Annotated in this window: 40 protein-coding genes; 20 read left to right on the plus strand and 20 right to left on the minus strand. The window is 70.4% G+C overall.

Features of this window, described 5'->3' with window-relative positions; genetic code table 11:
* Positions 1 to 861 (minus strand): LCP family protein (locus tag ETD85_RS26095; protein ID WP_240779427.1); only part of this gene is annotated, 861 nt, incomplete at its 3' end.
* Between the two features lie 354 nt (positions 862 to 1,215).
* Between ETD85_RS26095 and ETD85_RS26100 the strand changes: the two genes are divergently transcribed.
* From ETD85_RS26100 to ETD85_RS26115, 4 genes are all read left to right on the plus strand, one after another.
* Positions 1,216 to 1,944, plus strand: coding sequence for a hypothetical protein (locus ETD85_RS26100; protein ID WP_138692421.1), 729 nt, complete (start codon positions 1,216 to 1,218; stop codon positions 1,942 to 1,944).
* Positions 1,945 to 2,005: 61 nt separating this feature from the next.
* Positions 2,006 to 3,169 (plus strand): thiolase family protein, encoded by a 1,164-nt coding sequence (locus ETD85_RS26105; protein WP_240779429.1) that lies wholly within the window; start codon positions 2,006 to 2,008, stop codon positions 3,167 to 3,169.
* Between the two features lie 65 nt (positions 3,170 to 3,234).
* Positions 3,235 to 5,334 (plus strand): 3-hydroxyacyl-CoA dehydrogenase NAD-binding domain-containing protein, encoded by a 2,100-nt coding sequence (locus ETD85_RS26110; RefSeq protein ID WP_138692423.1) that lies wholly within the window; start codon positions 3,235 to 3,237, stop codon positions 5,332 to 5,334.
* Between the two features lie 88 nt (positions 5,335 to 5,422).
* On the plus strand, positions 5,423 to 5,806 hold the full coding sequence (locus ETD85_RS26115; protein ID WP_138692424.1) for an SSI family serine proteinase inhibitor: 384 nt from the start codon (positions 5,423 to 5,425) through the stop codon (positions 5,804 to 5,806).
* A gap of 51 nt (positions 5,807 to 5,857) precedes the next feature.
* Here ETD85_RS26115 and ETD85_RS26120 read toward each other — a convergent pair whose 3' ends face one another.
* Positions 5,858 to 7,315: an amino acid permease gene (locus ETD85_RS26120; protein WP_138692425.1), complete on the minus strand. Its 1,458-nt coding sequence runs from the start codon at positions 7,313 to 7,315 to the stop codon at positions 5,858 to 5,860.
* 100 nt (positions 7,316 to 7,415) lie between these two features.
* Between ETD85_RS26120 and ETD85_RS26125 the strand changes: the two genes are divergently transcribed.
* The gene (locus ETD85_RS26125) at positions 7,416 to 8,051 is read left to right on the plus strand and encodes a DedA family protein (RefSeq protein WP_138692426.1); all 636 of its coding nucleotides are present in this window, start codon (positions 7,416 to 7,418) and stop codon (positions 8,049 to 8,051) included.
* Here the strand turns inward: ETD85_RS26125 and dxs are convergent.
* Positions 7,999 to 9,891: a 1-deoxy-D-xylulose-5-phosphate synthase gene (gene dxs, locus ETD85_RS26130; protein WP_138692455.1), complete on the minus strand. Its 1,893-nt coding sequence runs from the start codon at positions 9,889 to 9,891 to the stop codon at positions 7,999 to 8,001. The two genes, ETD85_RS26125 and dxs, sit on opposite strands and share 53 nt — an antisense overlap.
* Before the next feature lie 178 nt (positions 9,892 to 10,069).
* On the opposite strand from dxs, the gene ETD85_RS26135 reads away from it, so the two are divergent.
* The 3 genes from ETD85_RS26135 (at position 10,070) to ETD85_RS26145 (ending at position 12,579) form a co-directional block, all read left to right on the plus strand.
* On the plus strand, positions 10,070 to 10,912 hold the full coding sequence (locus tag ETD85_RS26135) for a neutral zinc metallopeptidase (protein ID WP_240779428.1): 843 nt from the start codon (positions 10,070 to 10,072) through the stop codon (positions 10,910 to 10,912).
* Between the two features lie 43 nt (positions 10,913 to 10,955).
* Positions 10,956 to 11,774, plus strand: coding sequence for a neutral zinc metallopeptidase (locus tag ETD85_RS26140; RefSeq protein ID WP_138692428.1), 819 nt, complete (start codon positions 10,956 to 10,958; stop codon positions 11,772 to 11,774).
* 88 nt (positions 11,775 to 11,862) lie between these two features.
* Entirely contained in the window at positions 11,863 to 12,579 is a 717-nt protein-coding gene (locus ETD85_RS26145; RefSeq protein WP_138692429.1) for a neutral zinc metallopeptidase, read from the plus strand.
* 4 nt (positions 12,580 to 12,583) lie between these two features.
* Here the strand turns inward: ETD85_RS26145 and ETD85_RS26150 are convergent, their stop codons facing one another.
* The 7 genes from ETD85_RS26150 to ETD85_RS26180 all read right to left on the minus strand — a co-directional run bounded on the left by ETD85_RS26150 (position 12,584) and on the right by ETD85_RS26180 (position 20,435).
* Complete coding sequence (locus tag ETD85_RS26150) at positions 12,584 to 13,789, minus strand: ROK family transcriptional regulator (protein WP_138692430.1); 1,206 nt, start codon at positions 13,787 to 13,789, stop codon at positions 12,584 to 12,586.
* A gap of 35 nt (positions 13,790 to 13,824) precedes the next feature.
* Positions 13,825 to 15,087, minus strand: a complete 1,263-nt coding sequence (locus ETD85_RS26155) for a sugar ABC transporter permease (protein WP_138692431.1) — start codon at positions 15,085 to 15,087, stop codon at positions 13,825 to 13,827.
* Positions 15,084 to 15,848 carry an ATP-binding cassette domain-containing protein gene (locus tag ETD85_RS26160; protein ID WP_138692432.1) on the minus strand — a complete coding sequence of 255 codons (765 nt, stop codon included), beginning with the start codon at positions 15,846 to 15,848 and terminating at the stop codon, positions 15,084 to 15,086. The genes ETD85_RS26155 and ETD85_RS26160 overlap by 4 nt, the downstream gene beginning before the upstream one ends.
* A 60-nt stretch (positions 15,849 to 15,908) precedes the next feature.
* Positions 15,909 to 17,018, minus strand: a complete 1,110-nt coding sequence (locus ETD85_RS26165; protein WP_138692433.1) for a sugar ABC transporter substrate-binding protein — start codon at positions 17,016 to 17,018, stop codon at positions 15,909 to 15,911.
* Between the two features lie 215 nt (positions 17,019 to 17,233).
* On the minus strand, positions 17,234 to 18,271 hold the full coding sequence (locus tag ETD85_RS26170; RefSeq protein ID WP_138692434.1) for an LLM class flavin-dependent oxidoreductase: 1,038 nt from the start codon (positions 18,269 to 18,271) through the stop codon (positions 17,234 to 17,236).
* 153 nt (positions 18,272 to 18,424) lie between these two features.
* A complete protein-coding gene (locus tag ETD85_RS26175; protein WP_170246843.1) occupies positions 18,425 to 19,438 on the minus strand; it encodes a winged helix DNA-binding domain-containing protein in 1,014 nt (337 codons plus the stop codon).
* Positions 19,439 to 19,505: 67 nt separating this feature from the next.
* Positions 19,506 to 20,435 (minus strand): LysR family transcriptional regulator, encoded by a 930-nt coding sequence (locus tag ETD85_RS26180; RefSeq protein ID WP_170246844.1) that lies wholly within the window; start codon positions 20,433 to 20,435, stop codon positions 19,506 to 19,508.
* Positions 20,436 to 20,534: 99 nt separating this feature from the next.
* On the opposite strand from ETD85_RS26180, the gene ETD85_RS26185 reads away from it, so the two are divergent.
* The 5 genes from ETD85_RS26185 (at position 20,535) to ETD85_RS26205 (ending at position 24,504) form a co-directional block, all read left to right on the plus strand.
* Positions 20,535 to 21,257 carry an aspartate/glutamate racemase family protein gene (locus ETD85_RS26185; RefSeq protein ID WP_138692437.1) on the plus strand — a complete coding sequence of 241 codons (723 nt, stop codon included), beginning with the start codon at positions 20,535 to 20,537 and terminating at the stop codon, positions 21,255 to 21,257.
* 11 nt (positions 21,258 to 21,268) lie between these two features.
* The gene (locus ETD85_RS26190; protein ID WP_138692438.1) at positions 21,269 to 21,730 is read left to right on the plus strand and encodes a RidA family protein; all 462 of its coding nucleotides are present in this window, start codon (positions 21,269 to 21,271) and stop codon (positions 21,728 to 21,730) included.
* Positions 21,731 to 21,826: 96 nt separating this feature from the next.
* The gene (locus ETD85_RS26195) at positions 21,827 to 22,702 is read left to right on the plus strand and encodes an acetaldehyde dehydrogenase (acetylating) (RefSeq protein WP_138692439.1); all 876 of its coding nucleotides are present in this window, start codon (positions 21,827 to 21,829) and stop codon (positions 22,700 to 22,702) included.
* Complete coding sequence (dmpG, locus tag ETD85_RS26200) at positions 22,699 to 23,703, plus strand: 4-hydroxy-2-oxovalerate aldolase (protein ID WP_138692440.1); 1,005 nt, start codon at positions 22,699 to 22,701, stop codon at positions 23,701 to 23,703. The genes ETD85_RS26195 and dmpG overlap by 4 nt, the downstream gene beginning before the upstream one ends.
* Positions 23,704 to 23,706: 3 nt before the next feature.
* A complete protein-coding gene (locus ETD85_RS26205) occupies positions 23,707 to 24,504 on the plus strand; it encodes a 2-keto-4-pentenoate hydratase (RefSeq protein ID WP_138692441.1) in 798 nt (265 codons plus the stop codon).
* Between the two features lie 41 nt (positions 24,505 to 24,545).
* Here the strand turns inward: ETD85_RS26205 and ETD85_RS26210 are convergent, their stop codons facing one another.
* Positions 24,546 to 25,514 carry a helix-turn-helix transcriptional regulator gene (locus tag ETD85_RS26210; RefSeq protein WP_138692442.1) on the minus strand — a complete coding sequence of 323 codons (969 nt, stop codon included), beginning with the start codon at positions 25,512 to 25,514 and terminating at the stop codon, positions 24,546 to 24,548.
* Between the two features lie 119 nt (positions 25,515 to 25,633).
* Here ETD85_RS26210 and ETD85_RS26215 point away from each other — a divergent pair, with 119 nt between their 5' ends.
* Both ETD85_RS26215 and ETD85_RS26220 read left to right on the plus strand, forming a co-directional pair.
* A complete protein-coding gene (locus ETD85_RS26215; protein WP_138692456.1) occupies positions 25,634 to 26,029 on the plus strand; it encodes a RidA family protein in 396 nt (131 codons plus the stop codon).
* Between the two features lie 96 nt (positions 26,030 to 26,125).
* Positions 26,126 to 26,302, plus strand: a complete 177-nt coding sequence (locus ETD85_RS26220) for a hypothetical protein (protein WP_206058580.1) — start codon at positions 26,126 to 26,128, stop codon at positions 26,300 to 26,302.
* 80 nt (positions 26,303 to 26,382) lie between these two features.
* Here ETD85_RS26220 and ETD85_RS26225 read toward each other — a convergent pair whose 3' ends face one another.
* Positions 26,383 to 27,084: a sulfite exporter TauE/SafE family protein gene (locus tag ETD85_RS26225; protein WP_240779430.1), complete on the minus strand. Its 702-nt coding sequence runs from the start codon at positions 27,082 to 27,084 to the stop codon at positions 26,383 to 26,385.
* Between the two features lie 155 nt (positions 27,085 to 27,239).
* Between ETD85_RS26225 and ETD85_RS26230 the strand changes: the two genes are divergently transcribed.
* Positions 27,240 to 28,112, plus strand: a complete 873-nt coding sequence (locus tag ETD85_RS26230; RefSeq protein WP_206058581.1) for a neutral zinc metallopeptidase — start codon at positions 27,240 to 27,242, stop codon at positions 28,110 to 28,112.
* Between the two features lie 194 nt (positions 28,113 to 28,306).
* On the opposite strand, the gene acnA is transcribed toward ETD85_RS26230, so the two are convergent.
* Both acnA and ETD85_RS26240 read right to left on the minus strand, forming a co-directional pair.
* Positions 28,307 to 31,063 (minus strand): aconitate hydratase AcnA, encoded by a 2,757-nt coding sequence (gene acnA / locus ETD85_RS26235; RefSeq protein WP_206058582.1) that lies wholly within the window; start codon positions 31,061 to 31,063, stop codon positions 28,307 to 28,309.
* A 139-nt stretch (positions 31,064 to 31,202) separates the two neighbouring features.
* Positions 31,203 to 31,931 (minus strand): metal-dependent hydrolase, encoded by a 729-nt coding sequence (locus ETD85_RS26240; RefSeq protein WP_138692444.1) that lies wholly within the window; start codon positions 31,929 to 31,931, stop codon positions 31,203 to 31,205.
* 297 nt (positions 31,932 to 32,228) lie between these two features.
* Here ETD85_RS26240 and ETD85_RS26245 point away from each other — a divergent pair, with 297 nt between their 5' ends.
* The 3 genes from ETD85_RS26245 to ETD85_RS26255 all read left to right on the plus strand — a co-directional run bounded on the left by ETD85_RS26245 (position 32,229) and on the right by ETD85_RS26255 (position 34,403).
* The gene (locus ETD85_RS26245; protein ID WP_138692445.1) at positions 32,229 to 32,963 is read left to right on the plus strand and encodes a PadR family transcriptional regulator; all 735 of its coding nucleotides are present in this window, start codon (positions 32,229 to 32,231) and stop codon (positions 32,961 to 32,963) included.
* A gap of 138 nt (positions 32,964 to 33,101) precedes the next feature.
* Positions 33,102 to 33,641: a DUF1707 SHOCT-like domain-containing protein gene (locus tag ETD85_RS26250; RefSeq protein ID WP_138692446.1), complete on the plus strand. Its 540-nt coding sequence runs from the start codon at positions 33,102 to 33,104 to the stop codon at positions 33,639 to 33,641.
* 87 nt (positions 33,642 to 33,728) lie between these two features.
* Positions 33,729 to 34,403 (plus strand): DUF6879 family protein, encoded by a 675-nt coding sequence (locus ETD85_RS26255; RefSeq protein WP_138692447.1) that lies wholly within the window; start codon positions 33,729 to 33,731, stop codon positions 34,401 to 34,403.
* On the opposite strand, the gene ETD85_RS26260 is transcribed toward ETD85_RS26255, so the two are convergent.
* The 6 genes from ETD85_RS26260 to ETD85_RS26285 all read right to left on the minus strand — a co-directional run bounded on the left by ETD85_RS26260 (position 34,393) and on the right by ETD85_RS26285 (position 42,321).
* The gene (locus ETD85_RS26260) at positions 34,393 to 36,798 is read right to left on the minus strand and encodes a glycoside hydrolase family 2 protein (protein WP_138692448.1); all 2,406 of its coding nucleotides are present in this window, start codon (positions 36,796 to 36,798) and stop codon (positions 34,393 to 34,395) included. The two genes, ETD85_RS26255 and ETD85_RS26260, sit on opposite strands and share 11 nt — an antisense overlap.
* A 9-nt stretch (positions 36,799 to 36,807) precedes the next feature.
* The gene (locus ETD85_RS26265) at positions 36,808 to 37,683 is read right to left on the minus strand and encodes an ATP-binding cassette domain-containing protein (protein WP_138692449.1); all 876 of its coding nucleotides are present in this window, start codon (positions 37,681 to 37,683) and stop codon (positions 36,808 to 36,810) included.
* Positions 37,683 to 38,624 (minus strand): ABC transporter ATP-binding protein, encoded by a 942-nt coding sequence (locus tag ETD85_RS26270; RefSeq protein WP_138692450.1) that lies wholly within the window; start codon positions 38,622 to 38,624, stop codon positions 37,683 to 37,685. The genes ETD85_RS26265 and ETD85_RS26270 overlap by 1 nt, the downstream gene beginning before the upstream one ends.
* Entirely contained in the window at positions 38,621 to 39,505 is an 885-nt protein-coding gene (locus ETD85_RS26275; protein ID WP_138692451.1) for an ABC transporter permease, read from the minus strand. The genes ETD85_RS26270 and ETD85_RS26275 overlap by 4 nt, the downstream gene beginning before the upstream one ends.
* Complete coding sequence (locus ETD85_RS26280; RefSeq protein WP_138692452.1) at positions 39,502 to 40,497, minus strand: ABC transporter permease; 996 nt, start codon at positions 40,495 to 40,497, stop codon at positions 39,502 to 39,504. Before ETD85_RS26280 ends, ETD85_RS26275 begins: the two co-directional genes overlap by 4 nt.
* Before the next feature lie 66 nt (positions 40,498 to 40,563).
* A complete protein-coding gene (locus tag ETD85_RS26285) occupies positions 40,564 to 42,321 on the minus strand; it encodes an ABC transporter substrate-binding protein (RefSeq protein ID WP_138692453.1) in 1,758 nt (585 codons plus the stop codon).
* 385 nt (positions 42,322 to 42,706) lie between these two features.
* Here ETD85_RS26285 and ETD85_RS26290 point away from each other — a divergent pair, with 385 nt between their 5' ends.
* Entirely contained in the window at positions 42,707 to 43,174 is a 468-nt protein-coding gene (locus ETD85_RS26290) for a hypothetical protein (protein WP_138692454.1), read from the plus strand.
* The last annotated feature ends 26 nt before the right edge of the window (positions 43,175 to 43,200 follow it).

A 43,200-nucleotide genomic window follows, 5' to 3' on the forward strand; every position in this document is an offset into this window, starting at 1 on the left:
GGGCTGGGTGGGCACCGTGATCCCCTTGAGCTCCTTGGTCGTCATCCCGCTGACGCTCCGAGCGATCTCCAGCATCCGGTCGAGCGAGAGCTTGTCGTCCAGGGTGACGGCCTGGGTGGCGGCGAGCAGGAAGTCGTTGAGCTTGCCCGGGTCGGTGAGCAGGCCGCCGTCGGTGACCTTCTGCATCACCTTGGTGAGGAAGATCTGCTGGCGCTGGATCCGGCTCAGGTCGCTGCCGTCGCCCAGCGCGTAGCGGGTGCGTACGTAGCCGAGCGCCTGCTCGCCCTTGACCACGTGCTTGCCCGCGCCGAGCACCAGCTTCGCCTTGGGGTCGTTGACCGGCTTGGGCAGGCAGATCTCGATGCCGCCGATGGCGTCGATGATGCCCTTGAAGCCGGTGAAGTCGACCTTCACGAAGTGGTTGATCTTGATGTTGGTGAGCGACTCCAGCGTCTTGATCGTGCAGTTGATGCCACCGTCGTTGAAGGCGGAGTTGATCTGCCGGAGCCCGCCGACCAGCACGGTGCCGTTCCGGCCCTCGCACGTGGGGATCACGACCATGGAGTCGCGGGGGAAGCTGATCATGGTGGCCTTGTCCCTGTTCGGGGAGATGTGCAGCAGCATGATCGTGTCGGTGCGCTCCCCCAGCCCCTGGGACTTGGCGCCGTACTTCTTGTTGTCGCCCTCGCGGGAGTCGGAGCCGACGAGCAGGACGTTGAGCGCGCCGGTCTCCGGCGGGCGGCTCGCGCCCACGTTGATGGTCTCGCGGTCGATGCCGCCCTCGATGCGCCGGTAATACGCGTACGCCCCGAGCGAGGCCAGCACCAGCACGACCGTGAGGCCCACGCTCACCCACCCCATCGGGGTGAGCGGATTGCGCCGCGGCCGGGGATCTCTCCTCGATCCACCCGGCTCCGGATCCGTCCGTGGGCCCTGAACCGCACTACTCGGTCGCTCTCTCATGCGGTTCACCCCTTGCGCCATGATCGCGAAGCATAGTCACAAACGGGAGCTCACGCCGACATATCAGCCCTTGTCGGGCCGCACACACGCAACCGTCCCACCCCACGGTAGTTCGCCACTCCATACTCGGGGAGACCCCGGCCCGCCCGCCACTCGTTCCTCACTTTCGCGGGATCCCGCCTCAGCGAGAGCTCCATCCAAAGCGCGCGAATCCGCAGCGTCACTACGCACAGTGCCGTCATGATGACGTTCATGCTGTTGACCGAGATGGCACCCCCTCCAGGCGCCCAGGAGGTGGCCGGGCTGCGCGCCCGGGCCAGAGCCGCCCGGCGCCGCGCCCTCGTCGCGCTCTCCGCCTCGATCGCGCTGCTGGCCACCGTCCAGCTGCTCGCCGACCGGGCGCCGACCAGGGAGCAGACGCTGCCGCTCGCCATACTGTCCCTGGCGGTCTTCCTCGCGGCGCTGCCCGCGCTGGCGATCACCCAGTACGTCTGGGGCGCGCGCGCCCGCCTGGTCCGCGAGCGGGAGCGCGAGCTGTACGCCGGCGCGCACTCCGGCCGGGCCCGCCCCCTGACCCGGCTGGCGGTCGCCGGCTGCTGGGTGGTGACGCTGCTGCTCGGCTGGACGGCCCCGGGCTTCTTCCGCGCCTCCGCCCGCTACGCTTTCGCCGACACCCTGACCTGGGCCGTCGAGGCGCTGGCGGTGACGAGTTGCGCGGCGGGGGTGTTGTTCCTCCTCTGGTGGGCACGTGACGCGCTGGGGATGCTGGCGCGTGCCCTGCTCTCGGGAGGATCACCTGGCGATCCATGGGATCCCGGCCACGGCACGCGCCCGCGAGGGGGCGCGGCGCTCTGGACGGGCGCGGCCGTGGCGGTCGCCGCCCTGCTCGGAGCCCGCGCCCACCTGTGGGAACCGCCCATCGGCGCCATCTACGCACTGCTCATCGCCGCTCTCGTCTGCGGAGTAGTTACTGACGAGTAGCATGGGCACGGAACCCCATCCAGCAAGGAGATGCGAATCCGTGCCTTCCTCTCGTGACGTCGTGTTCGTCGACGGCGTGCGCACACCTTTCGGCAGGTCAGGGCCCAAGGGTCTGTACGCGGAGACCCGCGCGGACGACCTCGTCGTCCGCGTCATCCGCGAGCTCGTCAGGCGCAACCCCAACCTGCCGCCCGAGCGCGTCGACGAGGTCGCCATCGCCGCGACCACCCAGATCGGCGACCAGGGCCTGACCATCGGCCGGTCGGCGGCCGTGCTGGCCGGGCTGCCCAAGACCGTGCCCGGCTACGCGATCGACCGCATGTGCGCGGGCGCGATGACCGCGGTGACCTCGGTCGCGGGCGGCATCGCGTTCGGCGCGTACGACGTCGCGATCGCGGGCGGCGTCGAGCACATGGGCCGTCACCCGATGGGCGAGGGCGTCGACCCGAACCCGCGGTTCCTGTCGGAGCAGCTGGTCGACCCGAGCGCGCTGGTCATGGGCATGACGGCCGAGAACCTGCACGACCGCTACCCGTCGATCTCCAAGGCCCGCGCGGACGCCTACGCGGTGCTGTCGCAGGAGAAGGCGGCCAAGGCGTACGCCGACGGCAAGATCCAGCCCGACCTGGTGGAGACCGCGATCAGGACGGCCGAGAAGGGCTGGGGCCTGGCGGTCGAGGACGAGGCGCCGCGCCCGGGCACCACGCTGGAGGGGCTGAGCGGGCTCAAGACGCCGTTCCGCCCGCACGGCCACGTCACGGCGGGCAACTCCTCCGGCATCAACGACGGTGCCACCGGCTGCATCGTGGCCGCCCAGGACGTCGCGGCCGAGCTGGGGCTGAGCCCGAAGATGCGGCTGGTGTCCTACGCGTTCGCGGGCGTGGACCCCGAGGTCATGGGTGTGGGGCCGATCCCGTCCACCGAGCGGGCGCTGCGGCTGGCCGGTCTGGACATCTCCGACATCGGGCTGTTCGAGATCAACGAGGCGTTCGCCGTGCAGGTGCTGGCGTTCCTGGAGCACTTCGGCCTCGCCGACGACGATCCCCGCGTGAATCCGTACGGCGGCGCGATCGCCTACGGCCACCCGCTCGCCTCCTCGGGCGTGCGGCTGATGACGCAGCTCGCGCGGCAGTTCGGCGAGCGTCCCGACGTGCGTTACGGCATCACCACGATGTGCGTCGGCATGGGCATGGGCGGCACTGTGATCTGGGAGAACCTGGCGTGAGCGAGCGTAGCGAGCGAACCGATGAGACGCAGCAGCATGCTCGCAGGACCGACGGAGGAGGGCCTGTGAGCAACCTTGACACCTGGCGTGCGGCGCTGAGCGAGCGCAGCGCGGACGAAGTCGTCACCAAGGCGCTGGTACGCGACGTCCAGCTGCCCGGCGGCGCCGGCACGATGGCGCTGATCACGCTGGACAACGGCTTCGACCACACCAAGCCGAACACCTTCGGCCCGCGCGGCCTGTTCGCGCTGAACGGTGCCCTGTCGGAGATCGCCGAGCGCACCGACCTGGCCGCGGTGGGGGTCACCGGCAAGCCGTTCATCTTCGCCGTCGGCGCCGACCTCAAGGGCGCGGCCTCCGTGACCTCCCGCGAAGAGGCGCTGGCCATCGGCGGGCTGGGCCACCACGTCTTCCGCCGGCTCGGCGAGCTGCCGATCCCGTCGTTCGCGTTCGTGAACGGCGCGGCGATGGGCGGCGGGCTGGAGCTGGCGCTGCACTGCACGTACCGGACGATCTCCGCGGGGGTGCCCGCCGTGGCGCTGCCCGAGTGCTTCCTCGGGCTGGTGCCCGGCTGGGGCGGCACGCAGCTGCTGCCGCGCCTGATCGGCCCGGCGAAAGCGATCAAGCTGATCATCGAGAACCCGCTGTCGCAGAACCGCATGATCAAGGGCGCGGACGCGTTCAAGCTCGGCGTCGCCGACGCGATGTTCGAGCCCGCCGACTTCCTGGAGGAGTCGCTGCGCTGGGCCTCCAGGGTGCTCCAGGGCGACCTCACCGTGGCGCGGCCCGAGCCCGCCGATTGGGACGCCGATTGGGACAAGGCGGTCGGCGACGCGCGCTTCCTGGTGGACATGAAGCTGCGCGGCGCCTCCCCCGCCCCCTACCGGGCGCTGGACCTCATCGCCCTGGCCAAGACCGGCTCGCGCGACGCCGGCTTCGCCGCCGAGGACGAGGCCCTCGCCGACCTGCTCATGGGCGACGAGCTGCGGGCCGGGCTCTACTCCTTCGATCTGGTGCAGCGCCGGGCCAAGCGGCCCGCGGGCGCGCCGGACAAGTCGCTGGCCCGCAAGGTCACCAAGGTCGGCGTGGTCGGCGCGGGGCTGATGGCCTCGCAGATGGCGCTGCTGTTCGCCCGGCGCCTGGAGGTGCCGGTCGTGCTGACCGACCTCGACCAGTCCAGGCTGGACAAGGGCGTCGGGTACGTACGCGACGAGGTCGGCAAGCTCCTCGCCAAGGGACGCATCACCGCGGACCAGGCCAACCGCCTCACGTCTCTGGTGACCGGCTCGCTGACCAAGGACGCCTTCGCCGACGCCGACTTCGTGATCGAGGCCGTGTTCGAGGACATGGCGGTCAAGAAGCAGGTCTTCGCCGAGGTGGAGGCCGTGGTCCCGGCCACGTGCGTGCTCGCCACGAACACCTCCTCGCTGTCGCTGACCGAGATGGGCGCCGGCCTGGCCCACCCCGAGCGGCTGGTCGGCTTCCACTTCTTCAACCCGGTCGCCGTCATGCCGCTGCTGGAGATCGTCAGAGGCGCGGCCACCGACGACGCCACGCTGGCCACGGCGTTCGCCGTGGGCAAGTCGCTGAAGAAGTCGTCGGTGCTGGTCAAGGACGCTCCGGCGTTCGTCGTCAACCGGCTGCTGACCTGCTTCATGGGCGAGGTCGTGGCCGCGGTGGACGAGGGCACGCCGCTGGAGACGGCCGAGCACGCGCTGGACGGGCTGGGGCTGCCGATGACGCCGTTCGCGCTGCTGCAGCTCGTCGGCCCGGCGGTCGGCCTGCACGTGGCCGAGACGCTGCACGAGGCCTTCCCCGACCGCTTCGGCGTCTCGGAGAACATGGCCAAGCTGGTCGCCTCCGGCAAGCCGGGCGTGTACCGGCCGGACTTCACCCTGGACGAGGAGGCGGTGGCGCTGTTCGCGGGCGGCGGCGCACCGTCCACCGCCGAGCAGGTGCGCGAGCGCGTCCTGACGGCGCTGGCCAGGGAGATCCGCATCATGCTGGACGAGGGCGTGGTCGCGGCGGCCCAGGACATCGACCTGTGCATGATCCTCGGCGCCGGATGGCCGTTCCATCTGGGCGGGATCACTCCGTACCTGGACAGGGCGGGCATCGCGCAGCCGCGGTTCCTGCCGCCGGGCGTCGCGTCGCTTCCCGCGTGATTTTACGGAGGCCCGCACGGCGGGCCTCCGTAACTCGTCCCGGCCTCCGTCGTAGCGTTTGGTGCCGTCCTACGAACGGAGAGTAATCATGATGCGAGCAGTCGGCACGATCGCGCTGTGCGGGGCGTTCCTGCTGGGCGCCTCGTCGCCCGCGACAGCCGCCCCCGACCCCAAGGTGCAGCTCAAGATCGTCGATGCGGCCAAGGGCGGCCCGACGAAGACGGTCTGGCTCCACTGCGCGCCCGTCGGCGGCACGCACCCCAACGCGAAGGCGGCCTGCCGCCTGCTGGAGAAGGTGAACGGCGAGCCGGGCCGGCTCAACGTCTCGCCCAAGGCCGCGTGCACGCAGGAGGTCAAGCCGCACGCCGTCGCGGTGATCGGCCGCTGGCACGGCAAGGTGGTGCACTGGGCCAAGGTCTTCCACAACAGCTGCCAGGTACGGGCCGCCACCGGAGCGGTCCTCGCGATCTGATCCCGGGCGAGGGGGTGGGTCCGCCCGCCCCCCGGCCCCGCCGGCGGCGCCTCAGCGGCGGGCCATGATCCGGCTGTGCCAGTAGCCGAACCCCAGGTAGACGAGCACGCCCAGGATCATCCAGACCACGAACCGCAGCCACGTCATCGCCGGCAGGTTGAGCATCAGGTAGAGGCAGGCCAGCACGGACAGGATCGGCAGCACCGGCACCAGCGGCGCGCGGAACCCGCGCGGCAGGTCCGGCCTGGTCCTCCTGAGCACGATCACGCCGATCGAGACGATCATGAACGCGAAGAGCGTGCCGATGTTCACCAGCTCGGCCAGCTCGCCGAACGACACGAACCCGGCCAGGATCATCGTCACCACCCCGACGATGACCGTGAGCCTGGCCGGCGTACCGAAGCGCGGGCTGACCTGCGCCAGCCAGCGCGGCAGCAGCCCGTCGCGGCACATGGCGAACAGCACCCGGGTCTGGCCGAGCAGGAGCACGAGCACGACGGTCGTCAGGCCGGCGAGCGCGCCGACGCTGATGATCGTGGCCAGCCAGGGGTAGCCGACCGAGGTGAACGCGTCCGAGAGCGGCGCCGAGGTGCTGAGCCGGTCGTAGCGCTGCATGCCGACGACGACGAGCGAGACGGCGACGTACAGGACCGTGCAGATGGCCAGCGAGCCGATGATGCCGCGCGGCACGTCGCGCTGGGGCTCGATGGTCTCCTCGGCGGCGGTGGCCACGATGTCGAAGCCGATGAAGGCGAAGAACACGATCGCCGCGGCGGAGAAGATGCCGATCACGCCGAACGCGACGGGCGTGACCCCGAACAGCAGCTGGATCAGCGGCGCGTTCAGCCCCTCCACGCGCGGCGTGGCCACCGGGTCGGGGATGAAGGGGGTGTAGTTGGCGGCCTTGACGAAGAACAGCCCGGCCACGATGACCAGCAGGACCACCGCGATCTTGGTGATCACGAGGATCAGGTTCACCCGCGAGGACAGCTTGATGCCGGCCGCCAGGACCGCGGTGAGGATGGCGACGATGAGGATGGCGGGGACGTTCACCACGGGGTCGTCGCCGGCGATGGCGCTGGGCAATTCGAGGCCGATGGAGGCCAGCATGGAGGCGAAGTAGCCCGACCAGCCGACCGCCACCACGGCCGCGGCCAGGGCCAGCTCCAGGATCAGGTCCCAGCCGATCACCCAGGCGGGGAACTCGCCCAGGGTGGCGAAGGCGAAGGTGTAGGCGGACCCGGCCACCGGGATCGTGGAGGCGAACTCGGCGTAGCACAGGGCGGCGAGCCCGCAGACGACGGCCGCGACGACGAACGAGACCGCCACGGCCGGGCCCGCCAGCTCCTTGGCGACCTGCCCCGTGAGCACGAAGATCCCGGTGCCGACGATGACGCCGATGCCGAAGACCGTGAGGTCGGTGGCGGTCAGGCGCTTTCGCAGCTGGTGCTCGGGAGCTTCGGTGTCGCGGATCGACTGCTCGACGCTCTTCGTGCGAAAGATGTCCACGATCAGCGATCCTTCCCCTACCCCCGGTGATCATGCGCTTTCCCGGTGGGATGAGGCCGTCCCTGCTGGAGTCCGCTGCCCTGGGTAGCAGGTCCTGGTCATGCTCGACGAACTGCTCGACACGCTGGCCAGGCAAGACGCGGGGGTGGTGCTGCCGCTCCTGCTGGTCTTCCTGACCCTGGACGCCTCGGTCGGCGTCGGTCTCGTCACCCCCGGCGACGCCCTGCTGCTCTTCGCCGGCGCCACCGCGAACAGCGCCGGCGAGGTCCTGTCACTGATCGGCGCCGGGGTGCTGGCGTGCTTCGCGGGGGCGTCCGGCGGGCACGTCCTCGGGCGGCGCTACGGCGCCCGGCTGCGGCACGGCAGGCTGGGGCGGCGCGTCGGGGAGGCGCGCTGGGCGCGGGCCGAGAAGCTGTTCGAGCGCAGCGGCTGGGCGCTGGCGCTGGCGTATTTCCTGCCGGTGCTGCACGCGCTGACGCCGGCCGTGGCGGGCGCGGTGGGCATGCCGTACCGCAGGTTCATGCCGTGGGCGATGCTCGGCAGCGTCGCGTGGGTGAGCGTCTACGTGACCATGGGCGCGGTCGCGAGCAGGGTGGTGCGCGAGCACGCCGACTGGCTGGTGCCCGTGGCGGCCGCGGCGGTGGTCGTCGTGCTGGCGATCACCACCGCGGTCCGCCGGGCGCTCAACGGCGGGCGGGCTCGGCGGCGGAGGCCCGCTTGGCGACGGCCTCGGTGATCTGCCGGGCGAGGTCCTGGCCCGTCAGGCCGATCCTGGCGAGGATCGCGGCGCGCTTGGCGTGGTCGAGGAACTCCTGCGGGATGCCGAAGGTGCGTACGGGCACGTCGACGTCGGCGTCGCGCAGCAGGCGGGCCACGGCGTCGCCCACGCCGCCCACGCGGCCGTTGTCCTCCACTACCGCCACCAGCTTGTGCGCGCCCGCGGCCAGGGCGAGCGCCTCGTCCAGCGGCTTGACCCAGCGCGGGTCGACCACGGTGGTCGCGATGCCCTGGGCGTCGAGCAGGACCGCGGCGTCCATGCAGAGCTGAGCCATCGGGCCGACGCCGACCAGCAGCACGTCGGGCTCGGCCGCGCCGTCGCCCTCGGCGGTGCGCAGCAGGTCCATCTCGCCGAGCTTGCCCACCGGCTCGATCGGCTCGGCCACCGGGCCCTTGGGGAAGCGCAGCACGGTCGGCCCGTCGCCGACCTCGACGGCCTCGCGCAGCAGCTCGGCGACCCGGTCGCCGTCACGCGGCACCGCGATGCGCAGCCCCGGGATGACCTGGAGGATGGACAGGTCCCACATGCCGTTGTGGCTGGCGCCGTCGTCGCCCGTGACGCCCGCCCGGTCGAGCACCACGGTGACCGGCAGGCGGTGCAGGGCGACGTCCATGAGCAGCTGGTCGAAGGCCCGGTTGAGGAACGTGGCGTAGACGGCCACGACCGGGTGCATGCCGCCGAGGGCAAGCCCGGCGGCGCTGGTCAGCGCGTGCTGCTCGGCGATGCCCACGTCGTAGATGCGGTCGGGATAGGCGTCGGCGAAGGCGTTGAGCCCCGTCGGGTGCAGCATGGCCGCGGTGATCGCGACCAGGTCGTCGCGCTCCTTGCCGAGCCGGACGAGCTCCTCGCTGAACACGTTGGTCCAGATGCGGGGCTTGGGCTTCTCCGCGCCGGTGGCCCGGTCGAAGGCGCCCGGCGAGTGGAACTGGTCCTCGTCGTGGTTCTCGGCGGGGGTGTAGCCGCGGCCCTTCTGGGTGAGCGCGTGCACGATGACGGGGCCGCGGAAGTCGCGGGCCTGGCGCAGGGCCGCCTCCATGGCCTGCTCGTCGTGGCCGTCGATCGGGCCGACGTATTTCAGCCCGAGGTCCTCGAACATGACCTGCGGCGCCAGGACGTCCTTGACGCCCTTCTTGAAGCCGTGCAGCGCGTCGTAGAGGACGGGAACGTTCCCGATCTTGTCTTTGACGTAGTCGAGCATGTCCTCGTAGCGGCGGTTGACCCGCAGCGAGGACAGGTGGGAGGCCAGGCCGCCGATCGTCGGCGAGTAGGAGCGGCCGTTGTCGTTGACCACGATCACGAGCCGCAGGTCCTTGCCCGCGGCGATGTTGTTGAGCGCCTCCCAGGCCATGCCGCCGGTCAGCGCGCCGTCGCCGATCACCGCGACGACCGTGCGGTCGTGCTCGCCGCGCAGTTTGTACGCCTTGGCCAGGCCGTCGGCGTAGGACAGCGCGGTCGAGGCGTGGGAGTTCTCCACGAGGTCGTGCTCGGACTCGGCCTGGCTCGGATAGCCCGACAGGCCGCCCTCCTGCTTGAGCGCCTCGAACCCGGCGGCCCGGCCGGTGAGGAGCTTGTGCACGTAGGCCTGGTGGCCGGTGTCCCAGACGACGGGGTCGTGCGGCGAGTCGAAGACGCGGTGGATCGCGATGGTGAGCTCCACCACCCCCAGGTTGGGCCCCAGATGACCGCCGAACCGCGCGCACGAGTCGACGAGGAGGTCACGAATCTCCCCCGCGAGCCGCGGCAGCTCCTCGACAGCGAGCCGTTTGACGTCGTGCGGTCCCTTAACCGAGCCCAGCAACCCGCTCACGGATCCGGCTCCCCTCTGCTCTTGTTCGCCGATCCACCCGAGTCTAGTTCGCGGACGCCTCACTGACTCCATCGAGTCAATTGCACCCACATATGTCCGATCTTGACCTAGTCTTTCGGTACCTATGAACTCCGCCCCCTTTGGAAAGATCGCGGCCCTTGTGGCGGCTGTGCTGGCACTTGCCCTGGCAGCAGCCGCTTTGGTGCTCGTGCTGGCGGATGTGGCCACGACCTCCACGGAGCCCGTGAACGAGGCGCAGCAGGCCGCCGCACCGCCCACCAAGGCCGGGCGCGGCAAGAAGCAGGCGCCCGTCCTCGGCAAGGCGCTGGCGACGGCGAACCCGCTCTACCAGACGGGCCGGCTCACCGACGTGAACTGCTCGCCCGGCGACCTGCCGGCCGGGAGCATGATCGCCTACCGGCGCTTCCTGACCCGGGTGACCAACTGCCTGAACAAGGCGTGGGCCGCCCAGTTCCGCAAGGCGGAGGCCACGTTCACCAAGCCGCGGCTGCGCATCATCACCACCAAGGTGAAGACGCCCTGCGGCGCGTGGAACACCGGCGCCGACGGCGTCTACTGCTCGACCGACCGCACGATGTACCTGATGATCAGCAAGGACCAGCTCCGCAACCCGTTCCCGCTGGGCATCACCCGGCTGATCGCCCACGAGTACGGTCACCACGTGCAGCAGATCTCCGGCATCTGGGGCTATTACTGGACGGCCAGAGAAGGGGCGACCAAGGCCAAGCGGCTGCAGCTCTCGCGTAATTCCGAGTTGCAGGCCGAGTGCTTCTCCGCGGTCTTCATGAGCACGATGAAGGGAACCTCGCTGGTCACCGACGCCGACTGGGCGTACACGGTGGACTGGTTCCGGAAGAACGGCGCCAAGGGCTGGCCGCAGAACGACCACGGCAAGGGGCCGACGCAGGCGGCCTGGATGACGCGCGGATTCAACCGCGGCACTCCCGGCGCGTGTAACACGTGGGCGGCTTCACCCCGAAATACACTTTAATCCGGCTTTACCTGGAACTCCCTCTTTAATAGGGTGCCTTCTCATGCGTATCCCCCGATCGGCGCTTATGGCGGGCGCCTTGGCGACCTCGCTCTTCGCCGGCATCCTTTCCGCCGGCACCGCCCAAGCGGCGACCGTCTCCGCCCCGGCGTTCAAGCCGGCCCTGACCAAGAACCCGCTCTACAAGACGGGCAAGCTCGGTTACGAGACGTGCGAAGAGCCACAGGTTCAGAACGGGACCCTGGACGAGGCGAAGCTCTATTTCGAGTCCGTGCTGGCCTGCCTCGACGAGGCGTGGGCGCCCAAGGTGAAGAAGGCGGGCTTCTCCTTCACCAAGCCCAAGTTCCGGGTGATCACCAAGCCCGACAAGAAGGGCAAGTGCGGCGGGTTCCCCGGGAGCGCGCAGGCGGTGTACTGCCGGCTGGACAAGACGATCACGTTCCTGCTCACGCCGGAGATCGTCGAGGAGCCGACTGACCTGCAGCTGATGGCGACGCTCGCGCACGAGTACGGCCACCACCTCCAGCACCTCACGGGCATGTTCAAGGCCGTGGACACCCCGGCGAAGAAGACCGAGGCCCGCTACCTGGAGGAGAGCCGCCGCATCGAGCTGCAGGCCCAGTGCCTGTCCGGCGTGTTCATCGGCAGCATCTGGAACTCGCTCGGCCGCCCGGACAGCGACTTCAAGATCCTGCTCAACTCCAAGCACGGCGTCGGCCTGTGGGCGATCGGGGTGAAGGACGCGGCCGACCACACGCACGCCACGAACGCCAGCAACAGCCGCTGGATCAAGCGCGGCTTCGACACCAAGTCGGCGGGCGGCTGCAACACCTGGACCGCCTCGAAGTCCCAGGTGAACTGAGAAAGCCACCGCGACCTAGAACAAAACCCCACCAAATACCCTAAGATCCGCGATCGTGCGCATATCCCTCATAGCGATAGCTGTGTGCATGGTCGCGGGTCTTCTCATTCCGGCGCCCGCCCGCGCGGCGATGCGTACCGCCCAGGCCGGGCTCTCCGGCGCCATGGGCGGGGACGTGGCCCCCGAGAGCTGCGGGATCCCCCGGATCCGCCTCGGGAGCGTCGCCTCGCTCAAGTCCTTCCACCGCGCGATGGCCGCGTGCGCCGACCGCTTCTGGGCCGCCAGGTTCGCGGCCGCCGGCCTGGCCTACAGCCCGCCCGAAGTCACGGTCACGACCGGCACCGACTCGGTCTGCGGGAAGATCAACGGCAACGGCGCGCACTACTGTCCTGACCAGCACACGATCGTCATCCGCATCATGCGCCAGGACCTGCGCGACCCGTTCAGGATGAACATCGCCCACTCCGTCGCGCACGAGTGGGGGCACCACGTGCAGCAGCTCATCGGCGTGCTGGACGCGCAGAGCGCGCTCTTCCTGCCGGCCTCCGACAGCGCGCGGACCCTGCTGAGCCACCGCCTGGAGATGCAGGCCGAGTGCTTCGCCGGCGTCTTCTACAGCGCCGCGCTGGAGTCGATCGACCCCGGGATCGGGTGGCAGGAGTGGATCGACGCGGTGCGCGGGGCGGACGAGAGCAAGATCCACGGCAAGCCCCGCAATCTGGCCTACTGGCAGGACCGCGGCTACCGCGGCGGCGCCACCGGCTTCTGCAACACCTGGACGGCGGGAAAGTCGAGGATCGCCTAGAGGCTCAGGCGTTGGCCCTGGCCAGGACCTCAAGAGGGTCGGCGAGCACGTGGGCGAAGGCCAGCTCGGCCGCGCCCACCAGCGTGGCGGCGTCCCCGAGCGCGGAGGTGCGCAGCCGCAGCCGCTCCCGCTGCGGCGCCATCGCGCTCAAGGCGAGCTGCGTGCGCACCTGCGCCGCGGAGCCGAGATAGATCTCCCTCAGCATTCCGCCGAAGATCACCATCTCCGGGTTGAAGATGTTCACCAGGTTCGCGACGCCGAGCCCGAGCCAGTCGCCGACCCGGCTGAGCGCCTCCTGCGCCAGGATGTCCCCCCGGTCGGCGGCCTCCACCACGGCCCGCACCGCGTCCCTGCCGTGCTGCCCGGCGCCGAAGCGCCCGGCCGACTCCAGCAGCGCCCGCTCCCCCACCTCCGCCTCCAGGCAGCCGTGCGAGCCGCAACCGCAGGCCCGGCCGCCCGGGTTGACGACCATGTGGCCGACCTCGCCCCCGTAGCCGTCGTGGCCGCCGAGCAGATGGCCGCCCGCGATGATCCCGCCGCCGATGCCGACGTCACCGTGCAGGTAGATGAGGTCCCTGACGCCCGCGCCGACGCCGCGGCTGTGCTCGGCGAGCGCGGCCAGGTTGGCGTCGTTGCCCACGCTGACCGGCAGGCCCAAGGCCAGCCTGCGGCCCAGCTCCTCGCCGAACGGCACATCTTCGGCCTTCAGGTTGGGGCCGAACCGGACCACGCCGTCGGCCTTGCGCACGCCTCCCGACACGGCCGCCGCCGCACCCACGCAGACGGTGTCGGCCCGCGTCTTGCGCCGCATCTGCCTGGCGAACCCGGCCAGCACCCCGGCCAGCTCCTCCAGCTCGAACGTGCCGCGCTCGCGCACGGTCTCGCGGCGGTCGAGTATCGCGCCGCCCAGCCCGACGCGGGCCACCGCGAGCCGGTCGGGGCTCACGTCGAACGCGAACACGTAGACCCGCGCCGACTCGGGCCGCACGACCAGCGAGGGCCGCCCGGCCCGGCCCGTCTCGCGCGGCAGCTCCTCCCGCACCAGCCCCGCGGCGGTGAGGTCGGAGGTCAGGGCCATGATCGTGCTGCGGTTGAGCCCCATCTTCGTGGTCAGCTCCGCACGCGAGATCGGCCCGCCCAGGTGGACATGCCGGAGCAGCGCGCCGAGGTTGTGGCGTCTGATGTCCTCTTGTGAGGGGCCGGCACGCATGGTCTGGGGATCCTTCAGGGGCTGCGAGTCGCTGATCACCTTAGACCAGCGGCCGCCGCCCGCTTGCGCGCCAGGGCGTCGACACCCGCGGCGAGCAACAGCACAGACCCGGTGACCAGGTATTTCACGCTGGCACCGTACCCCATGAGGCCCATGCCGTTCTCGATCACGGCCACCACGGCGCCGCCGAGCACGGCGTCCAGCACCCTTCCCTTCCCGCCGAACAGGCTCGTGCCGCCGATGACCGCCGCGCCCACCGCGTACAGCAGGACGGAGCTGCCGCCCGTGTTCGGGTCGACGGAGCTGGCCCTGGACGCGGCCACGATCCCGCCGACCGCGGCCATCGAGGAGCAGATCACGAACGCGCTGATCCTGAGCCGGTCCACCGCGATGCCGGCCCTGCGCGCGGCCTCCGCGTTGCCGCCGACCGCGTACAGATGCCGTCCGAACGCGGTACGCCGCAGCACCAGCGTCCACACGACCAGCAGCACCAGGATGACGGGGACCACGATCGGCACGCCGGTGAGCGAGACGAGCGCAGCGTTGCGGCTGCGCTCCAGGTTCAGCACGAAGACGGCGATGCCCGCGAGGAGCGCCAGCGCGCCGACCCGGAAGGCGATCAGCGACAGCGGGTCCGCGGTCAGGCCGCGCTTGGAGCGGTTCCTGGCCCGCAGGAGCTGCACGCCCGCGTAGACGGCCACGCTCGCGGCGTAGAGCGCCCAGCCGAGCCAGCCCGGCAGGTTCTTGTTCGCGATCGCGACGATCACGCTGTCCCTGATGGAGATGTTCGTGCCTTCGTCCACCAGCACGAGGACCAGGCCCTGGAAGGCGAGGAAGGCGGCCAGCGTCACGACGAACGACGGGATGCCCACCTTGGCCACCAGCGTGCCGAGCACGGTGCCGATGACCACGCCGGTGAGGATGGCGGCCACGACGCACACGTACCAGGGCAGGCCGGCGCTGGTCAGCGTGACGGCGAGGACGGCCGCGCACACGCCGCTGGCGAAACCCGCGGACAGGTCGATCTCGCCGAGCAGCAGGACGAACACCAGGCCCATCGCGATGAGCGTGACGGCCGCGCCCTGGGTGAACAGGTTGGCGAAGTTGCCGGCGGTGAGGAAGGAGTCTCGCGCCGAGGCGAAGACCCCGCACAGCACGACCAGGCCGAGCACGGCGGGCAGCGCGCCCATGTCGCCGCCGCGCACGCGCTGGAGGTAGGCGACGAAGCTGTTCTTGATCGACGGGGCCTGCGTCGCGGCGACGATGGCCTCGCCGGGGAGTTCTTTGACCTTGCTCATGGGGTGACCCCGTTCTTGAGGCCGAGATCACCGCTGCGGCCTGAGGTGATCAGTTCGACGACCTGGGCGTGCGTCACCTCGGAGGTCCTGACCTGGGCGGCCATCCTGCCGAGGTAGAGCGCCGCGATCCGGTCGGAGACGGCGAACACGTCGTTCATGTTGTGCGAGATGAGCACGACGGCCAGCCCCGTGTCGGCCAGCCTGCGCACCAGCTCCAGCACCTGCGCGGTCTGGGCCACGCCCAGGGCCGCGGTCGGCTCGTCGAGGATGACGACCTTGCTGTTCCACAGGACGGCCTTGGCGATGGCGACGGTCTGCCGCTGGCCGCCGGACAGGCTGGAGACCTGCTGCCTGATGGACTTGACCGTACGCACGGACAGGCTGCTGAGCGTCTGCTCGGCCAGCTCCTCCATGCTGTCCTCGTCGAGCAGGAACCCGCTCTTGCGCTCTCTGCCGAGGAACATGTTCTGGACGATGTCGAGGTTGTCGCACAAGGCGAGGTCCTGGTAGACGATCTCGATGCCGAGCTCGCCCGCGTCGCGGGGACTGTGCACGGTGACCTGGCGGCCGTCGAAGAAGATCTCCCCCGAGTCGATCGGGTAGATGCCGCCGACGCACTTGACCAGCGTCGACTTCCCGGCGCCGTTGTCGCCGACGAGCGCCGTGACCTCGCCGGGGTAGGCGGCGAACTCGACGTCGTGCAGGACCTTCACCGGACCGAAGCTCTTGTCGATCCCGCGCACTTCAAGGAGGGGGGTCATGAGGCTCCCTAAGGGGGGTGCGGCCGGTGGCCGCACCCCCTCGGTTCTTGGGGCTAGGTGCTATTGGATTCCTGCCTCGGTGCACTTGGCGGCGAAGTCACCAGTGCACAGCTCCTCCTTGGTCACGTAACCGTCGGCCACCACGTCCTTGACGTTGTCCAGGTAGATGGCCTGCGGCTCCAGCAGCTCGGAGGGCACGTCCTGACCGCTCTCCGGGTCCTTGACGCTGCCGCTCGCCGTGGGCTTCTCGCCCTTGGCCAGCGCCACCGCGAGCTTGGCCGCGGCGTCGGCCTCCTTCTTGACCGCCTTGTACACGGTCATGCACTGGTCGCCGGACAGGATGTTCTGCAGGCCCTGGACGGTGGCGTCCTGGCCGGTGACCGGCACCTTGCCGTTGAGGTTGTTCTTCTTCAGCACGGTGATGGCGGCGTTGCCGAGGCCGTCGTTGGCGGCCAGCACGCCGGCGATCTTCGGCTGCTGGGTCAGCATCTGCTCGAAGATGGTGCCGGCCTGGGTGTTGTCCCAGTCGGGCACGGCCTGGTCAGGGCCCTTGACGTATTCGCCGGCGTCGAACTTGGGCTTGAGCACCCCGTCGTAGCCGCTCTTGAACAGCGTGGCGTTGTTGTCCGTCGGCGAGCCGTTCAGGTAGGCCACGATCGGCTTCGAGGCCTTCTTGTCGGTCAGGCACTTGCTCAGGCCCTCGCCTTGGAGCGTGCCCACCTTGGTGTTGTCGAAGCTGACGTAGTAGGCGGCGCCGCCGCCCAGCGTCAGCCGGTCGTAGTCGATGGTGGCCACGCCCTGGGACTTGGCCTTGTCGATGACCGTCTTGCCGGTGCCGCTGTCCAGGTTGACGATCATCAGAACGGTGGCCCCGTTCGTGATCATCTGGTCGGCGATGGTCTGGAACGCCGTCTTGTCGTTCTGGGCGTTCTGGATGTCGTACTGGACGCCGGCCGCCTTGAATGCCTCTTCAAGGTATTTACGGTCCGCCGTCTCCCACCGGGCCGAGGACTTGCTGTCCGGCAGGATGACACCGATCTTGCCCGTCTTGGCGGACGCCGAGGCCGACGAGGTCGACGTGGTGGTCTGACCGCTGTCGCCCCCGCAGGCGGTGAGACCGAGGGCGAGTGCGGCTGCCGCGGCGGTCAGGCTGAGGATCCCCTTGCGCATAGTGCAGGGTCCTTTCTTCCGGAGGGGCCCGGATGAATGTTGTTTGCGGCAACGTATTCCGGGATGGCCTGCTTTGGAAGACCCTGCAGCCCAGGAGTTTGTTGTTTCGGGTAACAATCCAGAAACGCCAGCTCAATCTCCCCGACTCCGAACCCGGTGCGCCCGAGGCCCCGGACTCGATGGATGGCTGCAGGCGAGCCCCGCCGGCGAACGGCTCAGGTGGTCAGCTTCGCGAGCTCCGCCATCTCCGTCGGCGGATCGATCACCGGCTGGATGACGATCTCGCTGACCCCGGCTCGTTCCAGGGTGGCGATGCGGGCGAGAAGGTCGTCTCGCGTTCCGACCAGGGTCAGCGCGTCGATCAGCGACGGCAGGATCAGGTCCCGGTCTGCCGGCGCGATGCGCCCCAGATAGTGGGGGTAGAGGGCGGTGTGCCGGTCCGGCGCGACGGTCGTGATGCCCCGCCGGTCAAGGAGTGACCGCACCGCGTCGCGTTCCGCACCGCCGAGCCTTCCGGCGAACGCGGGCGCGTCCGCGGCGAAGGTCAACAGCGACATGACGATGTGCCCCGTCGCGTCCCGGACCGCGTCGCCGTAGGGGTCCTCGCCCTCGTCGAGCACGTGCAGCGAGGTCATGACGCAGGAGTCGGCGTCACCGGGCGCGCCCGCGGCCTGCCGGCGCGCGTGGTGCAACGCGCTCCAGGCCGCGGGATCCAGGAGACCGAAGGAGATGATGCCGGTGCCGCGACGGCCGGCGACGGCGGCGGCCTTCAGGCCGGTCGCGGCCACCAGGAACTCGATGGGGTCGCTGGTGTTCACGTGCTGCCCGGCGTGCAGGAGCCGGATGTCGCCGACCCGGTCACCCTCGCGGTACTCCACCGTGCCTCCGGCGCACAACCCCTGCAGCCCGGCGGTGAACCTCTCTAGTTCGGCCGTGGTGGCCGGCGGCATTCCCAGGGTGCGCCGGGCGGTGTTGCCGGTGCCGACGCCGCAGATGATCCGGCCCGGCGCCAGCGCGTTGAGGCTGGCGAACGCGCTCGCCGCGGCCGGCAACGACCGCAACGCCGGCGAGGTCACGCCGACGCCGAGCTTGATCCGGCTGGTGACCTTCGCGCACAAGGCCAGCGCCACGAACGGATCGCCGTGAAGCATGGGCGTGTCATAGACCCAGAAGCTGCTGAAGCCCAGTGCCTCGGCCTTCGCGGCCAGCTCCTCCACGCCGGGTCGTGCCGTGACCACGATGCCTTTGCGCATGATGCCTCCGCCGGGTGATGGACGTTCAGGGCTGTGGATCCCTGGACAGCGATGGCCGGTTCGGCGAAGCCGAAGGGATCCGGTCCGGCCGCGGCCGCCCTGACCGGTCCGGTTCGCGCCGGCCGGCGTCGATGCGGCCGCCCGGGGCCAGGCTCACAGCAGGCTCGCCGAGATGACGGCGCGTGCACCCAGGAACATGCCCAGCTCGTCGGCCGCGACCCGCAGCGCGGCGGTCTCGGCGGCGCCGAACGGCCGGTACAGCGCCGCTTCGAGCACGACGGCGCCGGCCCGGACCGTGCGCCTCCAGCGGCCGGCCACCTGCGTGTCGACCACGATGACGCCGTTCGGCAGGGCGAGCCTGTCCGGTGCCGCCGCCACCAGGCCGCCGAGGTCGAGCAGGTGCTTGCTCTGCCGGTAGCCGACGATGTACTCGTCGTACGCCTGCAGCAGCCGCACCGATGGGCACCCGGCCGGCGCGGGGGCCTCCCCTGGCGCGGACCAGTAGGTGACGCCGTCCACGTCGAGGCGCTCCAGCGCGTCGCCGGCGAGACGCAGCCCGGTGGCGATGTCGGCGAGCGTGAGGCTGGACCACCACGCCAGGTCCTTCGCCGTCGCCGGACCGTGGCTGGTGAAGAACCGGCGGACCAGCTCGGCCAGCGCCGCCTCGCGCTCCAGGCTCGCCGCCCGCGGGACCCGCTCGTCGAGCAGCGCGTACGTGTGCTGCTTCCCCCGCAGCGGGCCGCTGCAGATCACCCCCTCCAGCTCGGCGTGGATGAGGATGTAGCCGAGCCGGAACCGCTCCGCGACGACGCCGTGCCGGGCGAGCGACGCCGCGAGCTCGGCGCGGGTCAGGTGGTTCGCGCCGGCGACGGCGTCGGCGACCAGGTCCGTGGCGCGGCGCAGCAGCGGGCCGTAGAGCTCGCCCCGCCGGTAGGCATAGCCGTTGAGCACGTGCACCCGCGGCGCCGTCAGCTCCAGCAGCCAGCGCAGGTCGGCGGGGGCCACGAAGTGCCACGTCGGGCGCAACACGTGCGTGCGCAGGATGACGCCGTCGTCGAACGCGCGATCGAGGTCCACGTCGGTGACGCCGGGGCCGAGCCGCTGGGCCACCGACCACTTCGCCGGGTGGTAGTCCTGCGACTGCACCGCGCCGAACCAGCCGACCACCTCGGCGGCGCCGCCGGCTTCGCGCCCTGGTCTTCGATCGGTAGGAGCGGGGCCGGGGGCGGCCGGCTCAGGACGCGGGAGTCCCGGGTCCTTCGTCGCGATGCCGAGCCTTCACGGCGTTCAGAGCGGTCATGAAACGGGCGAGCAGCGGGCCCACGTCCCCGGCTCGCCAGACCAGGTGCAAGGTGGTGGCGGTGCCCGCGAGCCGCCGGGCTGCCACGCCCTCCCGGTGCAGCACCCGATAGGAGTCGGCCATCACGGCGGCGCCGAAACCGGCGGCGACCAGAGCGAGGATCGTCTGAACGGTCCGGCCTCGCGCGCCGACGCGCGGCACGATGCCGGCGTGGTGGCACAACGAGGTGATCTCGTCGTGCGCGTGGGGCGCGGATTCGCGCGGCCAGAGCACCAGGGGGATCTCGCCGAGCACGGAGACCGGTGCCGGCTCGCGGGACGTGGCGAGTGGATGCCCGGCCGGCAGGAAGAGGGTCAGCGGCTCGCGTGTCCACACTCGTGTGGCGAGACGGGCGTCGCGGACCGGCAACCGCTGCACCGCCACGTCGAGGCTTCCGTCCAGGATGCCGGCCGACATCTCGGCGTCGTCGAACAGCTCCACCAGGGACAGGTCGACGTCGGGCAGCTCGGCTCGCAGCCGGCCGAGGGCGTCGCCCAGCGCGCCGTTGATGCCCGATCCGGCGAACCCGACCGTCAGCCGGCCGGTCTTGCCCTCGGCGGCCAGGCGCACGTCGTGCAGAGCGGCATCGGCGTCGGCCAGCATGCGCACGGCCCGGCGGAGCAGCGCCTCCCCGGCGGCGGTGGGCACGAGGCCGCGCCCGTCGCGGGCGAACAACTCGGCCCCCAGGCGCCGTTCCAGCTCACGCAGCTGCCGGCTCAGGGTCGGCTGGGTCAGTCGCAGGCGGCGGGCGGCGCCGCTGATGGATCCCTCTTCGGCGATCGCGACCAGGTAACCCAGCAAGCGTAGATCCAGCCATGCCTCCACGGCATGGATGCTATATCGATCGATGCCTCGGAGTGGGCGGATGGAGCTGCTCCGTGAAGAATGAGGCCATCCCGATTTCCCCGAAAAGCCGGAGTCGTCGTGAAACACCTTGGAGTTCTCGCTCACAGCACGGGAGGAGCCGCCCTCTGCTTCCTCGACTTCTGCGAGGAGGGATTCCGCCGGACCGGCCGCAACGAGCATCCCGACGTCACCCTGGACAACATCGCCTTCGGGTACAGCATGCCCGCCTGGGACACCGGCGATCACGCGACCATCCGGGGCACCCTGGCCACCAGCGCGCAGCGGCTCGCCCGGGCCGGCGCCGACTTCTTCGTCTGCCCGGACAACACCGCCCACCTGGCTCTGGAGGCGCCGGGACCGGACCTCCCGCTGCCGGGCCTGCACATCGCCGAGGTCGTCGCGGACCAGGCCGCGGCCGAGGGGCGCACCCGCGTCGGCGTGCTGGGCACCAGGTACACGATGGACGGCCCGCTCTACCCTCGGGCGCTGGCCGCCCGCGGGATCGCCGCGGAGCTGCCGGACGCCGGCGACCGCGACCTCGTCAACGAGGTCATCTTCAAGGAGCTGGTGAACGGCGTGATCAGCGACGCGTCGCGCCAGGAGTACCTGCGCGTCATCGAACGGCTGGCCGACCGGGGCTGTGACGCGGTCGCGCTCGTCTGCACCGAGATCCCCTTGCTGATCACGCCCGAGGTCTCTCCCCTGCCGACGCTGGATTCGACCCGCCTGCTGGCCCGCGCGGCCTACGACGTCGCCGTCGGCGAGCGGGCGATGCCCGGCTGGCGCGGTGGCCCTCGATGAGCCACCGGACGATGTCACATCCCGAACGGCGACTCGCGGAGCTGGGGCTGACGCTGCCGGAGGTCGTCCCCCCGGTCGCGGCCTACGTGCCCGCCGTGGGCAGCGGTGCGCACGTCTACGTCTCGGGCCAGGTGCCGCTGCGGGAGGGGCGGCTGATCGCGGCCGGCCGGCTCGGCGACACGGTCGGCGTGGAGCTCGCCTACGAGTGCGCGCGCCAGTGCGCGCTGAACGCGCTGGCGGCGCTGAAGGCGGAGATCGGCGATCTGGCGGCGGTGGCACGGGTGGTCAAGGCCCTGGTGTTCGTCGCGTCCACCGCCGATTTCACCCAGCATCCGCAGGTCGGCGACGGGGCCTCGGACCTGCTCCGCGAGCTGTTCGGCGACGCCGGACGGCACGCCCGCTCGGCGGTCGGGGTGCCGTCGCTGCCGCTGGGCTCACCGGTCGAGCTGGAACTGCTGGTCGAGATCCGCTGACCGGCCCGCGGCTGAGCCCGCGAATCCTTGACCCCCGGGGGCCGCCGGCCCGCGGGGACGGCAACACTTCTCCGTCACGAAGGAGGGCGCGCACGCATGCCCGCGAAAGTCCCGGCGGCGATCGTCGGTTCAGGCAACATCGGAACGGATCTGCTCTACAAGTTGCGCCGGTCGGAGCTCGTCGATCCGCGTTTCATGATCGGCATCGACCCCGGCAGCGAGGGCCTGCGGCGAGCCAAGGACCTCGGCGTCGAGGTGTCCGCGGAGGGCGTCGACTGGCTGCTCGCCCGGCCGGACCGGCCCCCGCTGGTCTTCGAGGCGACCTCGGCGAAGGTCCACGCCGCCGCCGCGCCCCGCTACGAGGCCGCCGGGATCACCGCGATCGACCTGACCCCCGCGTCGGTCGGCCCCTGGGTCGTGCCCGCGGTCAACCTCGACGACCATCTGCAGGCGCCGAACCTCAACATGGTCAGCTGCGCGGGGCAGGCCACCATCCCCCTCCTGCACGCGATCGACCAGGTCGCCGACGTCTCGTACGGCGAGATCGTCGCCACCATCGCCGGCGCCAGTGCCGGTCCGGGCACCCGGTGGAATCTCAGCGAGTTCGGCGAGAAGACCGCGCAGGCCCTGACCGCCGTCGCCGGAGCGGACGAGGCCAAGGCGTTCTCGCTGATCAACCCGGCCGAGCCGCCCATGGTCATGCGCGACACCGTCTACGCGAGAGTTCGCCGGAGTGACGCCGGCCGGATCGAGGACGCCGTGCGGGAGACGGTGGCGAAAGTCCGGCGCTACGTGCCGGGTTACCGGCTGCGACTCGTCGAGATCGACGGGGACCTGGTCACCGTCATGGTGCAGGTGGAGGGCGCCGGCGACTTCCTGCCCGCCTACGCCGGCAACCTCGACATCATCACCGCCGCCGCGGTCGCCGTCGCCGAACGGATCGCGGAGAAGACCCTGGGAGCCGCCCGATGATCACTCTCGTGGACACCAGCCTGCGCGACGGCATGAGCAGCGTCTCGCACCAGTTCACCCCGGAACAGGTCGGCGCGGTGGCCGGGGGCCTCGACCGGGCGGGCGTCCGGGTCATCGAGGTCGCCCACGGCATCGGCATCGGCGCCTCCTCGATCCAGTACGGGTTCGCCGCCGCGACGGACGTCGAGTACGTACGGGCCGCCGTCGCCGCGGTTGACCGGGCGGACATCGCCGTCCTGTACGTGCCGGGGATCTCGACGCTCCCGGCCCTGGACGCCGTCCGGGACGCGGGGGCGAGCACCGTACGGGTCGCCACGCACTGCACCGAGGCCGACTGCGCCGAGCAGCCGATCCGCCACGCCCGCGACCACGGCATGCGCGTGATGAGCTTCCTGATGATGAGCCACAAGCTCGAACCCGCGGCTCTCGCCGAGCAGGCCGCCAAGCTGGACTCCTACGGCGCGCAGGTGATCTACGTGGTCGACTCCGCGGGCGCGCTCGTGCCCGGTTCCGCCGGAGCCCGCGTCGCCGCGCTGCGCGACGCGGTCCAGGCCGACATCGGCTTCCACGCCCACAACAACCTGGGCGTGGGCATCGGCAACGCGCTCGCCGCGGTCGAGAACGGCGCGACGTACATCGACGGGTCGCTGCGGGGTCTGGGAGCCAGCGCCGGCAACGCCCAGACGGAGGCTCTCGCGGCGGCGCTGGAACGAGCCGGGCACCATCCGGGAGTCGACGTCCTCGCACTGATCGAGGTCGCCGAGCACGTCATCGCGCCGTTGATGACCGAACCGCAGATCATCGACGAGACCGCGCTCCTGCTCGGCTACGCCGGTCTCTACTCCACCTTCTTCCACCCGGCCAAGCGCGCCGCCGGCAAGTACGGCCTGCCCGTGCGCGAGCTCCTCCTGGAGCTGGGCCGGCGCGAGGTCATCGGAGGCCAGGAGGACATGATCATCGACGTGGCGGCGGAGCTTTCGAGCCGCGAGCGGAGCGCCTGAGCGATGAGGTCCGCCGAGATCCGGGAGGCGGCCGCCGCGCTGCTCGGCGCCCACCGGTCGGGCACGCCGATTCCGCCCCTGAGCACCACCTACCCCGGCGCGACGATCGCCGACGCCTACCGGATCCAGCAGGAGCAGGTGCGGTCCTGGACCGAGGCCGGCGACGAGGTCCGCGGCCACAAGATCGGCCTGGTCTCGGCCGCGATCCGGCGGCAGATGGGCGTCCACGAGCCGGACTACGGCCTGTTGACCGCGAGCATGTTCCACCCGGAGCACCTGCCGGTCCCCGCCCGCAGGTTCATCCAGCCCCGGATCGAGCCGGAGATCGCCTTCGTCCTGGACGCCCCTCTCCGGGGACCCGGCGTGACCGTCGGCGACGCCCGCAGGGCGGTGCGGCACCTGCTGCCGGCACTTGAGATCGTCGACTCCCGGATCCGGGACTGGAAGATCTCGATCGTCGACACGATCGCCGACAACGCGTCGTCCGGGGCGGCGATCCTCGGAGGCACGCCGATCGATCCGGCCGACGTCGACCTGCGGTCCGCGAGCTGCGCGCTGCTCAAGAACGGCACGATCGCCGAAACCGGCACGGGGGCGGCGGTCCTCGGCACGCCGTTCAACGCGCTGGCCTGGCTGGCGAACGCCGTCGGCGCGCTGGGGGTGACGCTGGAGGCAGGCCAGGTCGTGCTGTCCGGCTCCATCACCAGGACCGTCGCGATCGCGCCGGGCGACCGCGTCACGGCGGACTTCCCCGGGATCGGCCGGGTGACGGCGGTGCTGGCCGGGGAGGACCCGCCCTGACAGGCCGGTTTGCGGACACCGCCGGGCGGGCGCCGCTCTGATCACCCTCCGTAGCGGGCGACGATCGCGGCGGCGCGGTCGCGCAGCGAGTCGCGCAACCACTGCGGGGCCAGGGCCTCCGCGCTCGTGGAGAGCTGCCACAGCGCCCATTCGGCGTGTCTGTGGTCTTGGAAAGTCACCTCCAGCCGCAGCCGGCCGTCCGGGTCGGCTTCTTCGGAGAGGACGGCCAGCGCGGTGCCCACCAGGTCCTCCCGCCGCGCCGGGTCCATCCGTACCAGCACGGTCACCTGGTCGCCGCCGGTCCGGAACCGCGTGCTGCGCTCCTGCCAGGCCCGGTCCAGATCGACCCGGTCCGGTCGCTGTGCGGGCTCGGCGAGCTCCTGGGCGGTCAGGATCCGCGACAGCCGGTACGTGCGGTCCGCGCCGGACCTCGTGGCCAGCAGGTAGCCGCGGTCACGCACGGTGACCAGGCCGATCGGGTCCACCGTGCGCCACTCCGGGGTCTGGTTCACGGCCGCGTAGTGGATGCGCAGCTTGTGCCCGGCCAGCACCGCGCGCAGGACCTCGGCCACGATGGTGTCCGGCGCCTCCTCGGCGACCAGCCGGCGCGAGAGGAGGTCGATCTCCGGGTCGATGAGCAGTCGCTCGGCCGCGCCGGCCGCGGTGTCCCGGTAGCTTTCGGGCAGCGCGTCGACCACCTTGAGCATCGCCGAGGCGAGCGCCGAGCCGAGGCCGAACGCCTGCGCGCCGCGCCGCGATCCGGCGACCAGCAGGGCCAGGGCCTCGTCGTGGTTCAGCCCGGTGAGCTCGGTCCGGAAGCCGGGCAACAACGCGAACCCGCCGTGCCGGCCGCGTTCGGCGTAGACCGGGACACCGGCCGCGGACAGCGCCTCGATGTCGCGCAGCACGGTGCGGGTGGACACCTCCAGCTCCCGTGCCAGCGCGGTCGCCGGCAGCCGGCCGTGCTGCCGCAGCAGCAGCACCAGCGAGACCAACCGGTCGGCGCGCATCCGAAAACCCTACAGAAATACACGACACAGGATGTCGTGTATGCGCTGCCAAGCTCATCGACGCGACCACAGAGATGGACGCACGTCATGGTGACGAGTCGAATGGAGCTGATGTGGCAATGGAGCGAACGGCGGTCAACCCGTGGGCGTGGTCGGTGGAGCTGGGATACAACCAGGGTGAGATCGTCTCCGGGCAGGCAAGGACCCTGTACTGTGCCGGGCAGACCGCGATGAGCGGCGAGGGCAAGCCCCAGCACGCCGGTGACATGGCGGCGCAGCTGGCGCTGAGCCTCGACAACCTGGAGGCCGTGCTCGGCGAGGGCGGCATGTCCCTCGCGAACCTCGTCCGGCTCAACGTCTACACCACCGACGTCGATGGGCTCTTCGAGCACTACGGCGTGCTGGCCTCGCGGCTGGGCGCCGCCGGGGTGGCACCGTCCACCACGATGCTCGGGGTGACCCGGCTGGCGATCCCCGACCTGATGGTCGAGCTTGAGGGGACCGCCGTCGCGTGACGTGACCCCGCCGCCTCCGGCAGTCCTGCCGGAGGCGGCACGAGTAGCAGGCAGGCAGGTGATTTGCGGTGCTCAGGGTGGTGACGATCGGCGTCTATGGCTTCGGCGGCGAGTCCTTCCTGCGACGGCTGCGGGACGCGGACGTCCGCCTGCTGCCCGACGTACGCCAGCGCCGAGGTGTCCGCCGACCCCGGGGCCTGCCACCGCTCGTTGATCGCCCGGCGGCTGACCGAGCGGCACCATGTCACGATCGAGCACCTGCGCCCGTTGTGACGCCTCCGGGCCCCCTCGACGCCGCCGGGCCCCTCGACGCCGCCAGGCCCCTCCATTCCGCCGCGCCGGCGCCCGGCCGATCAGGGGGCCAGCATCTCGACGATCACGTTCTGCGCGATCAGCGCGATGGCCGAGGCGGTGGCGACGGCGAGCACCGCCACCCGCACCTTCCCGCCGTCGAGATAGCGCCGCAGCGGCCCCGACACCAGGAACCCGAGCACCATCGGCACGATCAGCGCCGCCCCCGTCCCCAGCGCCCGCGCCGGCAGCTCGTCCACCACGTACAGGATGACCAGCGACTGGGCCGCGCTCAGGAAGAAGAACATGGCCAGCGTCGCCCGGATCTGCGGCCCCTTGGCGTCCTGGTAGACCAGCGCGATCGGCGGCCCCCCGATGCCCGTGGCGGTGCCGGTCACCCCCGACACGAATCCGGCGGAGGCGATCGTCCCGGCGTTACGCGGCACGCTCAGCGCCCTGGCGGTCAGCACGACGGCGATGAGCACCATGACGGCCACGAGGACGCCGCGCGTGTACACGGAGACGTAGACGACGATGACCGCGCCGACGACGCTCCCCGGCAGTCTGCCCAGCACCGCGAACCCGAGCCCGCGCCAGTCCACCCGCCGCCACTCCACGGCCAGCGTGAACAGCGGCAGCGTCATGTTGACCACCTGGATCGCGCCCGGCATGAGGTCGGGCGCCAATAAGGTCAGCACGGGCGCCGCCACCAGCCCCAGGCCGAACCCGACGCCGCCCTGGACGATCGCGCCGACGAAAACCACCAAACTGCCCACAATCAGCACCAATACCGTATGAGTCACGCCTGGGAGTCAATCATCATCACTCTCTGTCGCCGTGATAGGGCGTGAGCGTGACCCCTGGGCTGGGGGAAGCCGGACCGGGCCATGGTCGATCCTGCGGACGGCGTGCTCCCGCGATGGTGCTGATCGTTAAGCTGCCGACCGTGCACTACGTCCCCGTTACGCGCGCCCTGGCCCTCGCCGCGATCCTCGCGGTCACCGGCCTCCCCGCCCAGAGCGCCCAGGCCGCCGCCCTGACCTCGGAGCAGGTCCCGGGCCAGGTCGCAAGCCAGGTCACGAGCCAGGTCACGAAGCCGGCCGCCAGACCGGTCGCGAATCCGTTCCCGAAGAAGGCCGGCAAGCTGGCCGGCACGTCGTGCCCTGAGACGCCGATCAGCTCGGGAGGGATTCCGCGGACGCGGCAGTACCTGGAGACAGTCGTGAAATGCCTGGATAAATCATGGTCCGCCTACTTCGCCCGAGCGGGACGCTCGTTCGCGAAGCCGGTCGTCCGCTACTTCGAGGAGCCGGCGAGCACGGTGTGCGGGATCCGCTGGCCCGAGCACGCGGCGGCCTTCTACTGCACCGAGCGGGGCACGCTGGTGTTCCCGCTCACCGGCGGCTGGATCGAGGGCAGGACGGACCTCTATCCGTTCAAGGTGGCCGCCCACGAGTACGGCCACCACCTGCAGAGCGTCACCGGGATCCGGCGCTCGTACGAGGCCAGGGCCCGCACCGGCCGCGCCGACCGGGCCGAGCTGAAGCGGCGCTACGAGTTGCAGGCCGACTGCCTGTCCGGGGTGTTCATGGGCAGCGTGTGGGGCTCGCTGGCGCGTACGGAGGCCGACTGGGCGGCGCTGCTCGACGCCACCCGGGCCAGCGGGGACGAGGACGGCGACCGCAGCCACGGCAAGGGCGCCAACCGGGTCCACTGGCTGACACGCGGCTACCGGAGCGGCTCCCCCGCCGCCTGCGACACCTGGTCGGCCCCGCCCGCCAAGGTCTCCTGACGCCTCCCCTGGCAGGGGGCACGGGCGGCAAGTGGAAAAAGCCGCCCGGCGGGGGGTGTCCCACCGGGCGGCTCTTCATGTGTCGGGTGGTTCCCCCGATACGGGCGCGTGAGGATCGCGCCCCACCCCCGGCGTCGAAGCCAAGGGCCCCCGCGCCCGCGCCCGGCTCATGACCGGGCGCGACCGCGAGAAGATCACTTCGCGAGCAGCGAGCGCAGCACGTACTGCATGATGCCACCGTGCCGGTAGTAGTCGGCCTCGCCAGGGGTGTCGATGCGCACCACCGCGTCGAACTCGACGCCGGCTCCGTGCCCGGACGGCGCCGTGGCCTTGACGTGCACCGTCTGCGGGATGCCGCCCTTGTTGAGCTCCTCGACGCCCGTGATGTCGAACGTCTCCTCGCCCGTCAGCCCGAGCGCCTCCGCCGAGCCGCCCTCGGGGAACTGCAGCGGGAGCACGCCCATGCCGATCAGGTTGGAGCGGTGGATGCGCTCGTACGACTCCGCGATCACGGCGCGGACGCCCAGGAGCGCCGTGCCCTTGGCCGCCCAGTCGCGCGAGGAGCCCGAGCCGTATTCCTTGCCCGCCAGCACCACGAGCGGCGTCTCGGCCGCGGCGTAGTTGACCGAGGCGTCGTAGATGAACGACACCGGGCCGTCGGGCTGGGTGAAGTCGCGGGTGTAGCCGCCCTCGGTGCCCGGCGCGATCTGGTTGCGCAGGCGGATGTTGGCGAACGTGCCCCTGATCATCACCTCGTGGTTGCCGCGCCGCGAGCCGTAGGAGTTGAAGTCCTTGACCTCGACCCCGTTGGCCCGCAGGTATTGCGCGGCCGGGGTGCCGGCCTTGATGGAGCCCGCCGGCGAGATGTGGTCGGTGGTGACGGAGTCGCCGACCTTGACCAGCACGCGGGCGCCGGAGATGTCGGTCACCGGCTCCGGCTTCTCCGGCATCCCGTCGAAGTAGGGCGCCTTGCGCACGTATGTCGAGGACGGGTCCCACTCGAAGGTGTTGCCCGTGGGGATCGGCAGCGAGCGCCAGTGGTCGTCGCCCTTGAACACGTCGGCGTAGTCGCGCTCGAACATGTCGCGGCCGATCGAGGAGTTGACGACCGAGGCGATCTCCTCCGGCGACGGCCAGATGTCCTTGAGGTAGACGGGCTCGCCGTCGGCGCCGAGGCCGAGCGGCTCGGTGTCGAGGTCGAGGTCCATCGTCCCGGCCAGCGCGTAGGCGACCACCAGCGGCGGCGAGGCCAGGTAGTTCATCTTCACGTCGGGGTTGATGCGGCCCTCGAAGTTGCGGTTTCCGGACAGCACCGCCGTGACGGCCAGGTCGTTGGCCTGGATGGCGTCGGAGATCTCGGGCAGCAGCGGGCCCGAGTTGCCGATGCAGGTGGTGCAGCCGTAGCCGACGAGGTTGAACCCGATCTTGTCGAGGTACGGCTGGAGCCCCGAGCGCTCGAAGTAGCCGGTGACGACCTGCGAGCCGGGCGCCAGCGAGGTCTTGACCCACGGCTTGCGGGTCAGGCCCTTCTCGACCGCGTTGCGGGCCAGCAGCGCCGCGCCGAGCATGACGAACGGGTTGGAGGTGTTGGTGCACGAGGTGATCGCGGCGATCGAGACGTTGCCGTGGTCGATCTCGAACGTGGTGCCGTCGGCCAGCGTCACGGGGACCGGCTTGTGCGGCCGGCCGCCGTTGGCGCGGGAGTTGGAGGCCGGCGAGTCGGAGGCGGGGAAGGACTCCTCGCCCTCCTCGTCGATGTTGTCGGCCACGTAGTTCTGTACGTCGTGGCGCCAGGTGGCCTTGGCCGCCGACAGGACGATGCGGTCCTGCGGGCGCTTGGGGCCGGCGATGGACGGTACGACGGTGCCGAGGTCGAGCTCGATGTACTCGGAGAAGGCCGGCTCGGGCGCGGCGGGGTCGAGCCAGAGGCCCTGGGTCTTGGCGTACGCCTCGACGAGGGCGATCTGCTCCTCGGAGCGCCCGGTCAGCCGCAGGTAGTCGATCGTCTGGCCGTCGATCGGGAAGATCGCGCAGGTGGAGCCGAACTCGGGGCTCATGTTGCCGATCGTGGCCCGGTCGGCCAGCGGCACCGAGGAGACGCCCTCGCCGTAGAACTCCACGAACTTGCCGACCACGCCGTGCTTGCGCAGGATCTCGGTGATCGTCAGGACCAGGTCGGTGGCGGTGGCGCCGGCCGGGAGCTGGCCGCTGAGCTTGAAGCCGACCACGCGCGGGATGAGCATGGAGATCGGCTGGCCGAGCATCGCGGCCTCGGCCTCGATGCCGCCGACGCCCCAGCCCAGGACGCCGATGCCGTTCTCCATCGTGGTGTGGGAGTCGGTGCCGACGCAGGTGTCCGGGTAGGCCTTGCCGTCGCGGGTCATGACCACGCGCGCCAGGTGCTCGATGTTGACCTGGTGGACGATGCCGGTGCCGGGCGGGACGACCTTGAACTCGTCGAAGGCCGTCTGGCCCCAGCGCAGGAACTGGTAGCGCTCGCGGTTGCGCTCGTACTCGCGCTCGACGTTGCGCTGGAACGAGTCGGGGTGACCGAAGTAGTCGACGATGACCGAGTGGTCGATGACCATCTCGGCCGGCGCGAGCGGGTTGATGCGGGCGGCGTCGCCGCCCAGATCGCGTACGGCCTCGCGCATGGTGGCCAGGTCGACCACGCACGGCACACCGGTGAAGTCCTGCATGATGACCCGGCCCGGCGTGAACTGGATCTCCACGCTCGGGGCCGCGTTCGGGTCCCAGCCGCCCAGCGCACGGATGTGGTCGGCGGTGATGTTGGCGCCGTCCTCGGTGCGGAGGAGGTTTTCCAGCAGGATCTTCAGGCTGTACGGGAGGCGTGCGGCACCCTCGACGGCGTCCAGCCGGAAAATCTCGTATGACGCGTCGCCGACGCGTAGCGTGTCACGGCTGCCGAAGCTGTTCGCGGACACGGTGATTCGCCTCCTCCATCAGACAATTCTCAGACCAAATCCTGCCGCACTCCGGGAATCGTCATCACGTTAGGTGACCCTAACAAGCGACCCGTGCGGCGGATGTCTCGACGTCAAGATATCTCTAAGGTATCTCGACATCAACTTAAACGGGCACGAGCCGCCAGAACAGCAGGCCGACGATGGCGACGGAGAGCACCGGAGCGAGGATCTTCTGCTCGAACTTCTTGCCGGTCTTGATGCCGATCTTCCAGGGCAGCACCCACCTGGCCGACAGCGGCCAGAGCACGGGACACCCTCGCTCGGTCATGCAGTCGCCCACGACATGGATGAGACAGCCCACCCCCACGGCCAGGCCCAGCCACGCGTAACCCACGCCGAGTGAGAGGAAGACGGCGTAGAGCCCGGCGGTCATCCCGATGTTGATCATCGCGGAGCCGAGCTTGTTGCCCGGGATCCCCACGCCGATGGCCCGCAGCGCCAGGCCGATGAGCAGGACGACCATGATGTCGCGCCCGATCGGATAGGTGTTGGCCAGCCAGTGCGCCCCGAACCCCATCGCCACGGCGAACACCAGCGAGTGCGTCATCCCCCGGTGACCGCCGCTGAGCCAGGCCACGGCCTTGCTGAGCATCCAGGTGACCGGCCCGAACGTCTGCGCGATCGTCGCGCTCGGATGATCGAGGTCGGGCAGCATGGCCGCCCCTGCGCAGATGATCGCCCCGGCGATCAGCTCGGGGGGACTGAGCGCGGTGGCCATGATCCCGGTTTCGACAAACCTCGTACTCTCGTTCACGAGCGGCAGAGCGGCCAGGGGTGGTGCGAGCCCCAGCCAGGCGATGGCCCCGGTCATCGCGTGTGTATGCCCCATCATGATCGGGACTTTAATGCAAAGAAGTCCTTTACGCGGCGAGGCCCGCCGGGGGCCCAGGAGGCCCGTTCCGCAAGTGTCCGGAAACGCAGACGAGGTCGTCTCCGCGGCGACAGCACCCCCCAGCCCTGCCGACGCGGAACGACCTCGTCTGCTCTGAACAACGACCCTCTCCCCAATCCTGTTCCCGGATTCCGCAACTTTTTCGTGATCTGGCTCACTCCTCCCCGGGGCTTGCGAACGACACACTACCGATATATCTTTGACGCATCGAGAACAGATCACGATATAGGGGGAAAAATGACTTCCGCACACGTAGCAGGCGGGCCCTGGCCCGGCGCACACGAGTACAAGAGGGCGGCCCGCGAGGCGTTCAGGGCCGTGTCAGAGGCCTTCGAGCAGATGGGCCGCGAGCACCACCATCACCGCGGCGGCCCGCACGAGCATCGGCAGCGCGGCCGGCGAGGCGGTCCGGGCGGCCCGTTCCCGTTCGACTTCGGGCGCGGCCCGTGGGGCGGCGGCGGACCCGGCGGACCCTGGGGCGGCGGCCACCGAGGCTGGGGCGGCAGGACCCGCAAGGCCAAGCGGGGCGACGTACGCGCCGCGATCCTGGCCCTGCTGGCCGAGGAGCCCCGCAACGGCTACCAGATCATCCAGGAGATCGCCGAGCGCAGCGAAGGCGGCTGGAAGCCCAGCCCCGGCGCCGTCTACCCGGCGTTGCAGCAGCTCACCGACGAGGGCCTGGTCATCTCGGAGGAGAACGAGGGCCGCAAGACCTTCACCCTCACCGAGGAAGGCCGCAACTACCTGGAGGCGCACGCCGACGAGCTCCGCGCCCCGTGGGACGAGATGCGACCGGATATCGACGACAACACCGCCGATCTCTGGCATATCGCCCGACAGTCGGCATTCGCCATGATGCAGGTTCTTCAGACCGGAAACGACGCACAAATCCGCGAAGCGCGTAAGACTCTGGTTGAGACCCGGCGCAAGCTCTACCAGATCCTGGCAGACGACGAACCGGGCGATGAGTGAACAAGGAGTGACTAAGGGGGCGCCGTCGCCTGGAGGAACGGCGGGAGCGCAGCGACCAGAGTGGGGGAAGGCGGCGGCACATGGCGACTGAGCGCACCTCACGCAGTGAGGTAAATCAGACGCAGCAAGGAACCCCGTATGGACCGTGACGACCTCCGCATCGGCGACGCCGAGCGGGAGCAGACGATGGCCGCCCTGCGTGAGCACTTCGCGCAGGGCCGCCTGACCCATGAAGAGCTCGACGAACGACTCGATCGGACGCTGGCCGCCAAGACGGCCCGCGACCTCGCCGCGGTGACGGCGGACCTGCCAGGTCAGCAGCCCGCCTACGGGCACCGCGATCCCCTTCCCCACGGTGACCTCCCCCAGTACGCCATGCCGCACTTCGACGGGTCCCGTTTCGACAGGGACGCCTGGCGGCAGGCGATGCGCGCGCACCGGCACCAGATGCAGGCCATGCACCACGCCCAGCGTGAGATGCGCAGGGGCCGGGGCGGTCACCACGGGCACCCGTGGCAGGGCCGCAGGGGTCCGGGCCCGTTCCTGCCGGTGCTGTTCGTGTTCCTGATACTGGGGTTGATCTTCGGCGGGTTCGGCATCTTCAAGGTCCTGCTGGTGGTGTGGCTGGGGGCCATGCTGTTCAGCCTGATCCACCGGCGTTTCCGCTATCGCAGGTGAAGCCCCGCCCAGATCGTTTTGGGCCTTGACCCGGTCAGGGCGCCAATTCATGATCTGGGCGGGTCTTCAGACGCGAAGGGACGCCGTATGACCGAGCAGGGCACTCCGGTCCGCCGCACGAACCCGTTCGCCGCCATAGACGGCGGACTCGTCCTGGATGTGCCGGAGTACCAAGCCGGATTCGACCGCGACCACGAGCTCTGCACCGAGCCGATGTCGAAGCTCGAACGCGCCCAGGAGTTCTACGAGCCCGACGTGGCGAGCTGGCGGGCCATGATGGACGGCGACTGGGAGCGCTCGCTGGCCCTGACCGGCCGCATGGCGGCGCCCGTGGCCGAGTACTTCCGCCGCCGCGTCCCCGTCAGGCGGGTGCGCGTGGTGGAGTTCCCGATCACCCCGTACCTGCAGTGGGAGATGCACGTGCTGGCGCTGCGCGCCGCGGCCGGATCCCCCTGCCGGGTGGTGCCGGCCGAGTGGGTGGCGGACCTCGAGCCCGTCCCCGAGCTGGTGATCTTCTCCTCGTCCCTCATGTACGAGGTGCTGTACGACCGTCACGGCGGGGGCCGGGGCGGCCGCCGGATCACCGGCGCCTCCGTGGTCGAGCCTTGCCTGCGGCTCGTCGAGGAGCTGTTCGCCGAGGGCGAGGACGTGCAGGGCTTCCACGAGCGGGAGATCGCGCCGCTGCCCCCGCCGGTGATCACCGACGAGATGCGGGCGGCGGTGCCCGCCTACGCGCACCGTACCGAGGAGTTCAGGGTCTGACCGCCTCGTTCACGCAGCGCAGGACGGGGAAGCCGGTCAGCGCCCCGGGGTCCAGCTCCCGCTCGGTGCTGACGTGGAAGACGGCGCTCTCGCCCGGCAGCAGCGTGACCAGCTGGTCGTCCACGCGGGCGGCGGGGTCGAGCCGGTCGGGGAAGAGCGCGAGCTCGCGCAGCACGCTGACGGCGGTGACGATCACGCGGTAGCCGTCCGGCGCGCGCTCGACGTGCGCGTCGTAGGCCGCCGGCGGGAACGCCATCTCGGTGTCCTCGGCGTAGCAGCTCGTGGTGCGGCTGCCGCCCAGCAGGGCGGTGAACAGCTCGCGCGCCGGGTCGTCGGGCACCGCGACCGACTCGGGCAGGGCCACCCTGAGCACCGAGCGCGGCGCCGCGTGCACCGCGACGACCTCCTTGGCCAGCGGTTCGCCGGTGAGGCCGCGGCGCGTCAGGTGCAGCTCGCCCGACCAGGGCTCGGCGGTGTCGTTCACCAGGGCCAGCTCCCCTTCCTGGACGGTGAGCAGCCGGTCGGCGTAGGCGCGGCGCAGCGCGTACCAGAGCGGTTTGCGCCGCCCGTCGCCGTCCACCGCCGACCAGGACGTGACCGGCCAGCAGTCGTTGAGCTGCCAGACGATCGTCCCCATGCAGTACGGCATGAGCGAGCGGAACCGCTCGATCCCGAACGCCATCGCGCGGGCCTGGTTGAGCTGGGTCCAGTAGTGCCAGTCGTCGAACGTCCGCGGCTGCGGCAGGTGCCGGCCGAGCCCGCGCAGCAGCTTGCCCTGGCCGTCGATCGCCTTCTGGTGCGCGGAGTCCGGCGTCAGCGGCTCGTCGGAGGAGGCCCGGCGCAGGGTCGCGTACGCGGGCGGCCCCTGGAAGCCGAACTCGGCCACGAACCGCGGCCGGTAGGCGGCGTAGCGGGTGTAGTCCTCGCGGTTCCACACGTCCCAGATGTGCACGGTGCCGGTCGCCGGGTCGTTCGGCGGCAGGCCGGGCGCTCCCGAATAGGGGCTGCCGGGCCAGTAGGGGCGGCCGGGGTCGAGCTCGGCGACGATCGACGGCAGCAGGTCGTGGTAGAAGCCCGCACCCCAGCTACGGCCGCCGAGCTCGTCCGGCCAGCCCCAGTCGGCGTGGCCCTCCAGGTTCTCGTTGTTGCCGCACCACAGGACGAGGCTCGGATGCCGGGCGAGCCTGGCGACGTGCTGCCTGGCCTCCGCCGCCACCTCCGACCTGAACGGCTCCTCCTCCGGGTAGGCGGCGCAGGCGAACGGGAAGTCCTGCCACACGAGCAGGCCCAGCTCGTCGGCCAGGTCGTAGAAGTCCTCGCTCTCGTACAGGCCGCCGCCCCAGACCCGCAGCAGGTTGACCCCGGCGCCCGTGGCCTGCCCGAACCGCTCGGCCAGCCGCGACCTGGTCACGCGGGAGGGGAAGCAGTCGTCGGGGATCCAGTTGACGCCCCTGACGAAGACCGGCACGCCGTTGACCTTCAGGCCGAAAGCCTCGCGGGCCAGCTCGACCGAGCGGAAGCCGATCTTCCCGCGCCACTCCTCGCCGGCCTTCCCGTGCTGCTCCTCGCCGGCCTTCCCGCGCCGCTCCTCGCCGCCGTCGCCCGCGCCCAGGCGGACGGTCAGGTCGTAGCGGGGCTGGCCGCCGTACCCTCGGGGCCACCACAGCTCCGGCTCCGGCACGCGCAGCGACACGACGGCCGCGCGGCCCTCCAGGCGGTGTTCCGCGGTGATCCCCGCGACCCGCGCGGTGAGCGCGAATGGCTCCTCGGTCGTGCGCTCGACGCGTACGTGCACGTCCACGGTGCCGTCGGCCCGCGTGAGCGGGCGCACCTCGGCCAGCCGCGCCCCGCTCCAGCTCTCCAGCCCGATCGGCCGCCAGATGCCGGCCGTGACCAGGGTCGGGCCCCAGTCCCAGCCGAAGTTGCAGGCCATCTTCCTGATGAACGGGTAGGGCTCGTCGTAGGCGCCCGGCCGCTCCCCCAGGGCCGCCCGCCGCTCGGCGGCGTAGTCGTAGGCCGAGCCGAAGCGCACGACCAGCTCGTTGCCGCCGTCGCGCAGCAGGTGGCGGACGGGGAAGCGGTAGGACCGGTGCTGGTTGGCGGTGCTGCCCAGGAGCACCCCGTTGAGGGTGATCGTGGCGACGGTGTCGAGCCCCTCGCAGACCAGGTCGGTACGTTCGTGCTGGTCGGGCGACCAGGTGAAGGCGGTGCGGTAGGTCCACTCCGTGCGGCCGATCCAGGCCAGCCGGTGCTCGTTGCCGTCCAGGTAGGGATCCTCGATGAGCCCGGCGGCGAGCAGATCGGTGTGCACGCAGCCGGGCACCCTCGCCGGGGTCTCCGGGAGGTCACGCGACGACAGGGTCCAGCCCTCGTGGAGCGGACGGTACGAACTCAAGTGCTCTCCTCAGCAGTCGCTCAGCCCGGCGCACGCCACGAAATGTCCCGGGCTCGCCTCGAACAGCACGCCGGTGCCCCCGTTGCGGTGGTAGAGGCAGGCGCCGGCGGGCGGGGCGTCGTCCCACGGCTCGTGCAGCCGCGGCACGGCCGACAGCAGCTCGCGCGTGTAGGGGTGCAGCGGGTCGCCGAAGACCCGCTCGGTCGGCCCCATCTCGGCCACGCTCCCCCGGCGCAGCACCACGGTCCGCTCGGCGAGGTAGTTGCCCAGCGACAGGTCGTGCGTGATGTAGAGCACGCCGAGCCCCCTGGTCTTCAGCTCGGCCAGCAGGTTGAGCACGTCGATCCGGGTCGAGGCGTCCAGCATGCTGGTGATCTCGTCGGCCACCAGCAGCTTGATGTCCAGCAGCAGTGCGCGGGCGATGAGCAGGCGCTGGAGCTGGCCGCCGCTGAGCTGGTGCGGGTATTTGCCGAGGACCTGCCCCGGGTTGAGCCGTACGTCGCGCAGGCTCGTCTCGATCCGCCCCGCCCACTCGGCCGCCGGGACGGCCGGGTAGTAGGTGTCCTTGATCATGGCGAACACGCGGTCGGCCTTGAACACCGGGTTGAAGGAGCTGAACGGGTCCTGGAAGATGCCCTGGATGCGGCGGTAGTACTCCTTGCCCGCCCGGACCGGCAGGCCGTCGAAGGTGATCGAGCCGCGGGTGACCGGGTTCAGCCCGAGGATCATCCGGCCGATCGTGCTCTTGCCGCTGCCGCTCTCCCCGATCAGCGAGACGACCTCGCCGGGCACGACCTCGAAGCTCACGTTCCGTACGGCCGCGACGCTCTTCCCGCCGAAGGCGCCGATCCTGAATTCCTTGGTGACGTCGTCGAGTTTCAGCATCAGGCCTTCCAGCAGGCGACGTGGTGGTCGGGGGCGAGTTCGGTCACCGGCGGGTCCTCGGCGCACTCGTCCCCCGCGATCGGGCAGCGGTCGCGGAAGCGGCAGCCGGCCGGCGGGTCGAGCAGCGAGGGCGGGCTGCCCGCGATGCCCTCCAGCCGCCGGTCGGCGTAGCGGACGCCGACCTCGGGCAGGGAGTCGAGCAGCAGCCTGGTGTACGGGTGCCTGGGCGCCTTGACGATCACGTCGGCGGGCGCCTTCTCGGCCAGCTTGCCCGCGTACATGACCATGATCGTGTCGGCGATGTGGTGGGTGAGCGCGAGGTCGTGGGTGACGAAGATCATGCTCTTGACGTAGCCGCTCTCGCGGAAGCCGAGCAGGGCGCGGGCCACGGCCTTCTGGGTGGAGACGTCGAGCGCGGAGGTGACCTCGTCGGCGATCAGCAGGGACGGGTCGAGCAGCGTGGAGATGACCATCACCATGCGCTGCTTCATGCCGCCGGACAGCTCGATCGGGTAGCGGTCGAGCACCTCGCGGGGCAGGCCGACCTGGCTCATCCGGCTCTCCAGCTCGGCGACGTCCACGTTCGCGCCCCGGGAGGCGAGCAGCTCGGCGACCATCTTGCGGAGCTTGCGGGTGGGGTTGAGCGCGCTCATGGCGTACTGCGGGATGAGGGAGACCTTGCGGAAGCGGAAGTCGTTCATGCGGCGGTCGTCGGCGATGGGCAGTTCCTCGCCGTCGAGCTCGACCCGGCCGCCGGCGTGGCGCATCCGGCCGTCCATCCGGATCAGGCTCTTGCCCAGCGTGCTCTTGCCGCAGCCCGACTCGCCGACCAGCCCGAGTATCTCGCCGTCCGCCAGGCCGAAGGACATGCCGTCGAGGGCGCGCACCTCGCCCTTGAGCGTCCTGTAGTACACCTTCAGCTCGCTGACCCGCAGGCTCATGTCTCCCTCAGTTTCGGGTTGAAGACCTCGTCGAGGCCGACGTTGGCCACGTACAGGGCGCCGACGATGGCGGTGATGGCCGCGCCCGGCGGGACGAACCACCACCAGAGGCCGAGCTGCAGCGCGCTCCACTGGTTCGCGTTCTGCAGCATCAGGCCGAGCGAGACCCCCTCCGTGGGGCCGAGCCCGATGAAGTCCAGCGAGGAGGCGATCAGGATCGAGCCGCCGAACAGCAGGATGAACGTCATGAACAGGTAGGAGCTCATGTTCGGCGCGATCTCCCTGCTGATGATCCGCCAGGTGCCCGCGCCGCTCATCCTGGCCAGGTCCACGAACTCCCGCGTACGCAGCGAGAACGTCTGCGCCCTGATCGCCCGCGCCGCCCACGGCCACTGCGTCAGGCCGATGAACAGGCCCTGCACGGCCACGCTCCTGATGCCCAGGTAGGCGTTGATGATCAGCAGCACGGCCAGGGTGGGGATGACCAGGATGACGTTGGTCAGCATGTTGAGCACCTCGTCGACCACGCCGCCTCGGTAGCCGGCCACGAAGCCGACGAGCATGCCGATGACCGCCGCGATGCCGCCGCCGATCACACCCACGGCGAAGGTGCTGCGCAGCCCGTGCACGAACTGCAGGAAGATGTCCTGGCCGAAGGTGGTGGTGCCGAGCCAGTGCTCGGCCGACGGCGGGCTCATGGGGCGGGTCCCGTAGTCGTTGGGCGTGCCGCCGATCAGCGCGGGCCCGGCGAGCCCGAGCACGAGCAGCACGGCCACGATGCCGAACCCGGTCAGCAGCTTGCCGTTGCGCACCGCGAAGTAGAGCGCCTCGCGCCGCACCCCCGCGGGCTCGCGCGGCGCGACTTCCTGAAGTGCCGTCATGCCTGCGCACCCGCCATTCCCGCCCGCGTGCGCGGATCGACCACCACGTAGACGACGTCGATGATGAAGTTGGCGATCAGCACGCCGAGCACGATGAACAGGAACGTGCCCTGGAGGAGGAAGAAGTCCTTGTTCTGGATGGCCTTGAGTATGAGGCTGCCGAGCCCCGGGTAGGCGAAGACGATCTCCGTGACCAGCGCTCCCGCCACCAGCACGCCCAGTTGCAGGGCCAGGCCGGTGATCTGGGGCAGGACGGCGTTGCGGAAGGCGTACCTGCGGATGAGCCGGGCGGGCGCGCCCAGCGCGGCCAGGTAGTTGGAGTAGTCGGACTCCAGCTCGTAGATGATCATGTTGCGCATGCCGATGGCCCAGCCGCCCAGCGCCACCAGGAAGAGCGACAGGAACGGCAGCGCCCAGTGGTGCACCAGGTCGAGCGCGAACGTCCACGACCAGTTGGGCCGCATGGAGAAGCTGTAGCCGCCGGCGACGGGGAAGAGCCCGGCGATCACGCCGAGCGCCCAGGCCAGCAGCACCGCCAGCCACATGTACGGCATGGCCGTGAGCACGTACCCGAGCGGCAGCACGGTGTTATCGAGGAGCTTGCGCCTGGCGGCGTACGCGCCGAACCGGTTGCCCACCACCCAGCTCAGCAGCACGGACGGGATGATCAGGGCCAGCGTGTACGGCACCGCGTTCGTGATCACGGTGCTCACCGGGGTCGGGAACAGCCAGATGCTGAGCCCGAAGTCCCCTCTGAACAGGGCGCCCCAGAAGTTGACGTACTGCTGCCACAGCGGCTGGTCGAAGCCGAAGAGGCTGTTGTAGTAGGTGCGCATCGCCTCGACGGCCTCGGGCTTGGCGACGTTGGCCCGCGCGACCATGCTGGCGACCGGGTCGCCGGGCATGAAGCGCGGGATCATCCAGTTGACCGTGACGGCGATGAAGAAGGTCAGTCCGTAGATGAGCAGTTTCCTACCGAAGTAACGACGCACGCGAATGTCTCCGTGTAGGCCCTCCGCCCCGGGCGGTGACGGGGCGGAGGGACGGGGTCCGGCAGGTCAGGAGCCCGAGGGCTGGAGCTGGGTGAGCGTCTCGAAGCCGCCCAGTTCGAGCCAGTTACGCCACATGACGGCGCCGGTCTTGGGCGCGCTGCCGGCCGCGGCCGGCCAGTTCTTCCACACGCTGGTGCTGGACTGCGCCCACAGGCCGTTGTACCAGAGGGGGATGACCGGCAGGTCGTCGAGATGGATCTGCTGGAGCTGGGAGGTGAGCTTCTTCATCCCCTCGATGTCGTCGGTCTTGACCTGGTCGAGCTGCTGGACGAGCTCCCAGGCCTTCTTGTTCTCGTACCGGGCGAAGTTGACCGTGTTCTGCTGCTTCTGGATCGGCAGCTGGAACATGTACTCGTAGTAGGTGTACGGCGAGTTGGACAGCTGGCGCTCGTTGTTGATGAGCAGGTCGAAGTCGCCCTTCGCGCGCTTCTCCACCAGGGCGTTGAAGTCGGGGAAGTCGGGCGTGATCTGGATGCCGGCGGTCTTGGCGCTGGCCGAGATCGACCTGGCGGACTCCATCCAGTCGGTCCAGCCGGACGGCACGATGAGCGACAGGCTGATCTTGGAGCCGTCCTTGTTCTCGACGTAGCCGTCGCCGTCGCCGTCCTTGTAGCCGGCGTCCGCGAGCAGCTTCTTGGCCTTGGCCGCGTCGAAGGCGAACCCGGACTTGCCGACCACGCCCTGGTCCACGAACTGCTCCCACTGCGGCAGCAGGCCGGTCGGGCTGGCCGCCTTGACCAGGTTGCCGTAGACGCCCTCCACGATCTTCTTGACGTCGACCGAGGAGGCCAGCGCCTTGCGGAAGGCCGGGTCGTCCATCGGCTTCTTGGTCGTGTTGGGCACCAGCCACGCGGTGTTGGCCGAGAGCATGTACGGGGGCTCGTTGTAGTACGTGGTCAGGCCGAAGTTCCCCTGGACGAGGTTGGCCACGCCGGGCAGGAAGTTGTTGCTGAGGTCCAGCTTCTGCTGCAGCAGCAGGCCCATGGCGACCTCGTTGCTGGGAGTGGCGATGTCCACGATGTACTTGGGCTTGGGCTCCAGGTTCAGCGCCGTCTTGCCCCACCAGTCGTCCCGCCGCTGCAGGACCACGCGGTCCTGGTCCTTGCTCATGAACGTGTACGCGCCGGTCCCGACCGGGTTGTCGTTGACGCCGTCGAGGACCTCCTTCTCGGCGCGGCCCTTCCAGACGTGCTCGGGGACGATCGAGCGGGTGTAGAGCATGAAGTCCCACTCCTGGTAGTTCGCCTTGGAGAAGGTGAACTTCACGGTCTGGTCGTCGGTGGCCTCGACGCTCTTCAGCCAGTCCCACAGGTTGTGGTACGGGATCGTCTCCATCTTCCCGAGCTCGAAGGTGAAGACGACGTCCTTGGCGGTGAGCGGCTGGCCGTCGGACCACTTGACGCCGGGGCGGAGCTTGACCTCGTACGTGGTGTCGTCGGTCCAGGTGCCGCTGGTGGCGAGCCAGGGCGTGAGCTTGGCCGCGGTGGTGTCGTAGTGGAACATCGTCTCGTACACCAGGCCCTTGGTGCCGACCGCGGAGTCCCACTCCCTGATGGGGTTGTAGTTCGCCGGCGGGCCCCACTGGGTGCCCGTCGTGTAGAGCGTCTCGTTGCGTGGCAGGGAGTCGGGGTTGGCACTGGCCACCGCGCCCTGGCTCGGCGCTTGGGTGGCCGGCGGGGTCGGTGTGGATCCGCCGCCGGTGCAGGCCGTGGCCAGCAGGCCCGCCGCCACGAGCGGAGTCAGGATCCGAGCCCGGTTACGCATCGCTTCTCTCCTTCCCTCCGCGCCCGGCGCGAAGGTTCGAACGTCTGCTAAGACACCCCGATGGACCGGGCCTCCTGGGAGCGCTCCCAATGAATCGCGGAGCATGCCCCCGCCAAGGAGACCGGTGAGCGATCACTCTTCAGTAGTCGCAGGTTGCGGGACCTGCTGAACCGGATAAGTACCGCGAACGTAAATTCCGGATGTCCACGTCGTCAAGGGTCGTGACGCTTTCGAGACGTGGCGGCGCGACCCGGCCCGACGTCCCTCAGGTCACTTTGGTTTACCGGTGTTTCGCGGAAATCTCCCAAATTTCATGACAAATAGGTCTCGATCCCGACAGAATGCGGAGCCATCCAGCCTCTACCGCAACTGGAGGAATCCCCCGATGCGTAGACCCCTAGGGGTACTTGCCGGGCTCGTCAGTCTGGCGGCGTTCTGCACGCCGCTCAGCGCCGCCGAGGCCGCGACCGCCGCTGAGAGTTCGACCGACGCCGCCAGGTGCCGGATCAGCGTGGCCAAGCCGCACCTGAGCACCGCACTCAAGATCGAGACCTCCGCCGCCCGCCGCGGCTGCTTCAATTCCGCGCTGCTGCGCATCCGCGTCAAGCGGGCCGTGCCGGGCGCCGACCCGGTCGTCAAGAGCGGCGCCACCAGGAAGGGGCGCATCACCCTGGCCCTGCCCTGCCAGCCGGGCACCTACTACGCGGTCGCGACCGACTACCGGGGGCGTACCTCCAGGTCCAAGGCCGCCAGGCTGACCTGCACCCCCGGCAGCACCCCCACCCCCTGTCTCTTATACCCCTCTCCCAGCCCACGAGACCCTAAGACAGCTCGTCTGCCGTCTTCTGCTTGAAAAAAAAACAAACATACACACCAAAG

Origin of the sequence: Nonomuraea zeae (assembly GCF_005889725.1) — a bacterium.
GTDB classification, from domain to species: Bacteria; Actinomycetota; Actinomycetes; order Streptosporangiales; family Streptosporangiaceae; genus Nonomuraea; species Nonomuraea zeae.

Coding starts and splice junctions, on each gene's coding strand:
- ETD85_RS26100 (WP_138692421.1), top strand. CDS start 1,216: ATGCTGTTGACCGAGATGGCACCCCCTCCAGGCGCCCAGGAGGTGGCC.
- ETD85_RS26115 (WP_138692424.1), top strand. CDS start 5,423: ATGATGCGAGCAGTCGGCACGATCGCGCTGTGCGGGGCGTTCCTGCTG.
- ETD85_RS26125 (WP_138692426.1), top strand. CDS start 7,416: ATGCTCGACGAACTGCTCGACACGCTGGCCAGGCAAGACGCGGGGGTG.
- ETD85_RS26140 (WP_138692428.1), top strand. CDS start 10,956: ATGCGTATCCCCCGATCGGCGCTTATGGCGGGCGCCTTGGCGACCTCG.
- ETD85_RS26145 (WP_138692429.1), top strand. CDS start 11,863: ATGGTCGCGGGTCTTCTCATTCCGGCGCCCGCCCGCGCGGCGATGCGT.
- ETD85_RS26150 (WP_138692430.1), bottom strand. CDS start 13,789: ATGCGTGCCGGCCCCTCACAAGAGGACATCAGACGCCACAACCTCGGC.
- ETD85_RS26155 (WP_138692431.1), bottom strand. CDS start 15,087: ATGAGCAAGGTCAAAGAACTCCCCGGCGAGGCCATCGTCGCCGCGACG.
- ETD85_RS26160 (WP_138692432.1), bottom strand. CDS start 15,848: ATGACCCCCCTCCTTGAAGTGCGCGGGATCGACAAGAGCTTCGGTCCG.
- ETD85_RS26165 (WP_138692433.1), bottom strand. CDS start 17,018: ATGCGCAAGGGGATCCTCAGCCTGACCGCCGCGGCAGCCGCACTCGCC.
- ETD85_RS26170 (WP_138692434.1), bottom strand. CDS start 18,271: ATGCGCAAAGGCATCGTGGTCACGGCACGACCCGGCGTGGAGGAGCTG.
- ETD85_RS26190 (WP_138692438.1), top strand. CDS start 21,269: ATGTCACATCCCGAACGGCGACTCGCGGAGCTGGGGCTGACGCTGCCG.
- ETD85_RS26195 (WP_138692439.1), top strand. CDS start 21,827: ATGCCCGCGAAAGTCCCGGCGGCGATCGTCGGTTCAGGCAACATCGGA.
- dmpG (WP_138692440.1), top strand. CDS start 22,699: ATGATCACTCTCGTGGACACCAGCCTGCGCGACGGCATGAGCAGCGTC.
- ETD85_RS26205 (WP_138692441.1), top strand. CDS start 23,707: ATGAGGTCCGCCGAGATCCGGGAGGCGGCCGCCGCGCTGCTCGGCGCC.
- ETD85_RS26210 (WP_138692442.1), bottom strand. CDS start 25,514: ATGCGCGCCGACCGGTTGGTCTCGCTGGTGCTGCTGCTGCGGCAGCAC.
- ETD85_RS26215 (WP_138692456.1), top strand. CDS start 25,634: ATGGAGCGAACGGCGGTCAACCCGTGGGCGTGGTCGGTGGAGCTGGGA.
- ETD85_RS26220 (WP_206058580.1), top strand. CDS start 26,126: ATGGCTTCGGCGGCGAGTCCTTCCTGCGACGGCTGCGGGACGCGGACG.
- ETD85_RS26230 (WP_206058581.1), top strand. CDS start 27,240: ATGGTGCTGATCGTTAAGCTGCCGACCGTGCACTACGTCCCCGTTACG.
- ETD85_RS26240 (WP_138692444.1), bottom strand. CDS start 31,931: ATGATGGGGCATACACACGCGATGACCGGGGCCATCGCCTGGCTGGGG.
- ETD85_RS26245 (WP_138692445.1), top strand. CDS start 32,229: ATGACTTCCGCACACGTAGCAGGCGGGCCCTGGCCCGGCGCACACGAG.
- ETD85_RS26250 (WP_138692446.1), top strand. CDS start 33,102: ATGGACCGTGACGACCTCCGCATCGGCGACGCCGAGCGGGAGCAGACG.
- ETD85_RS26255 (WP_138692447.1), top strand. CDS start 33,729: ATGACCGAGCAGGGCACTCCGGTCCGCCGCACGAACCCGTTCGCCGCC.
- ETD85_RS26265 (WP_138692449.1), bottom strand. CDS start 37,683: ATGCTGAAACTCGACGACGTCACCAAGGAATTCAGGATCGGCGCCTTC.
- ETD85_RS26270 (WP_138692450.1), bottom strand. CDS start 38,624: ATGAGCCTGCGGGTCAGCGAGCTGAAGGTGTACTACAGGACGCTCAAG.
- ETD85_RS26275 (WP_138692451.1), bottom strand. CDS start 39,505: ATGACGGCACTTCAGGAAGTCGCGCCGCGCGAGCCCGCGGGGGTGCGG.
- ETD85_RS26285 (WP_138692453.1), bottom strand. CDS start 42,321: ATGCGTAACCGGGCTCGGATCCTGACTCCGCTCGTGGCGGCGGGCCTG.
- ETD85_RS26290 (WP_138692454.1), top strand. CDS start 42,707: ATGCGTAGACCCCTAGGGGTACTTGCCGGGCTCGTCAGTCTGGCGGCG.